We start from the raw sequence: 56757 nt of genomic DNA, 5'->3' as shown, positions 1-56757 counted from the left end.
ATTCGGCAGGAATGGCGGCAGGCATCGCCCGGCGACCACGTTCGATTTCATGCAACAGGCCGCCGGGGCGGGTATAAACCGCCCAGGTGACGACCAGACACAGGACGTAAAAGGCAAGGAAAGCCCACAAGGCAGCCAGCGGTGCGCCGGTCAGGTCGATTGAGGTACCATAGGCTTTCGGGATGAAAAAGCCGCCATAGCCGCCAATGGCGCTGGTGAAGGCAACGATGGCGGCGGCCTCACGCTCGGATTGGCGGCGCTGATCGTCGGCGCTTTGCTCCGGGTAAAACCGGGCAATTTCCTTGCGCATGATGACCGGGATCATCTGGAAGGTGGAGGAGTTGCCAATGCCGGTGAAGAAAAACAGCGCCATGAAACCGGCAAAGAACAGGGCAAAGGACGTCGTTTGCAGCCCCCAGATCACCACCAGAACCGAGGCAATCATGCCGACAAACACCCAGAAGGTAACGCGGCCGCCACCGACCCTGTCGGCCAGCCAGCCACTGCCGGCGCGGCTTAATGCCCCGATCAACGGCCCGAGAAAGACGAATTTCAGTGCATTGACTTCGGGGAAGGCCAGACCCGACAGCAGCGGAAAGCCTGCCGAATAGCCGATGAAAGAGCCAAAGGTGCCGACATAAAGCAGGCACATCACCCAGTTCTGGGTGCGGGTGAAAATCACTGCCTGTTCGCGAAAGCTCGCACGCGCATCGGCCAGATCATTCATGCCAAGCCATGCCAGCGCCGTCGAGGCGATGATGAAAGGCACCCAGATGAAGCCGGCATTCTGCATCCAGATCTGGCCGCCATCGGGCAGAATTTGCGGCGCACCGCCAAGCGCGCCAAACACGCCGGCGGTGATGACCAACGGCACCAGAAACTGCATGACCGAGACGCCAAGATTGCCAAGGCCCGCATTCAGCGCCATGGCATTGCCCTTTTCCGCACGCGGGAAAAAGAAGCTGATATTGGCCATGGAGGAGGCAAAATTGCCGCCGCCAAAACCGCAAAGCAGCGCCAGAACGATGAAAATCAGATAGGGCGTGGTCGGGCCCTGCACCGCATAGCCAATGCCAATGGCCGGGATCAGCAGCGAGGCGGTTGAAAGTGTCGTCCACAGCCTGCCGCCGAAGATCGGCACCATGAAGCTGTAGAAAATGCGCAATGTTGCACCGGAAAGTGCTGGCAGGGCGGCAAGCCAGAACAGCTGGTCCTGCGTGAAAGCAAAGCCGATTACCGGCAGTTGCGACACCACCACCGACCACACCATCCAGACGGCAAAGGCCAGCAGAAGAGCCGGGATTGAAATCCACAGATTGCGTCTGGCGATCTGCCTGCCTCTATCGTTCCAGAATTGCGGGTCTTCCGGGCGCCAGTCTTCGATCACCCGCGGCATTATTGTACGGTCGGGATCATGCACTTCCGCCAATTCAGGGAAGTTCGGCAGCCGGTCGAGCGCTTCGCCATGCGCCTGCCGTTCCATGGCGCGGATCGAAAAATGCATCCAGCCAAGCGACACGGCGACGATCAGGAGCAGCAGCACGAAGGCCGAGGTCCAGATGCCCGTCACGTCGAGCAGGGCGCCGAAGATTATGGGCAGGACGAAGCCGCCCAACCCGCCAATCATGCCGACGAGGCCGCCGACCGAGCCGACATGGTTGGGATAATAGATCGGAATATGCCGGAAGACCGCCGCCTTGCCGAGGCTCATGAAGAAGCCCAGCCCGAACAGGGCGGCGACGAAGGGCCACAGCCCCATTTCGGTCGAAAATGCGATCGGGCCGTGTCTGCCGCGGATCACGTAGTCCGTCGGCGGATAGGACAGCATGAACAGGAAGAGAGCCGAAAAGCCGAGCGTCCAGTACATGACGGAGCGAGCGCCGAAACGATCAGACAGCATCCCGCCATAGGCGCGGAAGACACTGGCCGAAAGACTGAAGATCGCGGCCGCGAAGCCGGCCGTGCGCACGTCCACGCCATAGACCTGCACCAGATAGTAAGGCAGCCACAGCGCCAAAGCGACGAAGCCGCCGAACACGAAGAAATAATAGAGCGAGAAGCGCCAGACCTGGAGCTTCTTCAACGGTGCGAACTGCTCGGCAAGGCTCGGCGCGGTGACCCCTTGCGCGCGCCGGGCGGTAAAGTCCGGATCGTCCTTGGCCAGAAGGTAGAACAGAACCCCCATGCCAGCGATGACCGCCGCCCATATCTCGGCGACCCCCTGCCAGCCCCAGGCGACCAGCGCGAATGGCGCAAGGAACGTCGTGACCGCCGCGCCGACATTGCCCATGCCGAATACGCCCAGCGCGGTTCCCTGCCGCGCCTGCGGATACCATTTGGTGACATAGGCGACACCGATGATGAAGGAGCCGCCGGCAAGACCCACGCCAAGCGCGGCCAGGAGGAAGGTGAAATAGCTGTCGGCGAATGTCATCGCGAAGGTCGCGAGCCCGGTCAGGATCATCTGCGCCGAAAACACCAGCCGCCCGCCATAGCGTTCGGTCCAGACGCCAAGGATCAGCCTGACGATCGAGCCGGTCAGCACCGGGGTCGCGATCAGAACGCCGTATTCGAACTCGGAAAGCCCCAGATCATCCTTGATCGACAGGCCAATGATGGAAAAGATCGTCCAGACGGCAAAGCACAAGGTGAAGGCGATGGTGCTGAGCCAGAGTGCTCTTTGCTGGTCGCTGCGGCTTGGCATCATGTGACCCGTCATGGCTGGGCCGCGGGAATTATTCCGTTGGCTGGCTGGATTGGTACACGCTCAAGGGAACATATAGAATAACAACACGTCATTGATGCAGATCAAGTGAAATCTGCCTTTTGTGTCTTTATTATCTGAAATCAATCTAAATCGCTTATTATACTGTTATTTAGAAAATATGAATATAGGTAAAAACAGTTATGGATTGATATTAATTAATCCTATAATTGACATTTATCAATTATAGATATGGATGGGATCCGGGTGATGAACAACCGTGAAAAGCCGGAACTGCGTCGTCTTCCGCTGTTTCGGGAAATGACGACGCCGACATTCGACAGCCTGATGAAGACTGCCTATTCACAGACCTTTCCGCCGCAGCTGGAATTGATCAGGCAGGGTGAATACGCCGATTTCCTGCATGTCATCATCGATGGATCCGTCGAACTGCACGCAAGCTGGAACGGGCGCAACACGGTGATGGGTGTAGTTCAGCCGGTTTCAACTTTCATTCTGGCTGCTTGCGTGTGCGACGCGCCCTATCTGATGTCCGCGCGCACACTCGAACGCGCGAAGATCGTCATGATCCCGGTCGCCGACGTGCGCGTGGCCTTACGCCGCGACCCCGACTTCGCCATGGCGGCCATGCGCGAACTGGCCAATGGCTATCGGGGTTTCGTGCGCCAGACCAGGAATTTGAAATTGCGAAACTCGGTCGAGCGGCTTGCCGCCTATATATTGTACCGATCCCGCTATGAGGGTGATGCAGACAGCATCGTTTTGCCGGTGGAAAAGCGCCATCTGGCTTCATATCTGGGGATGACGCCGGAGAATCTCTCCCGCTCGATCAGAACCTTGCAGGCCGATTGCCTGACGGTCCAGGGGATGCGTCTCACCATAACCGACCGAACTCGCCTGATGGCGGTGGCGGCGCCGGATTCCCTGATGGATGAGCCTGTCGAAAATCCCACAAAGGCTGCGTTTTCCCGACAGGCCGAGTTGGGGCAAGCCTGAGCGTGACGTCCAGTAACGCTGGCGACCGGGATTAGACCGTCCGCTCCGACTTTATGCACTGTATTCCGCAATTGCGGCGGCTCAACGCCACAAAGGTCGCGCCAGTGTATACAGCATGCCAGCGAAAGTGACGGCCCAAGCCAACAGCGCAATATAGAAGAAAACGTGTGTCAGTTCACTTAGAAAGCCGAACTCCATGGCTCGATCAAGGTGCCAGGTGCAGGCGGCATACATGCCGAGGGGGAATACAGCACCCCAATAAAGCGGATCGTAGCGCAGCGGGAAGCGCTTATAGATGTGACGCCAGACGCCCAGCAGCAGTAACATCGGGATCCACCAGGTGCCGGTCGCCCAATAGAAAATCGTGAAGCCCTTCAGGAAGGGAAGCAGCGAGGCGAGGTAGGGCGCCTGTGGCGCGTTGAGGATTAGCAGCGAACCCGCCAGCGTCGAGATCGCCATTGCGCCCATATTGATCCAGTAGGGCGGTGACAGGTCGCCAGGCGAAAAGTGGAAGAAGGCGTAGCGGTAGAAGATCAACGCCATCATCCAGATGTAGAGCATGCCGCCCCACAGCCAGGCAGATAGTGCAAAGAAGTTGAGCTCCAGCCTGTATGGCTGGCCGATTCGTGCTGCCAGCAGCGCGCTGGACACCGACAGCGCCTGTGTAGCCACGACGGCCAATAGCCAGCCGCCATTGATACCCTTGTCGAGCGTCGGCTTGTCGCGCTTGACGGTGAAGGCCGTGAAGATGGTGTAGGTGAGGCCAAGCCACAGCACCACGGCCAACACCCACAACGCCTTTCCGGCGACGAGGTCCTCACGCAAGACCATGAACTGGCTAGCCAGGATGCCGGTGCCAGCGACCGCCGTGAAATAGCCGGGTCCGGTCAGATGGGTGAACATGTCACCGAAAAACCGCGCCGGATAGCGCCAGGCCCGGAGGGCGTAGAGGACGCATAACAGGCCGTATTGTCCGATATTCAGGTAGAAAAGGCTCGATGCCAGCGGGCCATACTCCATCATGTGCGCCGCCAGAGAAATGATGCCCGTGGCCATCACGAGACCGAAATAGGCCGGCGACATATCGGCGAGGCCGAAGCCCGGTCGCTCTGGCTGTGAATTGCTGATCGCGCTGGTCATCGCCCGGCCACCATCCATCGCAGCCTTTGAAATCTGGCCTTGTCGCCCGGCATCTAATTCCCGGCTCGTGCATTCAAGCGCCGGAGGTCAGGCACAATGATCAGACGATTGTTCTCGATGCAGATGATCTTGTCGTTGCGTAACCGCGTCAACTGGCGACTGACCGTTTCGATGGTAAGGCCGAGGAAATCGGCAATGTCGGCCCTGGTGAGCGGCAGATCGAAACGTGCGAAGTTACAGCCTGCCTTCCCGGATGGCTCGGCATGACGGGTAAACATCAACAACAGGCTCGCAATCTTCTCGCCCGCCGTCTTGCGGCCGAGCGTCACCATCCAATCGCGCGCTTCATCCAGTTCGTCGAGCGCCTGCTTGTAGAGCCGGCGTTCCAGTTCTGGCGATTCCTGCATCATCCGTTCGATGGCTTCTCTAGGGAAGGAGCAGAGTACGACTTCTGTGGCGGCTTCCGCATTGAGCTGACTCTCGGCTCGAAATGGTCGGCCGAGGAAATCAGGGGCGAACTGGAGGCCCGTCGGACAGCGTCTTGGTCAGCTTTACCACACCCGACAGGATATTGGCATATCGGTCGATCCGCTCAGCCTCACCCAAGAGAGCAGCCCCGCCTTCAACTGCGGATTTGCGCGAAGACCTGACCAGTTCGTGGAGCTGATGGCAGTCCAGCGTACTGCAAATGCCCTTGTTACGCCCCTCGCACGAGGCGCATAGCATGGGAACGGCATCTTTTGGGATATCCCTGCGCACGACATTGCCACCTTTAGGGTCACTATAGCATCTTCAATCCTAGCATGCCCCGCGTTAGTTCGTCTTACGCACGTGGTCTTTGCGTAAGGTCAAGTATACCGGATTGACGATGATGGTTTGTGTGAAAGTCTTTGGCCGTATTCCTGGAGCATTTACACGATCTGGTCGGCAGAAAATTCAGGTAGTTCCAGCCCAGAGATTTCACCATATCGAGATACTGGACGTAGCGAATGCCTGTCGACTCGCCAGCGCAGTCGTCGCGAGCACTATCTTGGCCATCGGATCTTTACCGCAACTGTCGAAATAGCAACCCAGATGCCGAGCCGCAGGACCATCGCGGCCATCGTGCGGCTCTCGTAGGCCCCGCCGCGCCAGACGTGCCAGAGGAAGAAAGCAAGGACCATGGCCGTGGTCGCTGCGATACCGATGGACAGGGCAGGCGCCCAGGCCGCGCCGCGCCATAGTCCGATCCCTGCCAGCAGATAGGCGAAGCCGGCCACGAAGTTGAACCACAGCACGAATGGAACCACCGCTCCCATATCAGCGCCGCCGAAGAGCGCGCGGCCGCCCGAAATGACGGTGGCCAGGCCAAACACGACCGCCACACCGGAAGCGATGGAACGAAAGAGCGGTCTTGCGGTCATGGTATTCTCCTGTGTCATGCGTCGGCCAGCCTGCCGTCGCGCAGGTGGATTAGGCGGTCGAAACGGTCAAAAATCTTCTCGTCATGGGTGACGGTGACGATGCAGGCTTCCTGCTCAGCGGCAAGCTTGCGCAACAGGTCCATCACCAGCCCGGCCCGCTTGCCGTCGAGCGCGGCGGTCGGTTCGTCGGCCAGGATGATGCGGGGACGGTTGGCCAGCGCCCGCGCAATGGCCACCCGCTGCGCCTCGCCACCTGACAGGAGTGCCGGCTTGGCCGCGGCGCGACGGCTGACTTCAAGATAATCGAGCAGTTCGCGCACTCGTGCCTGACCCATATCGACCGACCAGCCGGCGAGGTCGAGGACCACGGCGACGTTCTCCTCCGCGGTCAGGAAAGGCAAAAGGTTATGCGTCTGGAAGATGAAGCCGATCTTGTCGAGCCTGAGCCGCCGCAGGTCGTGCCGCAGCCATTGCCCGTCGAACACCGTCTCGCCGTCCAGCGTCACCTTGCCCGCCGATGGCGCGAGGATGCAGCCGATGACGTTGAGCAGCGTCGTCTTGCCGGAACCCGACGGACCGAGCAGCGCGATCACCTCGCCGGCACGAACCTGAAGATCGATATCACGCAGCGCGTCGACACGGGTTTCGCCCTCGCCGAAATGCTTGGCCACACCCTTCACGTCGATCAGGATTTCGCCGTCCGTCATGTCAGCTTCCCAGAGCCGTAGCCGGATCGACCTTCATCGCAGCCCGCACGCCAAGGCCCGAGGCGGCGATGCAGACGGCGAAGATAATCCCGGCCAGCACCATTGCGTTGAACGGCTCCAGCACCACCCGGCGCGGGAAATAGTCCTTCACCGTCAGGATCAGCACGAGCCCTATCCCCCAGCCTGAAGCGCCGAGGATCAGCGCCTGCTGCACGATCAGCCCGATGATGGTGCGGTCGGGGGCGCCGATCAGCTTCAGCGTGGCGATCTGCTTCAGCTTCTCCATCGTCATCGTGTAGATGATAAGCGCGATCACTACCGCTGAAACACTGAGCAGGATGCCGAGAAACAGGCCGATTTGTCGCCGCGCCAGATCGACCACCGAGGAAACCAGAATGTCCTCCTGCTCGGCTTGCGTCAGCGCCGCCAGATGTTTCCACTGCCGCACGGTCGCGGTCAGCAATTCGACATCCGCGCCCGGCGCTACCCGTGCGATCACGGCCGCGACCGAGGCGGACTTGACCGAAACGGTGCCCCGCGCCGCCTGAACGCGCTGCGCTGCCGGGTCAAGCTCTGTCTGTAGCGCCATCGCGTCCGCCAGCGTGATATAGACCGCCGGATCGCCGCCCGCGTTCATTGCCCCTTCGACCAGCCCGACCACGATGAAGCGGTTGCGCCCGAGACGGATCGTCTCGCCGGTCAGAAGACCGGTCTTGCGATCTGCCACCAGTTCGAAGTGGCTTGTGCCGATGCCGCGTCCCTCGGCGATGCGCTGCGGGCCGCCGGGATGTCCCGGTTCATAGCCGATGACGTAGAGCCGCAGCGAAGCGCCGGCATGGGCAGCCTCGATGTTCTGGAAATTGATTGCGCCGGCTGCGGCCACGCCGGGCATCCGCGCCACGGCGTCGCGCGTTGTCAGCGGGATGTTCGAGGCTTCGGCGAACGGCCCCTTGGTGCCGCTCTCGACCACCCAGACGTCTGCTGCCGGCGCCTTCACGACCGCCAGCGCATCGGCGACAAGGCCGTTATAGATGCCGATCATCGACAGCACGACCGTCATCAAGAGCCCCAGCCCGAAACAGGTGAGGACGAAGCGGAACAGTCCGTGGCGTATATCTTTGAGAGCAAGGTTCATGGCGTTGTCCTGGTCCGCGCCCGCCGCCCCTCGGTCGCGCCTTGCGGTATCCGGGCGACGATGGCGGCACCTTCCGGCAGGCTGCCCATGACCTCGACCCGGCCACGATCGTCGCGCGCGCCAAAAGTCAGTTCAGCCTGTTCCAGCCGTCCGTCCCGCACCAGCCAGACCCGGCCGCGATGCCCGTCGAAACCGGTGATCGCCACCTCCGGCACCATCAGAGCACTGTTGCGGTTGCCGGTGGTGATGCGCACTTCGGCCTGTTCGCCGAGATACATCGGCTGGGGGCAGTCCGTGCAGGTCAGCCAGATCCGGCGTTCCTCATTCACCCGGTCGCTTTCAAGACCGATGCGGGCGATGATGCCTTGGAACTCAGCCTGCGGCTGCGAGCGCAGCCGGATCGTGCCGGGCTGGCCAAGCGCAAGCTGGCCGGCGCGCTCCTCATCAACATAGGCCTGGATCCAGACCGTTTCGGGAGCAATCAGGGTGAAGATCGGATCGCCGGCCCGCACCACTGTTCCCGCTTCAGCATGGCGCGTAACGATCACCGCGTCATAGGGTGCGGTCAGAAGATGACGGGCGAGAAGGACCTTCTCCTGTTGCAGGGCTGCCGCCGCGTCCGTGCCCTGAGCACGGATCACCGCCACATCCGCCTCGGCGACCGCCAGATCGGCATGGGCCACGTCCTCGTCACGCTGCGCTTCCTCGGCGCGCTGGATCGAGGTCACATCGCGCTGCGCCAATCCCTGCTGACGCTGATTTGCCGTCTGGCGCTGCGCCAGTACGCTGCGGGCACGCGCCACCGTGGCCTCGGCGCGGGCTAATGCGGCGACATTGGCCGCGACAGCAGCGCGGGCACGGGCGGTACGCGCCTCCTGCTCGGCTGGATCGAGGGTCGCCAGTTCCTGCCCCCTGACTACTCGGTCGCCGACGTCGGCGGCCAGCCCGGTCAGGGCAGCCCCAACCTCAAATCCAACCCGGCTGAGAATCCGTGCCTCGACCGAGCCGAGGCCGTAGATGCGCAGGGCTACATCCTGCTCTGGTTGCACCACGCTGACCGTGATCGGCCGCTCCGTGAGGAACAGCACACCCGCGCCCAACACCAGAACCGCCGCTACCGCACCGTAGATCCACCGACGTCCCATGGCCTAATCCTCCTTCGCGGCCAGTAGCCGCAATTGCACGTCGAGGAGCCGCTTTCCTTCCCCGATCAGGGAGAAGTTGCGCGCCCCGAGCGACCAGCGGATCGCCATCCCCTGAACCAGCGACGTCAACAGAACGGCGGCATCCTCTGGGGCGACTTCGCGGCGCAAGAAGCCAGCGTCCTGACCGCGAGCCAGTTCGGCCACGATCAAACCCTGAAACTTCATCAACAGGCCGCGAAAGGCCGCGCGCAAATCCTCATTGCCGACATTCAGCTCGCGTGAGAACAGCAGCATCGGCAGCGCCGGTGTTGCCGCAATCTGGCCCAGTTGCGCGGCCATCAGCGCCTTGACCCGGTCGATGGGGTCATCAGTCCCAGCCAGTGCCCGTTCCCATTCCATAGCCAGTTCCCCGGCGACATGATCCGCCACGGCAAGCCACATTGCGGCCTTGGTCGGGAAATGCCGGAACAGGGCTGCCTGGCTGACGCCTACGACCGCTGCGGTAGCACCTGTCGTCACCCGGTCCGGCCCGATCCGGTCCGCCAGGTCGAGGACGGCCGCGACGATTTCGGCCTTGCGCAATTCCGCGGATTTTCGCATAAAGTACCTAGTAAGTGAGCAATCACATACTTAAGTGGAGCAATGATCGTGGTCAAGCTTTTCTGACGGGGCAAAGCGAACGCGCGGTGTTACTGGCCAGATGTCGACAAGCTGCCGGCAGTGGGAGCAGATTTGCAAAGGGTGATCCTTCATGGATGCACAGAACCAGAACTGGGACGATCTGCGCTTCTTTCTCGCCGTTTCCCGGGCGGGCACGCTGTCTGGAGCCGCACGCAGCCTTGGCGTAACGCATTCGACCGTGTTTCGCCGTCTCGGCGCCTTCGAGGAACGTCTGGGCGTCCGGCTCTTCGAGCGGTTGCCGGACGGCTATGCGCTGACGGGCGCCGGAGAGGCCATGCAGGAGACCGCCATCCGGATCGACGAGGAAGTTATCGCCCTGTCGCGACAGGTGACCGGACAGGACCAGCGCCTGAGCGGGCTTATCCGCATCACAGCCATCGATATGCTGGCGATCGGGTTATTGCCGTCGCATTTGGCGGCCTTTCATGCAGCGCAGCCAGGGATCGAATTGGAAGTGATCGTTTCGGACACTCCCCTGGACCTGACCCGACGCGAGGCCGATGTCGCACTGCGCATCGGCAACACGCCGCAGGAAATATTGGTCGGCCGGCGTGTCGGCCGGCTGGCCTTCGGAGCCTATGCCTCGGCAGAACGCGCCGCTCAGGGGATTGATGAGGATCTTGCCGGTAACGACTGGATCGGCTTCGGCCGGTCACATGGAGCGATCGGCCGTCAGTTGGCAGATTGGCTGCCGACGATACGGCCGATCTATCGCACCAACTCGATCTCGGCCGCGATTGCCGCGGCAAGGGCCGGAATCGGCCTTGCGCCGCTGCCTTGCGCCGTAGCCGACCGCACCCCCGACCTTGTCCGCATCGCCCTGTTTCCGGAAGATTTCCGGCTCGATCTGTGGCTGCTGACCCATGAGGATCTGCGCAACACCGCCCGCATCCGTGCCTTCATGGATTTCATGGCCAACGCGCTCGCCACCGACGCCGACGTGCTGGAGGGCCGTCGTCCGCAGGCTGGTCCTCCCCGGACAACCACGCCATGATTCATCCGTTATCTCTCTTGCGGGGTGCGGTCCTGTGGACACTACTTGCGATGCTGAGGCAACGACGAGGGGCGTGCTTTGGCGGTCACCTGTCTGTTCCATTGCCCCACTACAGGGACAATGATCGCATGCGGCCTCTCAGGGCGTCTGGCGAGTCCTGGAAATCGCGAGCATCACGGAGAGATCATGCCCGCCAATGACACGCTGGATGTTTTGACTCAGCGCCAACGACAAGGAACACCCGGCGAGGTTCTAGCCGCCTTCCTGAAACTGGGCCTCACCTCCTTCGGTGGACCGATCGCGCATCTGGGCTATTTCCGCGAGGAATTCGTCGCCCGGCGCGGCTGGATCGACGATCGTGGCTATGCCGATCTGGTCGCGCTGTGCCAATTTCTTCCCGGCCCAGCATCAAGCCAGGTCGGCTTCGCATTGGGCTTGCAGCGTGCCGGACCGGCAGGTGCGCTGGCCGCCTGGCTCGGTTTTACCTTGCCTTCCGCCCTGCTGTTGATGGTGTTTGCGCTCGGAGCGGGGGCGTTTTCAGGCCCGCTCGGCATCGGGGTGCTGCATGGGTTGAAACTGGTGGCGGTGGCCATCGTGGCGCAGGCTGTCTGGGGGATGGCGCGCACGCTCTGCCCCGACCGTTCACGCCAGACGATCGCGCTCGCCGCCGTCCTGATGGTGGTGCTGATCGGAGGCGCGACGGGCCAGCTGGGTGCAATCCTGTTCGGTGGGCTCGCCGGGCTCTGGCTTTGCCGGGACACGCCGGGAGCGCCGGGTGAAGCGCTGCATTTCCCGGTCTCGCGACAGGCGGGGATAGTCGCGCTCGCCCTGTTCTTCATCCTGATCTTCGGCCTGCCGCTGGCGGTGGCGCTGTTTCCCGCGCAGGGCTTGGCAGTGATCGACGCCTTCTATCGCGCCGGTGCTCTGGTGTTCGGCGGCGGCCATGTGGTCTTACCTTTGCTGGAAGCCGAAGTGGTTCGCCCGGGATGGGTCACGCCCGATGCGTTCCTGGCTGGCTATGGCGCGGCCCAGGCGGTGCCGGGGCCGCTGTTCACCTTCGCCGCTTATCTCGGCATGCAGCTCGAACCCGGCCCGAACGGGATCGCCGGCGCGACGCTTGCCCTTTTTGCGATCTTCCTGCCTGGCTTCCTGCTGCTTGTCGGCGCGCTGCCGTTCTGGAACACACTGCGCGCACGTTCCGGTGTGCGGGCGCCGATGGCAGGGGCGAACGCTGCGGTGGTCGGCATTCTGGGCGCTGCGCTCTACGATCCGCTCTGGATCAGCGCGATCGGTTCGCCCTACGACTTTGCGCTGGCGCTGACCTGCTTCGTGGCCCTGATGAGCTGGAACCTTCCGCCCTGGCTCGTGGTGTTGATCGCGGCTGCCGGCGGCGCGATCCTGGAGGTAAGCTCGATGTCGTGATGGAAAAAGAATAGCGACCAGGAGCCTGATCGACCAGACCGATCGCCAGCCCATTTGGCGCATCATCGTCGGTCTCCCCAGCCACTGCCGCCCTCGCGGCCAGCCAGGAACACAAATTGCAAATCGATCTTTCTTCCGACCGCTTTATGACAGCATTGACCGGCATCACGCTTGCCGGGATGGCGCTGGCGACTGTCGATGCCTTTTTGAGCCCCGGTCTATGGGGACCGGTCGGGCTCGTGCTGGTCTATCTGGCCGGTGGTGTGCCGACCGGGGTCCGGGCCCTGACGTCGCTCTGGCGCGAGCGGGTGCTGGACATCGATCTTCTGATGATCGTGGCAGCCCTTGCCGCCGCGGCGGTGGGTGCTGCGCTCGAAGGGGCGGTGCTGCTGACGCTGTTCAGTCTCTCGACCACGTTGGAGCAGCGGGCGATGGGCCGGGCGCGCCATGCGGTCGAGGCGCTGATGGCGCTGCGTCCGGACACCGCGCTGAGACGCGACCCAGAGGGCGCCGTCACGGAAGTTCCGGTGGGCGATCTCGTGGCCGGCGATCTGGTGGTGCTGCGCCCCGGTGCGCGCGTGCCGGCCGATGGAGAGGTGGCCGAGGGGGAGGGATCGCTCGATGAGGCGACGATCACCGGCGAATCCATGCCGGTCGGCAAAGGCCCCGGTGCGAAGGTGTTCGAGGCCACGGTGAACCTCAACGCCGTGTTGTTGGTCCGCGTCACCCGCCCGGTCGCGGAAAGCACGGTGGCGCGGATGATCGAACTGGTGACAGAGGCACAGGCCGCGCGCGCTCCTTCCGAACGGTTCAGCGCCTGGTTCGGCCAGCGCTACACCATCGCGGTGCTGGTGGGCGCGGTGCTTGCTTTGGCGATATTCCTCGCACTCGGCTGGACAATGCAGGATGCGCTTTATCGCGCCGCGACGCTGCTTGTCGCGGCCAGCCCCTGCGCTGTGGTGATATCGGTCCCGGCCGCGATCCTTTCGGCGCTGGCGGCCGCCGCGCGCGGCGGCGTGCTGTTCAAGGGCGGCGCGGCGCTGGAGACGCTGGCCGATGTCGATATCTTCGCCTTCGACAAGACCGGTACGCTGACCACTGGCAAGGCCGAGGTGACGCAAGTGATGGCGTCGGAATCGGGAGCACAGGCCGAAGAGCGGTTCCTGTCATTGATCGCTGGTCTTGAGGCGCATTCCGAACATCCAATTGCCGATGCGATCCGCCGCCACATCGACGAAAAAGGCATAATCGCCGCCGAGGTGCGCGATGTCGAAACCGTGCCCAGCGAGGGCATTGTCGGGCAGGACGCCGCAGGCCCGCTCTGGGCCGGCAATCCGCGCATGGCGGCACGCATGGGTGCATCGCTCGACGCACCCGAATATGCGCAGCTAACGGACGGAAGCCAGACCGTGGTGTGGCTGGGGCGGGGAGATCGGGTCTATGGTGCGCTCACCGTTGCCGACCGCCCGCGCGAAACCTCGGCCGCCGGACTGGCCGCGCTCAGGGCGGCGGGGGTGGGCACTATCGCCATGATGACCGGCGACCGGCGCCCTGTCGGCTTGCGGATCGCCGCCGAACTCGGACTGGAGGCAAAGGATGTCCATGCCGATCTGTTGCCCGAGGACAAGGTCCGGCTTGTGGGCGAGCTTGCAACGAGTGGAAAGGTGGCGTTTGTCGGCGACGGGGTGAACGACGCCGCCGCGCTGGCGCGAGCCGATGTCGGCATCGCCATGGGAGCCGCCGGCAGCGACGTCGCCTTGCAGGCGGCCGATGTGGCGCTGTTGTCGGAGGACATGGCCCGCCTTGCCGCCGCCCATCGGCTGGCGCGGCGCACCCGCCGGATCATCCGTCAGAACCTCATTTTCGCCATCGGCATGATGCTGCTTCTGGTCGCCTCGAGCCTGTTCTTCGCCCTGCCTCTGCCGCTCGCGGTCGTCGGACACGAAGGCGGCACAGTGCTGGTGGTGCTGAACGGCCTCAGGCTACTCGCCGACCCGATCCGGGCGCGCAGTGCGACCTCACTGCGACGCCAACCCGACGCCGGCCCTGTAGAGCCTTCATACCAGTCAGGGGCTTGACCGGATGACGGCTATCCCGCTCGAAACGCGCGTAGATGAGGAACCGACCGCTCTTCAGCAGGCGTCGATTGCCGGTCAAGAACCTGTGGTGCGAATGGCGACCGAGGCGGCGATGACCATGCCAAGCAACAAGAGAACAATTCTCTCCGATCAAACGCGGTTCTTCCAGGCGGAACCATTCCGCTGGAGGGAGAAATTCTCACAAGGCCGTTTCCCGGTGCGGGTGCTTCTGAACGTTCGCGATCTGGCAGGCGTCCCTATCGATAGACGATACCGCCATCGGTCAGGATCGACTGTCCCGTGATGTAGTCGGAATCGGCGCCCGCGAGGAAGGCGACCAACGCTGCAACGTCCTCCGGTGTCTGCGCGCGGCCCAAAGCGATACCCTCGACATATTTCTTGTAAGTTTCGCCCTTCGGCGTTCCGGTGATCTCGGAAAAGCGCTCGTCGATCTCCACCCACATATCGGTGCCGACGATGCCGGGGCAGTAGGCGTTAACGGTGATGCCCGCGCTAGCATATTCCTTGGCGGCGGCTTGCGTCAGCGCACGCACGGCGAACTTGGTCGCCGAATAGGCGCCGAGCATGGCGAAGCCGTCATGTCCGGCGATCGAGCAGGCATTGATGATCTTGCCCTTCTGACCTCGATCCTTGAATTTCTTCGCAGCCGCCTGGATGCCCCAGAGCACGCCGTCGACATTGATCCGGAAGATCAGGTCCATGTCCTCGGGCGTGACGTCGGCGATCGGCTTGACCTGAGCGATGCCGGCATTGTTGACGATGACGTCGAATCCGCCGAGTTGTTTTTCCGCATGGTCGATAGCGGCGTAGACTTCGTCGCGCTTGCTGACATCGGCGACGACGGTGGTGGCCTTGCGTCCGAGCGCTTCGACTTCCTTGCGAACGGAATCGAGCTTATCGGCCTTGACGTCGGCCAGCGCGAGATCAGCGCCTTCCTTTGCAAGCCGCAGCGCAATGCCGCGTCCGATCCCCTGGCCAGCGCCGGTTACCAAAATGACTTTGCCATTCAACGACATGATTTTCTCCTACAGAAAGTTGGCCAATCCTGTGCAGCCAGCATGTTTCCTTTCGGGCGATACAGCCGGAGCAGAACCGACTACACTCGATGATCCCGGTCCATTTCAAGGCCGTGGCCCGGAAATGATGCGACGGCACGGATACTGGCAGTAAGGCCACCTCAAAGGGCCACCCGCAAAAGCAACAGTAATTGTTCGACTCCGCAAGAGTATGACATGATCCCGCATATATGGCCGAGCGCCATATTCTCATCGCGTGGATAGCGTCGGTGGTACAGAAGGACGCGTAGTTGATGACGGAGGCTGAGCGCTACGACGCCGTCGTGATCGGTAGTGGAGAGGGTGGCAAATACCTCGCCTGGCATATGGCGCAAGCCGGTCGGAAGGTTGCCGTCATAGAGCGACGCTGGATCGGCGGCTCATGTCCCAATATCAACTGCCTGCCCAGCAAGAACGAGATCTGGAGCGCGGGCGTCGCTCACGCCGTTGCCCATGCCGGGGAGTATGGCGTTGCGACCGGCCCCGTCTCGGTCGACATGAAGACGGTTGTGGCGCGCAAGCGCGCCATGGTCGAGGGTCTGGTTGCGTTTCATCTGGAACGCTATGAGGCGACGGGCGCGGAACTCATCATGGGCAACGCCCGTCTCGTCGGATCAAAGACGATCGAAGTTGCCTTGAACGACGGCGGGACGCGGCTGCTCGTCGCTGCAAAGCTGTTTCTCAATCTTGGAACACATGCAACCATTCCGCCTGTTCCCGGCCTCGCCGAGACCAGGCCGCTCACCCATATCGAGGCGCTCGAACTGGACCGGCTGCCGGCGCATCTGATCGTGCTCGGCGGGGGCTATGTCGGCCTTGAACTCGCGCAGGCCTATCGGCGTTTCGGCAGCCGCGTCACCATTATCGACCGTGGCCCGCGACTGCTGAAGCGGGAGGACGAGGATGTTTCCGACGAGGTCCGGCAGATACTGGAGGCGGAAGGCGTCGAGGTGGTTTTGTCGGCGGAAATCGAGAAGGTGAAGGGCCGATCGGGCGAAAGCGTGCGCGCCGCCATCCGGACGCCCGACGGTTTGAGAACGATTGAGGGCACGGACATTCTGGTCGCTGCCGGGCGCACGCCCAACACGCGAGGCATCGGCCTCGAAGAGGCAGGCGTTGCGCTGACGGATCACCGTTACATTCAAGTGAACGATCGCCTGGAGACGACTGCAAAGGGAGTATGGGCCATCGGCGAATGCGCCGGAAGTCCGCAATTCACCCACGCATCGCTCGATGATTTCCGAATAATCCGGGACAATCTCGACGGTGGAGACAGAACGACCACCGGGCGGCTGATGCCCTATTGCATGTTCATCGACCCGCCGCTGGCCCGCATCGGCATGAGCGAAGCGCAAGCGCGGGCCAATGGAATGGATTTGCGCGTCGCGAAACTGCCAATGAAGGCGGTGCTGCGGACGCGGACGACCTCGCAAACCTCGGGCTTCATGAAGGCGCTGATCGATCCACAGGACCGGATCGCAGGCTTTGCGATGATCGGTTCGGAGGCCGGAGAAGTGATGGCCGTGGTGCAGGCAGCCATGCTCGGCGGCCTGCCTTACAGCATCCTGCGCGACGCCATTCTTGCGCACCCGACGATGGCCGAGGGGCTGAACGCGCTGTTTGGCAAGGTCGAGGCAAGATGAGTTTTCCAGGTTCAAGTGAGGCGGCGGGTTAGAAAATGCACGGACAGGAGCACCAGCACCATTCGCATGCGCATGACCATTCGGGTGATAAGCATCTTGTGAAGGACCCCGTCTGCGGCATGGAGGTCGACCCGCAAACGGCGGAACATCGCCTGACGCACGAAGGTCACACTCACTATTTCTGCTCGGCTTCCTGCAAAGCGAAATTCGAGGCGGACCCGGCCCGATATCTTGCAGGGGAAGCGCCGCCCGTTCCAGAGGCTCCTGAGGGCGCGATCTGGACCTGTCCGATGCATCCCGAGATCCGGCAGGAGGGGCCAGGAAGCTGCCCGCGCTGCACCATCTGGTGCCAATGCGGATATCGATCTGGATCCAGCTCGTTCTGGCGACGCCCGTGGTCCTGTGGTGCGGATGGCCGTTCTTCGAGCGCGCCTGGGCCTCGCTGGTCAATCGCAGCCTCAACATGTTCACGCTGATCGCTATGGGCACGGGCGTCGCCTGGGCCTACAGCATCGTCGCCGCCCTTGCGCCGGGCATTTTCCCCGCCGCTTTCCGTGCGGAAGATGGCACGGTCGCGGTCTATTTCGAGGCGGCGGCGGTCATCACCGCTCTGGTGCTGCTTGGCCAGGTGCTGGAACTGCGCGCCCGTGAGCAGACATCGAGCGCGATCAGGGCGCTGCTCGATCTGGCCCGAAGACGGCGCGGCGCGTCAGTGACGAAGGCGCGGAGGAAGACGTGCCGGTCGAGCACGTTATCCTTGGAGATCGGCTGCGCGTGCGGCCCGGCGAGACCGTGCCGGTCGATGGCGTGGTGGAGGACGGACGCTCCTCGCTCGACGAGGCGATGGTCACCGGCGAATCCATGCCTGTCACCCGCACCGTGGGCGATCAGGTCATCGGCGGCACGCTGAACCAGACCGGGGCGCTGGTGATCCGTGCGGAAAAGGTCGGCCGCGATACGATGCTGTCACGCATCGTGCAGATGGTCGCCGATGCGCAGCGTTCGCGGGCGCCAATCCAGCGCATGGCCGACCAGGTCTCGGGCTGGTTCGTGCCGCTGGTCATCATCATCGCAATTCTCGCCTTCATCGTCTGGGGCATCTGGGGGCCGGAGCCGCGCCTCGCCTATGGGCTGGTCGTGGCCGTTTCGGTGCTGATCATCGCCTGTCCCTGCGCACTTGGGCTGGCGACGCCGATGTCGATCATGGTGGGTGTCGGCAAGGGCGCCAGCGCCGGCGTCCTGATCAAGAACGCTGAGGCGCTCGAACATATGGAGAAGGTTGACACGCTCGTCGTCGACAAGACCGGCACGCTCACCGAGGGCAGGCCGTCGGTGACGGCAATCGTCGCGGCAAGCGGCTTCGACGAAACGGAAATCCTGCGGCTTGCCGCCGGTGTCGAGAAGGCGTCGGAACATCCGCTTGCATTGGCGATCGTGGAGGCGGCGGAGAAGAAGGGCATCGCCATCCCGCCCGTAGTGGGTTTTGACTCTCCGCTTGGCAAGGGGGCACTCGGTGCTGTCGAGGGCAAGGGGGCACTCGGTGCTGTCGAGGGCAAGGCGATCGTGCTCGGCAATGCGGCGTTCCTCAAGGAGCGCGGCGTCGACGCTTCGTCCCTTGCCAAACAGGCGGACGCCTTGCGCCATGACGGCGCGACGGCGATCTATATCGGCATCGATGGCAAGGCGGGCGGCATCTTCGCCATCGCCGATCCGGTCAAGGCGACGACGCAGGAGGCGCTGGACGCGCTGCATGGCGAGGGCATCCGCATCGTCATGCTGACCGGAGACAATAAAACAACGGCCGAAGCAGTCGCCCGCCAGCTGGGCCTCGATGAGGTTGAAGCGGACGTGCTGCCGGATGCCAAGAGCGCCGTGGTGAGCCGGCTCAAGGCGGAAGGCCGAGTGGTGGCAATGGCGGGCGACGGCGTCAACGACGCGCCCGCCCTGGCGGCCGCCGATGTCGGTATCGCAATGGGCTCGGGCACCGATGTCGCCATCGAAAGCGCCGGCGTTACCCTGCTCAAGGGCGACCTGATGGGCATCGTCAAGGCGCGGCGTCTGTCGCAGGCGACGATGGCGAACATCCGCCAGAACCTGTTCTTCGCCTTCATCTACAATGCCGCCGGCATCCCGGTTGCCGCAGGCGTGCTTTACCCTTCTTTCGGTCTCCTCCTGTCACCGATCATCGCGGCGGCCGCCATGTCTCTGTCGTCGGTCAGCGTCATTGCCAATGCGCTGCGATTGCGGGCGCTGAAACTTTGACTGACGCCCTGGCGTCAATCGCGCCAGTAATTGTTGGCGGCCGCGACCGTCTGGAAATGGATGGCGATCACCTGCGACGAGGCGATCAGCTGCGTGGTATCCTGATCGTAGGCCGCGCGCAGCTTGTCGCGAATCTCGGCGGAAGGCTGGGTCACCTTGACGCCCACCCGCGCCATTTTGGTGGCAAGGTCGAACCCCTCCTGTGGGGTCGCTGTCTTGAGCGAGGGAAGCCAGATGTCAGCCATGATGTTTTCCTTCCAGAGAATATGAATACGCAACAATCGTAATCTACCCGAGCAGCTAACGAAAGCATCAACCCGAGATGCGTTTCGCCTTCAGGTATCACGTCTGAAACGCCCTTTCGTGCGGGAAATCCCCTCCGGCGATGTAAGCTTCTTCCGCCGGCGTCGGTTCTCGGCCGAGGACCTGATTGCGATGCGGGTGACGGCCGAAAGCCGCGATGACCTTGCGCACGTCGCCAGCGTGGTTCACCAACGACTGGTATATCGGTTGAAGGGAAGCGGGCGCTTGCGCTGCGATTTCCTCGCGAAGCCTGATAAGCAGATCGATGCGAATGAGGTGATCCGGGCCTTCGCAATGGCCAAGCGGTTGGCTGTAGACAATCTTGAACCAGGGCGTGCCCAGCGATGCATAGTGGCCGTTCGAGAACCCTTCCATCGCCAGCGACAGTGCGGCAGGATCCTGCGCGAAAGCGCGCGACGTGCCGCGCCACAGCGAGCGCGAGAACTGGTCGAGCACGATAATGAGCGCCAGCCTGCCATGGGGGTCGCTGGCCCAGTCGTCGAGATCGCCTGAGGCTGCGCTGTTCGTCAGGTCGGCGAAGCGCGCGACGATCATGTCATCCGCTCCGCCATGCAGCCGCCACGACCAGTGATTGCGATGAGTTTCAGCCTCTATCTGTGAGGAGCGGCCTTCAGGAAACCAGAAGTCGAGAACGTTGGCCCACGGGACGGTGCTGGTATCCATGTCGATCCTTTCCGGCAGTTGGGAGCGATGAAACAGGGTTGGCGCTACAAAAACAACGGACCCCGCATCGGAACGGGGTCTGTAAGGAGAGGCTTCAGCCTCGTGCAGCCTCCGTTGCGGGAAGGGCGGTGGCGGCTTTTGCAGCCCTCCCGCTGGGCGCGGTGGCCTTCGGTACGCGCAGCAGGCGCATGCCGTTGGCGATGACGATCAGCACCGAAAGCTGGTGAACCAGCATGCCGCCGGCCATATGGACATTGCCGGAGAACACGCCCGCCAGCAATCCCGCCACCGTCACCAGCGCGATGACGAGGTTCTGGCGCATATTGCCCAGCGTCGCGCGCGAGATCGCCATCGCCTCGGGGATCTTGCCGAGATCGTCCTTCAGAAGTGCGATGTCGGCGGTCTCGATGGCGACGTCGCTGCCGGCCGCGCCCATGGCGATCGAGGTGTCGGCGGCCGCAAGAGCGGGGGCATCGTTGATGCCGTCGCCGACCATGGCGACATGCGCGCCATCCGTCTTCATCTTCCGGATCAGTTCCAGCTTGTCCTCGGGCATCAGCCCGGCATGGACCTCGTCGATGCCGACCTCACGGGCGATGGCCTCGGCCGCGCCATGCTGGTCGCCCGTCAGCATGACCACGCGGCCTATGCCGATCTCGCGCAGTCGGGCGATGGCTTCCGTCGCGCCTTCCCGGGCCATGTCGGACATGCCCAAGAGCCCGATCAACTGCCCGTCACGCGCCACCAGGATCGGCGTCTGGCCGTTGGAGAGCAGACGGTCCAGTGCGGCCTCGCCCTCCTGGCTCAGCGGGATGCCGAGCGTATCCATCAGGCGACGGTTGCCAGCGGCAACGGTCCGGCCGTCGATGCGGGCGCTCAGGCCCATGCCGGCATGCTCCTCCAGCGCCTCCGGCGTGGAAAGCGGTCCCTGCTTGCGCCCGGCCTCGACGATCGGGCGGCCAAGCGGGTGGGTCGATCCGGCCTCGGCGGTAGCGGCCAGATGCAGCAACTCGGCCTCGGCAACACCACCCAGAGCGACGATGGAAGCAAGCTGCGGCTTGCCTTGCGTCAACGTGCCGGTCTTGTCGAGCGCCAGCGTGTCGATCCGGCCCGCACTTTCCAGATGCTGGCCGCCCTTGATCAGAATGCCGCTGCGCGCCGCCCGGCCGATGCCGGCGACGATAGAGACTGGCGTCGAGATCACCAGCGCGCCGGGACAGCCGACGACCAGCAGCGTCAGCGCCAGGCGGATGTCCTGCGTCACCGCGAAGGCGGCGACCGCGAGCCCGATGATCGACGGCGTATACCATTGCGCAAAGCGCTCGATCATCCGCTGGCTCGGGGCCTTTTCCTCCTGTGCTTCCTCGACGCGCTGAATGATGCGGGCAAGGGTGGTGTCGGCGCCGACATTGGTGGCGCGGATGCGCAGCAACCCGTTCTCGGCGATGGTTCCTGCATGAACGTGGCTACCAGGCGCTTTCTCGGCCGGCATCGGCTCACCGGTAATCGCCGCCTCGCTGACAGCGGCGGTGCCTTCGGTTACCTCACCATCCACCGGGATGCGTTGACCGGCCCTGACCAGCACGGTCTCGCCAAGCTGGACCATATGTGCTGGCACCTCGACAGGCTCGCCGTCGCGCAGCACAGTTGCCGTGGCGGGCGCGGCATCAAGCAATGCCTTCAGCGCGCCACGCGTCTGCCCCATGGTGCGCGCTTCCAGCCAGCCGCCGAACATGAACAGGAAGGTGACGGCCGCCGACTCCCAGACCTCGCCGATAATGAGCGCACCGACTGCCGCGACGGTGACGAGCAGCTCGATGCTGAAATGCTTTACACGCAGCGAACGCCAGGCGCGGATAGCGATGTCGGAGCCGGCAAGAAAAGCCGCCGCGACCATCAGCGCCGTCCATGCCTCGACCATGCCAAAGCCGTAGCGCGCCAGAAGGCCGGCTGCGATCAACCCGCCGCTGCCGACCGTCAGCCAGAAGCGCCGCCGTGCCGGATGTGCGATGGCGCTTCTGATACTGGTGACGAGACTGATCATCTCATCCTCCTTTTATCTTGATGTCTGGGAACGGCCGCCGCGCCAGCTTGCGGCGCGGCGAAATAGGTGGGGTATGCCGATCAGAAGGCGGCAGGCTGCGCCTCGTAGCCGGTTCCGCGCACCGCCTCGACCAGCGCTTCAACGCTCGATTGCGCGGGGTCGTGCTCGACCTCGATCTTGCCGGTGTTGAAGCGCACCTCGGCCTTTGCGACGCCCGGAAGGGCGTTGAGCGCCTTTTCGATCTTCGGCACGCAGGACGGGCAAGAAAGCTCATCGCTGCGCAGGATGGTTTTCTGGGTCATGATCGGGTTCCTTTCGATAGTGGGGAAGGGTGTCCCCTGCCTCATTGATCTAAGGGTTTGACCCCACATTGCGATTGGCGAAGCCGGCAAGCCGAACTTGCAAAAATGCACAAGGTACTGCCTTGGTTCTGGTTTATCGGGCGACCACATTGGGAGTTGTGGTGGAATCGCCTCCTAAACCAAAGAAGTTTCCGTGCGTAAATACACAGGTCGACAATTCTCGATTTCCTGGCGGATGCTTTGATGTGGACGCGCCGCTGCTGGAAGGACTGCTTGAGGATACTGTCGTCGAAGTCGTATCGGCGACAAGACCATATGCGCAGATCACATGGGCGGATTTGAATGAGATCAACGAAACGAGCCAAATTTGTGAAATGAATTGGAAATGAAGCCTATCATGCGTGGATTTGTTGATGACATCGAGGAACTGACCGAAGGAAACACGGATTTTCGCCGTGTTCTTTATACGGCAAGAAATATGCAGCTCGTGCTGATGACGCTTCAGCCCGGCGAGGAGATCGGCGAAGAGGTTCACGACGACGGCGATCAGTTCTTCCATGTCGAGGACGGCGAAGGCGAAATCCTGATCGACGGCAATGTGAGCAGGATCAGGGCCAATATGGCCATGATCATACCCGCCGGGGCGCGGCATAACGTCAAGAACACCGGCAATGAGCCACTGAAGTTTTATACGATCTACAGCCCGCCCGAGCATGTCGACGGTGTCATTCATCCAACCAAGGCTGAAGCCGACGCGGCTCAGGATCATTTCGACGGCAAGACCAGGCGATCAGTTCTTCGAACTGCGGTTGCCGCTGATCGCCGTTCACGACGGAAAGGTGCAGGACTGCCCATGCATTGAATCGCGCAAATGGCGGCACGGTGTTCCGGTGCAACCTGAGGAACGGTCGACGGAGGCCCTATGAGAATTTTAGGCCGAGTCTCTTCCGTTTGGCGGGAGCCGCTGGCGGTTCTTCGACGGGCTTTGGCTTTCGTCCTAATCCCATCGATTTTGCCAGTGCGGAACGCGCTGCGGCGTAGTTTGGCGCGACTAGCGGATAGTCTGCCGGCAGGCCCCATTTCGCACGGTATTCGTCCGGCGAAAGCCCGTGATGGGTGCTCAGGTGGCGCTTCAGGGATTTGAACTGCTTTCCGTCCTCAAGGCAGATAATGTAGTCCGGCGTCACCGATTTCTTGATCGGGACCGCGGGCTTTTGCGGCTCGGATGCTTCTTGCGCCGGGGCCGCTGTCTGCTGCTGCAGGGCCGAATGCACGTTCGAGATCAAGCTTGGCAATTCAGCTACGGGCACAGGGTTGTTCGACACATAGGCCGAAACGACATCTGCGGTCAGTTCGATGAGCCTGTCAGATCCATCGATCAGGGTTTCGTTCACGCTCAATACCTCTTTTCGTCGATACTATTCCTGCGTAGCCACTTAATGGATTGCAGCGTCGCAATACAATGGGGAAGGTCTGTTGCCGTTGTGGGTCCCGCTGTTGGCCAAGCCGAAGTCCGGGCGGTGTTCGCAAATGTGCGCTTCCAAGCGGGACGCGAGAACGATAGCATGACCCATGCTGGCGGCAATCACAAGCTGGATCGATCGTCGCCGCGCGCTTCGGCGCCGCTGGCAGAAGGATGCGCCCCGGCTTCTCATGGTGGAGGAGACCAACGCCTATTATGAAGCGCAACGCCGGGCAACGCGCTATCGTGTGCGCGGTGACAAAGCGGAATTCTACCACTGGGCCAAGGTCGCGGCCGAGATCGCCCGCCTTTCGCCTCGCGTGGAAATGGACATGGCCACGCTGCGGGTGATCGTAGCCGAGGAAGAGCGCCGGAGGGGATAGATCCGACCCGTGCCGCTTGCGCGCTGCGGCCGGCAAGGGGAGCTTCGCCGCAGCGGTCCCCGACGATGCCGACCCGTCAAATCTGCCGGGTTGACCGCCGTGCCCTTGCCCGCCTTGCTCTTCGCGGCTCCCGGTTTCTGCCTCGAAAAGATCGGGAGCGGGAACCGGGTAAAAGGAGCACGGGAAGTGCAGGCGCGAAGAATGGAAAAAGCAGATCTGGAAGACCTGAGAGGGAAGGTGCCCTGCAACGCGGTGCTGGAGCAGGAGGGGTTTGCGCTCGATCTCAAGGAAAGCACCCGCAGGGCGATGAAGTATCGCCGCGACGCTGAGATCATCATTGTCATTCATGAAGGCATGGGCTGGTTCGATCCGCTCGGCGACGACAAGGGCGACGTGTTCAAGCTGGTCGAATATTTGCAGGGAGTGCGCTTCGTCGAAGCCATGCACGAGGTTGCCGCCCTTGTCGGCTTCGTACCAGCGCAACCCATCTGGAAGCGGGAATCCCGCGATCGGGAACCGGATATCTCTATTGCCGAACGTTGGCGCACTCGACGAAAGCCGTGGAAGGGCTCGGCCACCTGGCGCTATCTCGCTAACGAACGCGGGCTGCCCGAGCGGATCATTCGTCTCGCTCTCTCCACCAATATACTGCGGGAGGGACCCCATGGCAGCATGTGGGCCGCGCATACCGATGTCGACGGGGCGGTGACCGGTTGGGAGGAACGCGGACCCGACTGGCGCGGCTTTGCATCCGGTGGCGCGAAGGTCCTGTTTCGTCTCGGTCGCCCGGATGCTCTTCGTCTTTGCGTGACCGAGGCGGCGATCGACGCCATGAGTCTGGCTGCCGTCGAGGGCCTGCGGGAAGGCAGTCTCTACCTCAGTCCAGGTGGTGGCTGGTCGCCCGCAACTGCCGAGGCCCTGCGTGTGCTCGCTGCTCGTCCCGGCACTCAGATCGTTGCCGCGACCGATGCCAATGCGCAAGGGACCGTGTTTGCTGAACGGCTGCGAGACCTTGCCGAGGAGACTGGTTGCGACTGGCTGCGACTGATCCCGCCGGCCGACGACTGGAACGACGCCCTGCGCGAGCAGGTGAGGAAAGGATAATAAGGAGCGGAGAAAGAGACCCGCATGCCGCATACCTGCCGGCCGCGATCAAGAGTGAAGCTTCGCCCGGCTTGCGCCGGCCCTTGACCCGGCCGGACGGAGAGGCGGCGCGCCCGAAGGTGTGTTCAACACCTGAGGGAAGGGCAAGACAATGGAAATGGCGAAGCGGCTGGGTGCGATCCTGCGCGCCCTCCAGATCACCGAGATCGAATATTCGCTCAGTGGCGGTGGCGATTCCGGTGAAACGACGCTTGAACGCGTCACCTACAGGGACGACCCGCTGGCGCATGATCTGCCGGACATACCCATCTTCATCGGCGACCGCGGTGAAATCCGGCATTTGCCGGAACTGCTTGAAGACATCGTCGCCGATTCGCCCGAGGGCGACTGGGTCAATAATGAGGGGGGATACGGCACCGTCTATGTCCGTCCTTTCGAGGACGAGGAAGAGCTGACCATCGACTGCGTTATGTCGTATCGCGAAGATGGCGATTATGGCGATGACGACGAAGACGAGTTTGTCGATGATGGCCCGATCGACGACGAGGACGATGGCTCGCTTGCCGTCACGGTTCAGGTTCTGGTCGGGGAGGTTGCGCCATGAGCAGCCGATCCTGGCCCCACCTGAAGAACGCCGCCAGCAGCCGGCTTGTCGCCGCCTGTGCCTGGATCGAGGAGCGTCCGGCTCAACTCGCGGCCTTTGCAACCATCGTTGCGCTGGCGGAGGTCAGGATGACGGTCCACGCCGTCGATGGGCGTCTGGATGCCGATGTCCGCACAACACCATCAGTAAAAAAAGATCCGCTCGCCGCCGAGCTGGTCCAAATGATCGCGGACAATGCAACGAGTCATGCATCTTCCCCACGCCCCGAAAGCGGTCCCGCCTTCGGGGACTGGGCGGAGGATCACGGGTTTTCGGATATGAGTATCGCGCTCCTGTCCAGCGACGCCCACTGGCAGGATCTGACGACCGCCGCCGGAATCATTGCTACGGCGATCAAAACCCTGTCTGAACGCTCCCGCGCTCTCGCCCAAACCCATATGGGCAACATTCTGGCGCGCGATCTGCCCGATGGCGCTTTCCTGCGCCATGGTCTCACCGAGGTCGTCGCCTGGCTGCTGGCTCCGGCAACGAGCGGCAGGAAGGAGCGCGCCATTGTGCTCACGCGCCGTAGGCAGGCGATGACAATCTACGGCGCGCTGTCCAGTACGTTGCGCGCGGAGGATGTCACCGGAATCATCGACGCAGGTCTTCCGCTGGCCCCGGTCCTCATGGAACGCCACCGTCTGAGCGCCGGCGCGCTGCGTCCCTTGCGCAATGGCCGCCATCTTCGCCACTCGCTCGAGTCCCCGACCGATTTCCACGTCGCCATCGATGAGCTCAAGGCCCATCAAACGCCGCTTCACGAATGGCCCGGTGGCGGCCGGCCCGGTGAAGCCGATGCATGGGCAGGCTCGTCCTGGGTCAGGGAACCTCGCCAGCATTTCGTGAGACCCGATTATTTCGGCTTGTACAAGGACGGCATCACCGACGCCATCAATGCCATACGCGAGGATCTTTTGCGGCCGATGGTCGCCGAGCGCATCCGTCTTGGCGGCTTCGCGCCGTCCCGCCTCGTCGTTTCCTTCGCAAGAAGCATTGAGGTCGACGTCAGAAAAGGCGGCGGTCTGGTGCGTCAGCGAATGATTGCAGCACTGCGTCATGCGATCATCGGACCGCGCAAGCCGAAAGCATTCCAGCAGGCTGTCGGTCTGTGGCACCGCCGCGTCGCCACACTCTCGGCCCTGCGTCACGAGCATACGGCCGAGCGACCGGGCTGGCCGGAACTCTGCGCGCCATGGCGCTCTGCCTGCGGAAGCTACGAACTCGTTGTCCTGTCGTCGGCAGCAGATCTGGTCGAAGAGGGTCAACTCCTCGATCACTGTGTCGGCGGTTATTACGCAATCTGCCGCCGCGGAGATACACAAATCCTGTCAATGCGGGAGAATGGCAGGCGGATTACGACGCTGGAATTGACGCTCGGCCCCGACCTCGCGGTGCTGGAGCTCGCGGTCGGCCAGTACAAGGCGTATCGCAATTCAACGCCCCCGGCCCATCTTCACGATCCACTGCGTGCGTTTTTGCGGGATGTGCGCAATGGCGACCATCCGGTCAATGCCGCCCGGCTGACCCGCTATCGCAGGAAGATGCGCGACGTCTGGGACGGGACATGGAACAGCGAGGCGCTGTCGCTCGATCACGCCCGGGAAGCCTTTCCGTTCTACCTGCCGCTTCTCCCACGCGGAACGCCTGCGAATTTTGACGCCTGGTGCACGGCATCAGAATTGCCGGCGGCCTTCGATGCGACGCTCGCTCATCTCGACATCTCGTCCCGCTGATCGCGTCACAACCACTTCCATTCCAATCATCACCATGAAGGAGAGCAGATCATGCATCCCTACGACCACGCGCGTTCGTCAGCCCGCATCCATGGCGGCGTCTGGCAGGACTATTTTGAACTGCACAGCTGGTTCGACGCCAGCAAGTCGCTTCTGTGCCGATTTACCCATCGTGCCCTGCGTCATCACCTCGAAGGCGTTGCCGAGGCGGTAGCGCATTTCGGGGCCGAAATAAGCAATTCCGATGGTGCCGACATCGATACCATGACGCTTGGTGTCCAGCATCTGGAAGAAGACTGCCCGCGCATTGTCACGGCGAGCGACTGGCTCGTTGGTTTCGACGCACCTGACTGGCTGCCTTCATCGCTGCCGGATGCAGAAGACCTTGCGCAGGCGAACGTCATACGTTTTGGCGGTGAAGTGGACGATTTCCTGCCGCTTCATCGCTGGTTTCTGGCGACAACAACCTGGAGTGAAGGCGCTGCGCATCTGATGTTTCGCCATCACGCCTTCAGTGTCTTCGAGGCGGAGGCGAGGTTCGGGCCCGTCATCCACCATGGGGACGGCAGAGCGACCCCGACGCGGGTGGTCGCCGAACGCCATGTTCAGGAGGTCCTCGGGCGGGTTCCGCCGGCGACGGAATTCCTGCGCCGGATCAAAGGCGAGCGCTGGATGCTGCAAGCTATGTCGCCGCGCAAGCTCGGGCTCGACGCGCCGACCACCTCGGCAACCATGGAGAAAATCAATGTCGTCGCTTGATGTTCGGAGCTTCATCGTCATCTCCACGGGCCATGTCACCGAAGCGACGGCAAAGCTTCTCGATGACGTCCCGGTCGATGAATGGCCGTGTCTGGGTGGTCGTTACGGCGACTATGGCTGGTTCGTCTATGCCCATGACGAGAACTGCGGCGTTGGCAAGGACCGGATCCCGGACGATCTGTTCGCCGTCATGATCTGGGCGCGGAAGGAACGCTGCGACTATGTCCTGCTGGACTGCGATGGCGACCAGATCGATGCACTGCCTCACCATGACTGGTAGCGCCTGCCGGCTCTGCGGAGGGGAAAGAAGAAGGAATGGAAGAAAGTACTGGGATGAAATCGGCTGCCGCATGCCGCCAGCCGCGTCAAGGGTGAAGCTGCGCCCGGCTTGCGCCGGCCCTTGACCCGGCCGGACGGAGAGGCGGCCGTGGAAAGGGGTCAGAAGGGCTGAAAGTGATGGGCATCCACGAGGCTGCGCCGCTCTCCGGCTCGACGAGGCCAGAAGGAGCCCGCCAATGACCCCCGCTTCTCCAATCCGCAAGATCTATCAGGGCGTCGCCGACCGCCGGCAAATGTTTCGCATGTTCGATCGCCATGCCCAGCGACCCAATCGCTGGGAGAACGACGATAGCGCCCTGTTCTGTGGTGAATGGTTCGAGATCGCCAAGGTGGAGCATGATTACATGTTCAACGTCTTGCCGCCGCTGTTCATGCGGAACGGGATGTTCGCTATGCGCGAGTTTCTCACGGACCGCATTACCAGCGTCTTTTACGAGCTGAATATTGACGGTCACATTCGGTACTTCCACGCCTATTGTGACCTCGCCGAGAGGGGATCAGCCGACCGCATGCGCGCGGCAATCGCCGAACGGGAATCCCGACTGTGATTTTTCATGGAATGAGGACCCTGTTTAAGGGGTGATTTTCGTCCAAACGGGACCCCTTAACGTGGGGTCATCAAAATGCCTCCGGTTTTATCGGAGGCATTTGTGTTTTGGATGTTGATTGTGGAGACGATTGCAAAGATACGCCGGCTTTCGCGGGTTCAGGGCAAGTCGATCAAGGCGATTTGCCGCGAGTTGAAGGTTTCACGGAAAGTGGTGCGCAAGGTGCTGCGCTCGGACGAGACCGAGTTCCGCTACGAGCGCAAGCATCAGCCCTATCCGCGGATGGGGGCATGGCGCGAAGAGCTTGACCGGATGCTGACGACGAACGTGGCCAAGCCCCGGCGGGAACGACTGACACTGATCCGTATCTTCGAGGAGCTTCGCGACCTCGGCTACGAGGGCAGCTACAGTTCGGTGTGGCGGCACGCGCAGGCGTGGGAACGGGAACGCGGCAGCGCTGCTGCCGATGCCTACATCCCGCTGAGCTTTGCGCCGGGCGAAGCCTACCAGTTCGACTGGAGCCACGAGATTGTTGTTCTCGACGGTGTGACCACGACGGTGAAGGTGGCGCACATGCGGCTTTGTCATAGTCGCATGTTCTTTGTTCGAGCCTATCCGCGCGAGAGTCAGGAGATGGTGTTCGACGCGCACGACCGGGCATTCGCCTTCTTCCGCGGCACGTGCACGCGCGGGATCTACGACAACATGAAGACGGCGGTGGACGCGATCTTCATCGGCAGGGATCGCCGCTACAACCGTCGCTTCCTGCAGATGTGTGGCCATTACCTCGTCGAGCCGGAGGCCTGCACGCCAGCGGCAGGCTGGGAGAAGGGTCAGGTCGAGAACCAGGTTGGGCTGGTGCGCGAGCGCTTCTTCACGCCGAGGCTCCGGTTCAAGACGCTGGAGGATCTGAATGGCTGGCTGGCCGACAAATGCGTCGCCTGGGCCAAAGCGCGCCGGCACCCCGAGCAGGGTGAGCGCACCATCTGGGACGTGTTCGAGGAAGAACGCGCCAACCTCATCCCGCATCACCCTGAAGTTCAGGCGAGGATTTTCAGGCCGTGTTTCTGGACGACAGTCAGCAGCTTCAGAGCCATGCCGCTTGGCCGCTTGGCTCCGGTTTCCCATTTCTCAATCGTGCTCTCGCTCGTGTTGAGATAACGGGCAAATACCGGTTGGCTGACATTATTGGCTTCGCGAAGCTGCTTGATCTCAGCTGGCTCGATTGCATCCGGCATGTCGAGATGGCGCTCGTCGAAGGTGCGCATGGTTGTCTTGTCGAGAGCGCCAACCTTGTGCAGCATGGCTGCGGACGAATGGATCGCCTCGGAAAGATCACTTTTGAATCTGGTTTTCGTCGCCATGACATATCTCCGTTAGATCTTTGGCCTTCAGAAGCTGCGCGATCTGCTCTTCTTCCAATGTCGCATAGCTCCTGGCCAGGGTGCGGAAATCCTCCAGTTCATCGTCTTCGATATTGGCCCGATCCTTCTTCGCAAACAAATATGCGTATATCCAATAGCGCCCACCTTTTGCGAGAATGATGCTTCGGTGCATGTTCCTGTTCAGGCGCTTCTTGAAAACACCGCCACCCAGATCGTCGGCCTGGCCCTTCATGATTTCCCGAAACGCCTCGCACAGTTCGCTATCCTTGATGCGCGCCTTGCGTGCCGCCCTGGTGAACCATGCGGTCTTGAAGGCCCGCGCGGTTTCCGCAGCTTCGGTCATGTCAAATATATAGCACTGGGTGCTATCCTTATCAAGCTGCCGGTGTGAAGGGGTTGGTGGGACTCTGGCAGGTTCATCGCGTCACAGACGTCAAAGTGTGATTCCTGCCGTTGCAATGTTTTTCCAGAAGAAAAAGAAGGAAATGAAATACCTGCTTGCAGGTCGGGCATACCCTCGTCGGCCACTTTCGCCGTGTGGGCAGGTTGGGCAGATGAAGGATCGATGGCGCCACTGTGGTGCCTCCAGGCGGATAGTGTAACATGCCGATAGCAGCCATGGAGGACAGCATGAAGATCAAGGCTTTGGTCGTGGAGCAGAAGGACGGCCCCTTCATTCTACAGGAACTCGATCTGGAAGAGCCCGGCCGCGGCGAGGCTTTAGTGCGAATCGTCGCCTGCGGCGTCTGCCATACCGATGCAATCACACGGGCCGGCGACATGCCAATGCCTTTCCCGAGCGTACTTGGCCATGAAGGCGCAGGTGTGGTCGAGCAGGTGGGTCCTGGAGTCGCAGAAGTTGTGCCGGGCGACAAGGTCATCATTGGGTGGCCGTCATGCGGAACCTGCCGCAACTGTCTGGACGGAGAGCCGCGCTATTGTCTCAGGACCGGTCAGGCGCTGGTGTCGGGGCGCAGGTTCAAGGGGGAACAGGCTGGCACCACCGCTTATTCCCGCAAGGGCAAACCGATCAACGGCCATTTCTTCGGCCAGTCGTCCTTTGCCACCCATTCAATCGTGTCGGCTGATGCTCTGGTGAAGGCTCCGGCCGAGGTGCCTCTCGAATTACTCGGACCTTTGGCCTGTGGCCTGGGGACCGGTGCAGGAGCGGTCCTGAACGAGGCGAGGCCCAGGTTGGGGGATTCAGTGCTGATCGTTGGTGTGGGCGCCGTGGGTCTGGCGGCGATCATGGCGGCGCGGAACTCAGGCGTGACGCGGATCATTGCTGCTGACGTTCACGACAGCCGCCTTGAACTGGCGAAAGAATTTGGCGCCACCCACGTTGTGAACTCGGCAAAGAAGGATCTGATTGCAGAGGTGCGCGCTATAACTGGCAGCACCGTCGACTTCGCCTTCGACTGCACTGGTGTGATCCAGGTGATCGAGCAACTCGCCGAAACCGTAGGGATGCTGGGTCATCTGGTGCTGGTTGGCGGGGCTCCCGCCAATGCACGGTTCTCGCTCGACCATCTCTCCACGCTCTGGGGCAAACGCGTCAGCGGTGTACTGGGCGGCGGCGGCCGGTCCGGTCAACTGATACCTGCGCTGGTTGACCTGTTCGAACAGGGGCGCTTTCCCTTCGACCGCTTGGTGAAATTCTACGACATGGACCAGATCGAGGAGGCTCTTGAAGATTCGAGAACGGGTGCGGTGGTCAAGCCGATATTGCGCATGCCGACGGCGTGAGCCCAGCCAGCTTGGCTGGGAAGATCGGTGGCAGATGTCGAACCTGAACGTGTTCTTCACGACGTATTTTTGTGTCCGGGCGTTCCGGAGCGCTTGCCCTGTCTCTCCTGCCAGACGATCGGTCAGGAGATATGAGTGCCGGAGGAGGGTCTACCTTCAGTTGGGTGGGGCTTCTTTCCGCTTGGTCCATTTCCTGTTCCACTAATCAGGATCGAGGTGACGGAAACAGGGTCGCTGGCCGGAAAAGTATCTTCCAGACCCTCTTGCAACTGTTCCTCCAACACCGACGGGTCTTCCGACCGCCCGGCGATAGACCTTTTCCTCGACATCTCCTGCTCCCTATTCTTGACGAGGCCTTTAGTGAATCTCCTTGAAGGCCACCTCTGTGCTCCCAAGGCAGAACCAGACGCCTCATACGGCGCTTCGGCGCGCGGCGGACGGACCATGAACCAGTTTTGCACTCCAAGGATGGCCTGGCGCTTGACCACCTCGAAGCCGAGTGTCCCGTAAAATGCGACGTTAATGGCCAGGTCGGTCTCAAGGTACGCCGGAGCCGAGCGCTCGTCGATTCGCGCGTAGCAATGCGACATCAAACGCCGCCCGAGACCTTGCCTGCGCTGTGTCGGCACCACCGCCAGCGGGCCGATGTGCCAATGGGGCTCGTCGGGGTCGTTGCGCGCCCATGCAGTCAGCCAGCGCCCGATGCGCGCCGCGTTGGCAGGTGGGTTGCTTGCGATAACCACGCCGGCGAAGCTCAATTTTTCCACAAGGCCTGGACGGCAGTGGCTGGGCTCCATCATCCCCAGGACGCCAACCAGTTCCTCGTCCACGTATGCGCCAAGAAGCCACCCATTCGCCAGTACGTAGGCTGTTAATTGGCCAAGGAAGCGCTTCAGCCGTTGATGTCTTCGAACCGGGTCGTCGCCGAACGCGGCCACGTGCAACGGATTGTCCAGCATGCCGTTGGCCAACACAGTCGTCGCTCGCTCCAGTTGTTTCGGAGCCAGGATTCTGATTTCGCAATGCGAAGCGTCAACAGCGCTGGTCATCATATGCTCACCGTCGCGTTTACATTCGGGGTGGCCGGACTTGGATGAGCACCGATGCCGAAGGTCATCTATAATATGCTAGGCCGATTTCGCCACGTCTCCTTTGTCGGTGCGCCCGAGAGCATGGATGCGCGGCTCGCTGGCGCTGTGCTTTGTGTCCAAAACTGTCAGCAGCGGCTTGTTGAAAAACACCTGCTCGGCTTCTGCCTGGCTGACATCGTGCTTTTCTACGCCTTTTGCGCGCATTGCCCGCGGCCCAGCCGAAGCCGACAATCCGTTTCCAATCGGTCATGCTTGTATATTGCTGTCATATATAGAGATTTGAAGTGAAAAGGAGGACGAGGGAGGAAAGGAAAATCCAGCTCGCAGATCGGGCGGGCCGCTGACGCTAGCGCTCAATCGCCGCCATCGCGATCCCGGCCCGTCGTCCTGCGCAGGGCTTTAAGCCCCGCTCGGCCAGCCGGACAGGGATGCTCGTCCGCAATTGCACCGGCCCGTCCGCTCCGCGGGCCGGGGGATGTCTTCGGGAAGAAGACGAAAAAGGACCGGCGTGAGGCCGTGATCCCTGAACAGGAGCATTCCCGGTTCTTCCTCAATTTGTGTGGCGTGGTGGCAGCATTCGTGCTCTCAGCAGTTCGGGGCCTGCCCTGCCGTACATTGCGCGCTTGAGGGTCTTGAGGCGGTTGATCTGACCTTCGGCCTGTCCGTTGCTCCAGGACAGCTCAATGGCGTTGTTGACGGCATCGATGTCTCTGCGCAGGACGCGGGCGAATCGCATGATCGGAATGATGTCGGAGTCGATTGCGTCGTCGATCCACGCATCCAGTGGTGCCGATCTCTTGCCGCGGAGGATGCCGTTGAAGCGCATCGCCAGGCGGCGCATCTCGGCGAAAGCATCAGATCCCTGCTTCAGGGCATCGACCTTCCTTGCCTGCCGGGCTGTCAGCAGGCCTCGCGGCTTGATGCACAGCGCCGCGGCAACCACCGGCGAGATCGCATGACCGGTTTCCGGGTCTCGGACCGGCTCCAACTTCAAAGCCGTGGGCGATACATCATCGACGCGCTCTCTTTCGGCCCGCCGCCAGACTCCCAGCAGGCGCTCCAGATTGGAGAAGCTGCCGGTGTAGCCGCGCTGCTTGACGTCATGAAACAGATGCCGTCCGCAGCGGTTCCCTTCCTTCCAGCATTGGGCAAGGAAGGTTTCAAAGTACCATGGCGAAGTGGGGTTCAATGCTGCTCGCCGCCTGTCTCGCGGAGCCTTGAACGCGAGCCACTTCGCTACGCTGCGACGCTCATAGCCGGTCCGTCGGGCGATCTCGCTGTAGGACAGACCCTCTTGGCGTAAGGCGTGGAGCATCTCGAATATCTCCTGGCGAGATTGCCTATGCGCGAGACGGGCGCGCCGGCGATGTGTCGCGGCGTCAACGATTGCGTCCTCCGACAGGATGGCTCTGCCGGTGGCGCGGCCGGAAAGGCTCATCTGTTCTTCGATTGCCGAGCGAAGATTTTGGACCAGATGAAATCGATCGGCTACCTGCTGGGCCTGCGGTGCGCCTTCACGAACAGCCTGCGCATACAGGCCGCAGCGGTCTCGGCTGACGACCTCGACGGAGGGATGGTTCCGCAGCCACCTGGCTGCACTATCGACACTCCGATCATCGAGAATGTCGACGACCGAGCGTCGCTCGAGATCAACCACAATAGTGCCGTATCGCGTCGCTCGCCGCCAGCTCCAGTCATCGATACCAACCACCCGAATCTCGGAGTTGCGGTGGGCAACCGCGGCATCCCGCTTCAGTTGCCGCAGGATGGTGTCGTCGCTGACCGGCATGCCGAGCCGTTGCATGAGGCGCTCGCCAGGACGGCCGCCCGTACTATGGCCGAGCAGGCCGACAATCTCCGTGACCCTTGTCGTCCGGCGCGCATAAGGGGAAGCAACCGTCGACAGTCGGTCGGTGAACGTTTGTCGCTCACATTTCTGATGTGCACATCGCCAGCGGCTCAGCAGGAGCTTTACCGTCACGGGCTTGCCCTGGACCGGCAGATCCTGAAGGCTGCGCTTGGACCAGCCATGTCGACTTCGGCTTCGCCGGCCACAATTGGGGCAAATGCCGATCGCTGGTCCGGCAGCGGAAACAACCCAACTGTCATCATCAGTGAGCGCGACACCCAGAATTTTGACCCCTGAGCCGGGCGACCATTTCGGTTTCGTTCGCATGCCCGCCCATTAGCGATATCTTCGCTAACAGCGGATGAACCACACAAATTGAGGAAGACCCGGTTCATGCCGGCAATACGGTAATGCTGGCCTTCAGCGGAACGATCGCGTATTTCGCCGCGCCGGTGGAAGCTGATGGCCCGTTTCAGCGCGTGATGGGCCTCGCCCTTGTTGAGGCCGATCTGGGCACGACGTTGCAAATCGGCGTCCAGAATCCAGTCGATCATGAACAGCGTGCGCTCGACGCGGCCGACTTCTCGGAGAGCTGTCGCCAGTTCGTTCTGCCGTGGATAGGAGGCGAGCTTGCGCAGGATCTGGCTGGGCGCGACACTTCCGGCCGCTATGGTGGCGGCGATACGCAGGATATCGGGCCAGTTGCGCTCAATCATGGCCTGGTTGATCTTTCCGCCGATCATGGCGCGCAAGTGCGCCGGCGCGGCAGACGGATTGAACGCATAGAGCCGTTTGGACGGCAGATCCCGGATGCGCGGAGCGAACCGGTAGCCGAGAATGGCGCAGGCGGCAAAGACGTGGTCGGTGAAGCCACCAGTATCGGCGAACTGCTCACGGATATGGCGGCCGGTATCGTTCATGAGCAGGCCGTCGAGGATGTAGGGCGCCTCGCTTGCTGTTGCGGGGATTACCCGGGTTGCGAACGGTGCGTATTGATCTGAGACGTGGGTGTAAGCTTTCAGGCCGGGGGTGTTGCCGTATTTCGCGTTGACCAGGTTCATGGCCTCGCCCTGCTCGGTCGCGGCGAAGAACTGACCGTCGCTCGATGCTGAGATACCAGCGCCCCAGAATTGAGCCATCGGTAAACGGGCCTGCGCCTCAACCACCATGGCCAGTGCCCGGTCGTAGGCTTCGCCTTCGGCATGCCACCGTGCGATACGGATCAGTTCCCAGAAGGTGTGGGTGTTTGTGGCGTCCGCCATCTTTCGCAGGCCGAGATTGACCCCTTCCGCGAGAATGACGTTCATCAGTCCGATCCGGTCGGCGCAGGGCGCACCGGTGCGCAAATGGGTGAAGGCCTCGCAGAAGCCGATCGCGGCGTCGACCTCCAACAAAAGATCGGTGATGCGTGTGAGCGGTATCTGCTTGTAAAGATCGAGCACCAGATCCTCGGCACCGTCCGGTGCAGCGGCTTCAAGTTTTTCAATATGCAGGATGCCGTTCTCGATCGACCCGCCGGGAATCGTGCCCATGCGCGCGGCGCGGCCAAGCTCGCGCAACCGGATATCGAGGCGCTCTTGCCGATCTGCCAGCCATTCCTCAGGCCGCAATGGTACAGCGAGACGGCTGCTTTCCGCCACGGCTTGCGCAGGAACGAGAACCTGTTTCAGATCACCGTAGCGCCGGGATCGTACCAGCCAGACATCCCCCGAGCGGAACGCGTCGCGCAGATGGAACAGCACCGCGATCTCCCAAAGGCGGCCGTCGCCAGCCGCCTGGGCGCGAAGATGACGATGCCATTTCGAACTCGGCCGCAGGAAGTCGGTATGCGCTGTATCGTTCAAACCATTGCGCAGGATCATCACCGCTTCCACTAGCGGCCTCGCGACCGGCGCGGCCCGAAGGTCGAGTAAACGCAGCATCCGTGGGGCATAGCGCCGGAAGCGATGATAGCCGTCGAGCACATGATTGAGCGGGTCGTCCGCCATGATGGCGGTCAGGCTGGCGGCCGTGGCGACAAGGGCCCTGAAGCCGTCCCAGCCCGATCCATCCGCGATGACGGTTTCCAGCGGCTGGCCGTCATCCTGTGCATCGAGCAAGCTCCCACCGATTTCGGCGAAGGATTTCAAGGCGGCGCGCACCGCGTTCGCTTCATCCGCAACCTTCGCCTGGCAAATCCGTTCCGAGGCCCGGTATAGCCTGCCGACGATCCGATCATGGGTTTCGATCGCGGCGTCGGCGAGCATCGCCTGCCATTCCGACGCGCACACGGCCAGAATCGCAAGCCGCCTGTCCTCCGGGAGATCACGCATGCCGTCGGCATAGTACCGCTCGCCCTGCCTGCGCAGCCGCGTTGCGCGATGAGCGGGAACTCCAGTCAGCAGATCCTCGGGAAGATCGAGACGTTGCAGGTATTCTAGCCGGTCAAGAAGCCGATTCGCAGACAAAGAGTTCGAACCGGGCTCGAACTGCCGCAGCCAGACGAAACGGGTCACCCGATCGTCAACCGTGTCCTCGAGCAATGCCAACAACTGCTCCCGGATGGGCGGTGAAAGGCGGCCGGCAATTCTTGTCTCGATCCGCCGCTCAGCATCGACCAGAGCCGTGGCACAAAGCCGCTCGATCGTGGATGTCGCAGGGAGAACCGTGCGGGTGCGACGGCATTCGATTACGAAGCGACGGGCGATATCGTCGTTCGAAACCGCCAACTCGGCTTCCCGGAACAACCACTCCTTCAGTTCGCGCGCGCCGCGTCCGGCGAAGGTACGGAATCCGTAGAGCCCCCGCAATTCGGCAAGGTGCTCGTGTCGCGTCTCCTCGCGCGCGGCATAATCAACGAGATCGTCGGCGTGCAGACCAAGCTGCGCTCCGATGAACTCGATGACTTCCGCCGGAATCAGCTCACCCGGGGCCAGCACTCGCCCAGGATAACGGAGAACACATAATTGCAGGGCAAAGCCAAACCTGTTGTGCGGGCGGCGGCGCTGCCTGATATGCCCGAGATCCTCGTCGCTCAGCGTGTAGTGCTTGAGCAAATCCGCCTGCGAAGTCGGCAGGCGCAACAGCGCGTCCTTCTGCCGATCGGTTAAAGTGACACGACGCGGCATCCATGTTCCTTTTTCAAAATCAAATGATGTTCAAGATGCTTTGTTTATGAAGCTGGTTGAGATACATTTCCAGCGTACAGTCCAACCCCGGCTACTGCGCTGCCTCAAACCGCCGTTTAAGAAACATGCTGATTGGATACGCCCGTATCTCGAAGGCCGATGGTTCCCAGTCCCTTGACCTGCAGCACGATGCTCTGCGTGCCGCAGGCGTCGAACAGGACAATATCTATGAGGATCGCGCTTCAGGCAGCCGCGACGATCGTCCCGGACTGACCGCATGCCTCAAAGCGTTACGTGTCGGCGATGTACTGGTGGTCTGGAAGCTCGATCGCCTCGGGCGGTCGCTTGCCCATCTCGTCAACACCGTAAAGGGTCTATCAGACCAGAAGATCGGCCTGCGGGTGCTGACCGGAAAGGGCGCCGAAATCGACACTACGACCGCATCCGGCCGTATGGTCTTCGGCATCTTCGCAACCTTGGCCGAATTTGAGCGAGACCTGATCCGCGAGCGCACCATGGCCGGACTCGCAGCGGCCAGGGCGCGCGGCCGTAAAGGAGGCAGAAAATTCGCGCTCTCCAAGGCGCAGGTGCGCCTCGCTCAGGCCGCCATGGCGCAACGCGATACATCCGTCTCCGATCTCTGTAAGGAACTCGGGATCGAGCGCGTCACCCTTTATCGCTATGTCGGCCCCCAGGGCGAACTCAGGAGTTACGGAAAGCGTGTTCTCGGCTTAGCGTAGGATTCCGCCCCCTCCCGCAAACGACCCCGCTTGGCGTAGCCGATGGCCGATTCCAATGTTGGAAAGCTCAGCTCGACTTGTGTCAGCGTGTCGCGGCCGCCGCTGTAGCCCATGAGCGGTTCGATGAAAGGCGCGGTGCGGCGTTCGAACGTCAGCCGCCATGCAGTTCCAGCCCTCGCAGAAGTTGTGACAGAGCGGCCGGGCCGGTAAATCTGGGCCACCGTGCCGTCCGGGAAGATCGATCGCCTGAACGACAAGGCCCCTGAAGAAGCAGGCCGGTTGTCATTGCCCGGCCGAGCACGGGTCATTCTTTCATAAAGCGCTTTGTTCTCGTGCAGCGTCTCCATCGTTCATCCCTCCCTAAAGAAGGCCAAGGACAGGCCGGAGGCCGGTCCTGGACCCGCCTCCGGCTGGTCTGGCCAGATCAGTTCCTGCCGTTGATGGCAATGCGCTTGGCCTTTGCCTGCGCACGCTCGGTCTTGGGCAGGGCGACGGTTAGCACGCCGTTCTTGAAATTGGCGCTGACCTTGTCGTCCTCCACCTCATGGCCCAGCGGTATGCGGCGCTCGAAGCGACCGTAGAAGCGCTCCGAGAACTGACGGTCCTTGTCCTCGGTCTCGGACCGCTTCTCGCCCTTCAGCGTCAGCACGCCGTCTTCGAGCAGCACTTCTATGTCCTTCTCCTCGAGGCCAGGGACTTCGGCCGTGACGCGGATTTCCTTCTCGCCGTCGGAGACTTCCACGTTCGGCCAGCCTCCGCCACCGAAGGAGGAGAACCTGCCAAGCGCGGGAAGACGGCTGTCGAAGCCGCGGAAGACGTCGTCGAACAGCCGGTTCACCTCGCGGTGCAGCGACAGGAACGGGTCGCGATCATCGTCGCGGAATACGCTCGGAAGCTGGTTGCCGTTGCTGCCGCCCCAGGGGATCAGATCACGTACGCTCATCGTTTTTCTCCTTCATGTCTTCATGGTGTGCCTTTCAGCAAAGCTCCGCCGGGAGCCGGACGCGAACGTCCAGCTCCTGGGAGAGCATCATCGTGGATTGCTTCAGGCTGCCTGCTTTTCGGCCTCGATCTTGCGCTGTGCCACCTTCGGCACGGCCGCTGCGCTGCCGATCTCGATCCGGCGCGGCTTCATCTCTTCGGGAATCTCGCGTTTGAGATCGATCGTCAGCAGGCCGTTTTCCAGGTTGGCGCCACTAACTTTTACGTGGTCGGCCAACTGGAAGCGGCGCTCGAACGCCCGGCCAGCGATGCCGTGATGCAGGTACTCGGCCTTGTCTTCGCCGTTCTTCTCGCCGGTCACCAGAAGCATGTTCTGCTCCTGCGTCATCGACAACTCGTCCTGGCTGAATCCCGCCACCGCCATGGTGATGCGGTAGGCATCCTCGCCGGTCCTAGCGATATCGTAAGGGGGCCAGTTGTCGATAGTCGTTGTCGCCCGGCTCGCGTTTTCGAGCAGGTTAAATACGCGGTCGAAGCCGATGCTCGACCGATAGAGCGGGGAAAAGTCGAATGCTGTTCTCATAGCCATATCCTCCATTGAGCAACATGGGTACGAGGAGCGCCAAGAAGCCGGCGCTCCCTGACCATGCCGGTCCCGTTCAGCGACCGGCGCCATTGACCTAGGGATCGTTTTTTCGAGCGTCAAGACCCCTTACGCAACCAAAATTGTCGTCGGAACGTCGATCAGACGTGCGACGTTTCCAAACCTCACGTGCTCGGAATGAGTCGCAAATACTGGGAGGCTGCACGATGGCGATTACACGTGGCGAGATCGTATCCATCCTCGGGCCGGTCGACGAGAGTTGATGGGAACCGGAGCATCGGCCGAGGAACTTAGAGAGGCATGGGCTTGGCTCCATAACGACGAGGCGCTGATGGGTGCGGGGCGCGCCCTCTGCCTGGAACCCGAGTGGGCAGGTTGATCGAAATGCTGGAGCCGGACGAGGACGAGGCGTCGCACACCGTCTGAGCCGGCGCATCTTGAACTCGGGTCGCAAGCTGACCAACTCGCTTTGTCGGAAAGGAGCGCTCGCCCTTCAGGTTGCTTCTTCAAAAGACGATCAGAATTGGTGAAGGAAGTGATGAACGACGTCGCGTTTTCGGATCCCGTCATCCTGCATCTGCCCGGCATGAGCGACCGCAAGGTCGCGACCAGCTTTGAAGCGATCGAATGCCTTCAAACCGAATGGCCGCAATGGGCAAGAGGCGGGAACTGGCGCAGCGCGTAGGCAGCCTGTCGCGACGCACTCGACGGATGGTGTGGCGCGAAGTCGGCACGGCGGAGCTTCGTCAAAGCTGCGAACCGGGCGGGGCTTTTGCCGGGCCGGCGACGAGCGGGCGCACCAGCTTGGCACGGGCCGGCACCACGCGAGGCATACGTGGCGGCCAGCGGCCCTCAGTGAATCGCGATGATGCCATCCACGGCCTTCCATTCGGACGGCCGAATCAGGCGATGGTGGGCGACGCGCACCGAGTGCAGCGCGCCCTCCAGCGTTTCCTTCCAGTAGCCTAGAAATCCCCGCAATTCGGGAAATTCAGGCGCCAGATCATACTCCTGCCAGACATAAAGCTGCAGCAGGCTGGGATGGTCGGGCATGTGGTAGTGAATCTCGGCGGTCGTCAGGCCGTAACCTTCCATCTGCATGCGGAACTCCCGGCTCACCACTGCAGCCATTCCCTATCCTTTCTCTGCCTCAAGCATCCAGTCTTTGGCGTTCTGCCCGGCTCATTGCCTCGGTGCGGTCTGATAGCGCCGAACCTAGGCCGTCCAGACGCCGCAGTGCGTGCATGATGCAATCGAACGAGATCGGCTGTTTTACGCCGGGTGGCTGCCTCAGCGCCGGCATGGATTCCACCGCGCAGGCGTCCGAAGCCCAGGATGAGAGGATCGCCCTCTTTTCGTACAGGTCTAGCGTTCCGTCGCGCAGCAGGTCGTCGGGATGCTTGTAGTGACGCGCCGGCGACAGCAACCGGTCGAGCGCGAGGTCGTTGGCTTCGGGAGCCAGTGACGGGATGATCATCGAAAAATCGGTTCGGCTCATCGATATCCTCCTTCCGGTTTGCCGTTCCAAAGCTCCGTTTCGATCACAATTCGAGAAGCCGTGCGTGCCGCATGGCGATGCTAGATTTTGCTCGACCACGGACAAATTTCAAGCCCGCCAGGCGAGTCGAACCGGCAAAATAGCTGCATGTTTTCATGATGCTAGCACTCGGCAGGATCGAGTGCCAAAAAAGTTAGGGGCGCCCTCTTGAAATGGCGAAATCGCAAAACTAGCTCGAAATGCGCGCGATGCCTGATGAAGGGTCGCCGCGCCCCGCACCGGCCCGATATTGCCGGTCCGGTGTGGAGGAACATCAAAATCTGTTTGTCCTGAAGGAGAACGAAAATGGCGTTCCGTCCATTGCACGATCGTGTCCTGGTCCGCCGTATCGAAGCCGACGAAAAGACGGCTGGCGGCATCATCATCCCTGACACCGCGAAGGAGAAACCGCAGGAAGGCGAGGTCATCGCCGTCGGTCCCGGCGCGCGTGACGAGAGCGGCAAGCTCATCGAACTCGATGTGAAGGTCGGCGACCGCATCCTGTTCGGCAAATGGTCCGGCACCGAAATCAAGCTGAACGGTGAGGATCTCCTCATCCTGAAGGAAAGCGATGTGATGGGCGTGATCGACCAGAGCGTCGCGTTCAAGAAGGCCGCGTGATCGGGCCAGAGGAAACCAACCAGTCAACGAAAGCTGCCTAGATTTGAAGGAGTGATCCAATGGCTGCCAAAGAAGTCAAATTTCACACCGAGGCCCGCGAGAAGATGCTGCGCGGCGTCGACATTCTTGCCAATGCGGTCAAGGTGACGCTGGGTCCCAAGGGCCGCAACGTCGTCATCGACAAATCGTTCGGCGCCCCGCGCATTACCAAGGACGGCGTCACCGTCGCCAAGGAGATCGAGCTCGAAGACAAGTTCGAGAACATGGGCGCCCAGATGGTCCGCGAGGTCGCCTCGAAAACCAACGATCTCGCCGGCGACGGCACGACGACCGCGACCGTTCTCGCGCAGGCGATCGTCAGGGAAGGCGCCAAGGCCGTCGCGTCCGGCATGAACCCGATGGACCTGAAGCGGGGCATCGACAAGGCGGTCGACGCCGTCGTTGCCGAGCTGAAAGCCAATGCCCGCAAGGTGACGAAGAACAACGAAATCGCCCAGGTTGGAACCATCTCGGCCAATGGCGACGGCGAGATCGGTCGTTTTCTGGCGGAAGCAATGGAGAAGGTCGGCAACGAGGGCGTCATCACGGTCGAGGAAGCCAAGACCGCCGAGACCGAACTGGAGGTGGTCGAAGGCATGCAGTTTGATCGTGGCTACTTGTCGCCCTACTTCATCACCAACCAGGACAAGATGCGCGTCGAACTGGAAGAGCCGTACGTGCTCATCCACGAGAAGAAGCTCGGCAATCTGCAGGCGCTTCTGCCGGTGCTCGAAGCCGTGGTGCAGTCGGGCAAGCCGCTACTCATCATCGCCGAGGATGTCGAGGGCGAGGCGCTGGCGACGCTCGTCGTCAACAAGCTGCGCGGCGGCCTCAAGGTTGCGGCGGTGAAGGCCCCCGGCTTCGGCGATCGCCGCAAGGCCATGCTGGAAGACATCGCCATCCTCACCGGCGGCACCGCCATCTCGGAAGACCTCGGCATCAAGCTTGAGAACGTCACGCTGCAGATGCTCGGCCGGGCCAAGAAGGTCGTCATCGAGAAGGAGAACACCACGATCGTCGACGGCGCCGGCTCGAAGACCGAGATCGAAGGCCGCGTGAAGCAGATCAAGGCGCAGATCGAGGAGACCACTTCGGACTACGACCGCGAGAAGCTTCAGGAGCGGTTGGCGAAACTTGCCGGCGGCGTCGCGGTGATCCGCGTCGGCGGCTCGACCGAGGTCGAGGTCAAAGAGCGCAAGGACCGCGTCGACGACGCGCTGCACGCCACGCGCGCAGCGGTCGAAGAAGGCATCCTTCCTGGCGGCGGCGTCGCCCTTCTGAGGGCTGCGAAGGCGTTGGACAATGTCCAGACCGACAATGCCGACCAGAAGACCGGCGTCGAGATCGTGCGGCGCGCCATCGAGACGCCGGCCCGGCAGATCGCCGAGAATGCCGGGGCTGAAGGATCCATCATCGTCGGCAAGCTGCGCGAGAAGACCGAGTTCGCCTGGGGCTGGAATGCCCAGACGAACGAGTTCGGTGATCTCTACGCGCAGGGCGTGATCGACCCGGCCAAGGTCGTGCGCACCGCGCTGCAGGACGCCGCCTCCGTCGCCGGCCTGCTCGTTACCACCGAAGCCATGGTGGCCGAGAAGCCGAAGAAGGAAGCCGCCACGGCAATGCCCGCCGGCGCCGGCATGGACTTCTGAGGCAGCCGAGGATCGCCCGCGCCTCCTTGAGAGGCGCGGGCGCATGGAGAGGTGGGAGGCTGACATGAACATCATGCCCGGCATCGGAACGGTCGCGTCGCCGACGCACCCACAGAGCGACTTCCTGGCCCACGAGACCGAGTGCCGCGACGTGTTGCGGCCTTGGCTTGAGGGCGTGCTCGACATGGCCGAGGCGGCTGGTTGGAACCGGCGCACCGCCGCATCGACGCTGATGTTTCTTGCTGCACAGCACGTCAGTTCGACCGGAACTTCAGCAGACCGCAAAGTGTGAACAAGCCCGAGAGGCAGCAGGCAAGCGCCTCGATGCCTGCAGCTTCCACGCGTTCAGTCAAAGCGTCAAAGCCACCGCCGTGTCGGCTGTCGCGTGGGTGATGTAGAGCCAACGCAGCCTGCCGACGACCATCGAGCTGGGCTTCTCGGGACGACCGTGTCAGCGCCGATCATCGCGAAGAATGCCTAGTTGCATAACCCGAGAATAGGCGGCGAGCAGCGCGGATCGGTCGGCGGCAGGCGACGAGTGCTTCCGTCGTCGTGCGCTCTGGTGCGTCTCCAGGAAATCCGCAAAGCGCGCGGTCAGCGCGTCATGACCGCCGGCGGCCACGATCATCCAGCGCCGGTATGCGTCGCCGGTGTCCATGTCGTTCACCAGCCAGTCAGGAGGTTTTGCTGCGAGCGCCTCGAAGCAGCGAATGCGCGCGGCGGTCGAGAGATTCGTGAGTGTCCTTCCCGAACGGACCTCGGCGGCGATCGGCGCGCGCAGCACATGCGAGACAGCGTCGCTGGTTCTCGCCGAACCTCTCACCGCCTCCACTCGGCATATATCCGCGATCGCGCGTTCCAGACGTCGCGACATCGCCTTGACCGAGGCCCTCGGCGCAGCACGTAGGTCGAACCCGCACATTGCGCAAAAATGCTGCGGGACAAGTTCGCACTGATCAAAGGCCGCGATGCCGGCGTGGCAAGCGGGGCATCGATCTCGAAGGCCACAGCCATGCACGAAGCATGACACACGCGATGCCAACCGCCACTGCCGCCGGAAATACGGCGCCTCGTCTCCGGCAAGGCATTGGGGGCAATACTGCATCCAGGTCGAACGATTCCGGTGCGCACTGGCGCGCAGAGGCAGCAGGAGCGGAGCCATGACGCAGCCGTTTATCGTCATCGCTGAGATATTTTCGGACGGCAGACCCGTCTGAAGGCAGAGCAGATTGGTGACGTTGTGCGGTACGCGAATGTCGAGATGCGGCGACCACATCCTCGCGGCTAGCCCGAGGACGCCGGCGAACCTCCGCGGCGCGTTGCCGTTCGCCAAGGCAAGACGGTGGAGCCAGCTCGACAGAAGCTCCTCCGGAAGCGGCTCGACGGAAATCGGCCACCTATCCGGCACGACGTCGCCATATCGCTGGCGGATCTCGATCGCGAAACCCACTCGTGCGGCACCACCCGTCACAGCAGGTCGTCGCGTACCCGCGCGCGGCGGCGCTTCGTGACAGACACGTAGTTCAGGGCCTCGATGCCCGATTTTGTGATCCGTTCCTCACCGGACCTCACCGCCGCTATGGCCGCCGCAGAAACGATCGCCACGACCTCACCGATCAGTCCTTCGGAGAGCTCGAAGATCGTTCGCGCCAGAAGTTCTTCCGAGAGATCGGAAGTGTGGGCGAGGGGCAAGGCGCTCTCGAGGCTGTCGAGCAGCGCAAGAAGCTCCTCGCCATATTGCCAACGGGGCACGGCGTGTAGATCAAACCGGGTCGCCATTTCAGCGGTCTGATTTACGAAGTCATAGACGGCGACCTCGCCGATCAGAACCGGCGAGATGTCGAACTGGCGGCCGATCCTCCGAAGGAAGGCAAGCACTGCCTCAACATCGCGCGCGCGACCGCGCAGAGCATTGTGGAACTCATCGAAGATCAGGATTCTGGGCTTCAGCCTGTCGAGCAGATGGTCGATCTGTTCGGCCTTGCGACCGACGTCTCTGCCGTTTCCGGTTGGTGCCCGCAAAGCCTGCAGGATGCTTCCATAGAAGTGGGCAAGGCCTGCGCCCTCGCGCGTCTGAACCACCCACACCCGCTGCTGTTCGGCTGTTCTCAGATGTCCGACGGCGAACCGTTCTGCGATCATGGTCTTGCCGTTGGCATAGGGTCCGACGAGCATCAGTCCTCGGGTCCGCAGCGATGGCGACCGCGACAGAAGCTCGGCAAGACGTTCGTGCGCTGAAAGCGCCACCTGATGTCCGATCCACCGCGGCGCCTGGATGTAGGCGATCCGCTCTTCCGTGCTGCGGTCCAGGTGCGGGCGAACGTGATCAAGCAGATGGTCTGCCACGTTACCAATCCTCTACCGGGAGGCGCCGCTTCGGGCGAACGGGATGATCGGCAGGCACCGGCATTGCCGGCCGCATCGCGTCATAAGGCTTGGGCGCGTGTTCCGCGTGAGATTTGCGCACGGCATTGCGCAACTCTGCCTTGGACGGCTTCGGTCCGCCTGCGATCTCCGCGATTTGGCGGCGCAGCATCACCTTCTCTACGTCCGTGCGTGCATTCGCGGTGCGTCGCGTCAGCCGGTCGGCCTCGTGCTCCCACAACGTCATCGGCGCGAGCATGCCGTCGCGCCGCTCCACCGATCGAAACTCCCTGGTCTCGGCATCGCGGGCATAGACGTGGCTGATGTCGCGCGGATCGTATCGCAGCTCGAGCTTTCCTAGCCGATCCCGCTGCGGAACCAACTCGCCCAACCAAGGTGAATAGTAGTCGAGTGCGAACATACTGACGCCCTGCGGCGAGAGGCGTCGCTCCGTTCCGGGCATGAATGCCAGCAGGACCCGCATGGGATCATCGTCGAAGCGTACAAGTTCATGTACCTGCCGATCCCATTCAGATGCCGGCACCCTCAGGGTCCTGGCGTTCTGCTGCAGGTTGTGGTCGATCACCGCGAGCGCGACGCATCGCTCGAGATCGGCGAAGCTGAGACGCGCCCGGCGCACCGCGGGATATTGGTCGCGGTCCGCCACGGATCGGCCCGTCGAGCCAGGCTGCGTTGCAAGAACCCTGTTGAGCTTCCCGAGCAGCCTTTCGACCACGCCACCCTGATGCACTCGGCCGCGATCCCGGTAGCGGATACGAATGCCGTAATCCTCGCACCCGCGCTGAAAGGCATTCCCTTTGAACTCCTTGGCGGAGTCGGTGACCAGCAATCGCGGTCGACCGAACATCGGCCATCCATGCTCGATGCCGCGCGCAACCAGCCATTCGTCCTTCGGACACATTGCCTGCGCCAGGCACAAGGCGACCGACAGCGCCGACGGCTTTTCGAGCGTGAGGCAGAATGCCAGTATGCAGCGCGTCGCCACGTCGGTGAGGATCGTCAGGTAGGCCCGACCGACGAACGTTCTGCCGCCCTCGACAACCTCGACAAAATTGATGTCGGTCGGCGTGTGATCGATCTGGCAGACATCCATCGGGTGCGCCGCGTGGATGTATCCGGGCCGGGCCTTGAGCCGATGGAGATGTTTCGGGTTTGCGGATCGCTTCTTCGCGATCTCTTCCGGGCTGAACAGCGCAGGAATGCGCCGGGCCACGGTGACGTAGGACGGCGCAGCCAGACCGGCCTCTTCGCAGCGGGCGCGGACCTCGGCGACGATGGGAGCGAGCGGCGGAGCCTCCAGCACGAGCCACTGCTCTCGCAACGTTGCCGCGATGATCTCCTCGGTCTCCGGCTGAAGTCGCTTCTTCCGGGTCCTATCTCCGTCAGGCAAGAGCGACGTCACGGTTCGATCAACACGGTAGCGTGCCAGCAGATTGTAGACCTGTCGCGTCGAGAGGCGCAACTCGGCGGCTACCCGAACAATCGTCACCCGCCGGGGACCCGAACCGTCCAAGATCCTGTCGAGCTCACGCGCAACTCGGCGCGCCGACGACCACGTATCTTCGGAATGCGGCGGAGCTGGCGTCGGCTTTGGGTTATGCAAGTGGTTCGGCAAATTGAGCTGCCAGTGAAATCGTTAGCTAAAAATCGTGCCTCTCCTAGCAGTCAAACATAGACAGCATATGACGTTCGGGCATTTGAAATCGGGAAGTGAAAGCGACAGCGGAGGACCAGCTCGCGAGATTGGACGAGCAGGTTCGCCGGAGTCCGGTGGGAGAGGGCTTCGTCGAGCGCGGCCACTTCTTCGACGCGGCGGCTAGCATGTGGGTGGGGGGCGAGCTTGTCCATGTCGAGGATCTCGTTCTCCACGACGAGCGGATGGACGCGCGCGCGCCGACCCATGAGCTGACGATCGCCCACCGGATCGTGCGAGCTCGTCGCCGGATCGCGGGAAACAAGGCAGGCTGGGCCGTGAGCGACGCGGGGATCGGCGCGCTCACCGGGTACGACGATCAGGACCGCGCCGCGGAAGGGGAGGGTAGCTCGGTCGATGAGACGACGGAGCTGATGCTCATCGGCGAAGACGATCCGCTCGCTCAGGAGCTCGCCAATGTCGACGCGCTCCTCGAGCAGTCGCAGCAGCTGATTGATCGCGTCTCGGCTACTAAGCGCGAGGGCCGTTCACCGCTTGTGGTCGGCGACCTGGTCGTTCGGGACTCCGACTGGGACGAGTCGGATCGGGTGACACAGTGGAAGCGGGTTCTACAGGAGGTAGCGGACCTGCCTCCTACACTTGCCGCGGCGCTGATATGGGACGCCTGGGAGACGCTGGAGCCCATGCAACGCCAGCACTGGCTCGGCAGCCAGTTCGTCGGTGCCTACCTTCGTGCACAGGGCAAGGTGGCGTCGCACCTTTTCGGCTTCAATGTCGGGCTGAAGGCGGTGCCGAGGGAGCGTCGGCGATCCCCGAACCGGCTCACCCGCATTCTCGCCTTGCTCGATGCGATGTCGGCGTCGGCCGACCTCGGCATGAAGGAGCTCGCGCGGTTGGCGCAGGCGCGCGAGTTGATGACGCGGCGCCTGAGCGGCCGGCGCTCGTCAAGCAGCTTGCCGACGACGATCGACTTCATCCTGTCGCGGCCGATCGTGTCGGCGCCGATGATCGCTAAGGCCGCAAAGGTGACACAACGCGGCGCGCTCAACCTCATCGCGGAACTCAGTGTTCGGGAACTGACGGGAAGGGGGCGATATCGGGCGTGGGGCGTCTTGTAGACTTCTCAGCGCAGATGTTGTCCGGTGCGCTGCACGCAGTATCGAAAGTCGCCCGCGATGACTAAACCCGTACGAAATCCGACCGAGCCTTTGCGGACGCGGCATGTGTTCCTCGACACCGAGGTGTATCGCCGGGCGGGCTTCAATATTTCGAACACGCCTTTCGCGCTGCTCGCCAAGCAGATTGAAGATGGTCGCGTCGTCCTGCATGTCACGGACATCACCCTTGCTGAGATTCAGCGACAGCTGGGCGAATCGGCACTCGTCATGGCTGCGGAGGCCAAGCGGCTGCTCCGTGATTTTAACCGCATCGCGCAGCTCACAGGTGAGGACAACGTCACCGTCAGGGATGTCGACGGTTCAGATCTCGGCAAGAAGGCGTGGGCAGGCTTCGTCGACGTGCTAGTCAAGCGCTTCCGCAGCCATTCCGTGTCGGCCTTGGAGGTTCCACCTCGGGTCGTGTTCGATCGCTACTTCGTCGGCAGCCCGCCATTTGATCATCGCGGCAGTAAGGAATTTCCCGACGCCTTCGTCGTCGAGGCGCTCGCCCGCTACTGCAAGAGCAACGAGATATCGATGTACGTGGTGAGCGGCGATGCAGCTCTTCGCAAGGCTGCAGGAGAGCACGATGCGCTTCTCCCCCTGGAGACACTAGAGGATGTTCTGGCCGCCGCGACCGCAGAAGGCGGCGGGGATCTCGAGGCGATAGCCGACGAGATCTTCGCAGCGCCAGGCTTCGATGAGCAACTAATTGAAGCTGTCGAGACGGACTTGGATTTTCTGAACTTCGTCTACTACGGCTCTTTGTCCGACGCCTCCGTGCTGGAGGCCAACCTCGATGAAATCGTCAGCGTCGACGGGTACGACGTCGCGGCTATCGACGACACCAAGATCGGACTGATCCTCCACGCAAACTCGATCCTCGCCGTGCGGGTGCGTTATGTCGACGAGACCGAACTGCGAGATAAGGACGACGACATCACTCCGACCGAACTCGAAACTTGGGTGCACACGCATGCCCGGCTGAAGATTTATGTGTCGATTGACCTACGCACGTTGCGTTTTAAGGAGACCGAACTTCTGACTCGCGACATCATCGTTGAATAGTATAGTCCTCCCAAACGCGCGCCGCAGTCTCTCACAGCACAACAGAGACAGGTCCCGTCATATTGGCGACGGCGTCGACCAGGACCTTGACCGCGTGCACGGCCGGTCCCTCGATCAACATGCCGCATTCGAGATTGGCGGCCTTCGATCGTTTCAGCAGATTTGCCGATCCTACATATGCCGCCACCCCATCTGCGAGCACGATCTTGGCGTGAAAGGTTTCCTGCGACAGGTCGCCCCCGCCATAGTCGATGATGCGGGTTGCCGCCCTCTTCAGGCGGCGCCCCGCCTCGGCACAACCGACAAGCTGTGATGCGTCCCGTATGACCAAAACACGTTCAATGGCCTCCGTTGTTTCGAAAAGTTCGGCGGCCCAGTCCGCTCCGATCCTGTCGACATAAGGAATCATGACAGTAAGACGCTGGCGCGCCAGCGACGCGAGATGGCTGAAGGCATCGGTTGTGGGCGTCAGCGTCACGTAATCGCTGGCGATGTCCGCGGCGAGAGCATCGGCCAGCCGGCTCGGCGCGGGCGGCATCGTCACTACCAGCCGCGCCGTTGCCCGCGGTGAGATCAACACCTCGTTTGTCATTTGGCGACCGCCGCCTCAAAGAAGCCCACGAGGTCGGGAGCCGATTTCGGTTCCCATTCCGGACCTTTGCCGCCCTTGAGCACGGCTCGCGATAGCAACAGGTTGGACGCGATGCAGCTCACCTCCGACACCATGACGCAGGCCGGGCAGGCACCACCTCGCGCATCGCACAGGCTGCCCGATCCGCACCGCAGCGTGCGTGGATCGATCGCACGGCGGAGGAACTCATCCGCATGGTTGCGCCACATGGCGGAGATATTGCCGAGGTCCGGCGTCATTCCCTTTCGGTAGATCACGAATGCAAGGTCGGCCGGAAAGATGTGCTCGCCGATACCATCGCGGTCGACGCCAGAGGAGTCGGCAAGCGAGTGCATCATCTGATGCGAAAGAGTATGCAGCAGGAGGTAGACATAGGCCGGCACCGTACGTGGGTAGCCCCCGGTTCCCTCGCGATCCTTGAACACCTCGAGGAAAGGGCCGAAATCCTCGTACCGCTCCAGGTAAGCGCGCCCGAGTCCCCCGTCAGGTACATCGGTGATCTGATTGGCCCTCAGCCATCTAAGCACCCTCGCTTCATCGAGCTTGAAATAGAGCGCCTCGTTCTGCTGCTGGGTCACATAGATCGGGCGCTTGGTTCCCTGGACGGGAAGCTGATCGAAAGCCTTGAGACGAACGGGCATGTCGACCCCAGTACCCTGATGCTCACGCTTGTAGACCGGCGTCGCGGAAACCCGCGTATACCCAAAGCTGAACTCGCAGATCGGCAAATTGCGCACCAGAACCAAGCGTTCGACGCCCAGATGGTCGAGCAGATTGCCGATGTTCGCCTGGTAACGAGCCTTGCGCTGGGGATCGTTGACCACGTCAGTGAGCGTAATGTCCGGCTCCATGACATTAACCGCCGCGTGCCGCGCCATGGCCTGCTCGATATGCTCACGCACGAATGCATCGTGCTGAATGGTGAGTCGGATCGGGTCGTAGCGCCGCGTCCATTCTCCACGCTGGCCGATCGCCCGGAGCAAAGCTTCGCTTCCCAGTCTGCCGCGCTCGACGATGCCCGCAGAGAACCAGCCCTCTCTCAACTCATGAGCGCTATCTCGGTATGAACGGGCGCGCTCGGGCCGGTTACTCTCATCGGCGCGACGCGCCATGTCGAGGAAGCTCTGGTAGTCCTCCCAATCGCCGGCGTTTGTGGAATTGGCTTGGACAGCCTGACGAACCTCGTCATCGCTCGGTTCGGAGAAAGGGATATTGTGGATCGCGGCGAGTTTCGCGACAAGTTCCCCCACCCGAGACGGTGTCATCAATTCGACGACGGCGCTATCCTCGAACTCGATGAAGCTCGTGCGTTGCGGATAGAACGTCGAGTTCGCCCGGTATGACACCGGCAACATGTTGACTTCGATCCACTGGAAAGGTCGCCCTCCGGCGTTCTGCTCAGTCTGCAGACGTGCCAGCACATCCGGTTCAGCCTTCTTGAGCACGCGGGTGTCGCCGCATCCTTCGCAGACATATCTCCATTCGGAGAAAACCGGAGCCTCGTTGCGCAGCTTGAAGCTCGTCGATCCGCACGTGCACATCCTGATCTGTCGCGTGTCGCCGGTCTGAGGATCAAAGTTGAAGTTGTAAGGACTCAGAGGCTGAATCTCGCCCGACCAGTGCACGTAAACGACATCGACCTGCGTCCAGCGGGCGTCGTGGCCATTGCACTTCCTCGGCAGCGGCTGCCGGGCCTGATCCGCGATACTTTCGTATTCACGGGTCGAGCCGCAGATGCCGCAGCGGTAGACGAGCGGATAAGGCACGTAGCCGACGCGGTCCGGCCCGGTCATTTGGAAATCGTTCCGCTCGATACGGACTTCGCCGGTCTTGGAGTCGCGAAAGGGTGCGTCAAGGATGAGCTCAGGCAAGGCGTCCGGCACCGCATTTATCGCTCTGTCACGCCAGTTCGTTGCGAAGTCGCTGAGGTTCTCGAACACCAGATCGATGGTGGTGCGGTTCAGCTGCTTGGTGATGTCGTTCGCCAGCGGCACCGAGCGACATATTCCCTTCCCGCCCTCCCAGGTCATGAGTACGCCCGGCGCGTAAGAGCTCGCGATCTGGACCCGCGATCTCGACATCGTGGGTGGCTCGAGCGTATCCGGTTCCCGCTTCGCTCCCCCGAATGCGGCCGGCCTGCGGTTCGAGGTGCGCCAGTCCGCGCCGGCGCCCTTATCGCCGCTCATCGCTGCCTCCATCGGAGTCCATTTCCGAGGCACTCCCTCGCTGCGTTCTGATTGCCCGCATGACCTTTGCTAGGTCCTGCCTGTCGACGTCGGTAGACCTCCCGCGCGCCAGCGGATCGCGCCCGGCAGCTACGATGTAGCCGGCCTCATCGACATCTCGCAGCGACGTCATTGGCGGCCGGAAGGCGGGAAGATCCTCCCAGTAATCGCGCAGGCTCGCAACCGTGCCGCGGCTAGCTATGTCTCGGACGAACGTATCCACCTGCTTTTCCACCAGGGCGCGGTAGAACTCCTCGTAGTGCGGAGCCCCAAGTCTTGAGGCTCCCTTGCCCGCGAAACCGCTGGCGCGCAGCATGAACCCGCCCAAAGCTTCACAGAGCGCTACGTGATTACGCCGCGCCATGGTTCCGAGACGGCTGATCTGATCCATGTGGGCGACTTCAGCTTTGCGAGCGTCGTTCTGATCAACGAAATCGTGGGCCTCCCGCAGCATTGCCCAAGTTTGAACGTAGGATGCCATCGCCCGCTTGATGGCATTCTCAGCCCACCGCTCAACCGCCGGCGGCGCAATCATTCGCTCCAAGAAGCGATGAAAGATGTCATGGGTCTCAATCACGTAGCGGTCGCGACGATTCTGAGGCGTGGGCAACAGCATGACGAAACCGACATGGGTGCGGCCCACCCGGCTCGAGGCCTGGATGTACTCTGCGATGTCCGACGGCAGGCCGGCGAAGAACATGCTGTTGAAGCGGTCCACATCGACGCCATGACTGATGGCGGATGTCGCCACGATGTTGCGTAGAGTGGTCGTGATATCGGGATAGTCGGCCCCCTGAAACGACGTTTCGGCGACCTCCATCACAGCCTGGATGTCCTTCATGTCGATCCCGCCGGAGATCAGCCGGCTCTCGAAAAAGGCGTGGGCCCTGCCGATGCGTCTGTGCTCGTGCCCGACGGCCGCGCTCAGGGCATCAATGATCTGATCGCCACCCTTTTTGTTGGTGACATAGGCGAGGGCGATACGGTGAAGGTCGACAAGCGCCATGATGTCCGCGATACGACCCTGCGTCGCGGCTCTATCTATTGCAGCGCGATGCCAGTCTCCGACCCGTCCGGGCGAAACCGAGCTGCGGATCGCTGCGACCGTGCCACCGCACTTCGCCGGGTCCTGCAACCCGTCCCAGAGCGCAGTGATTATCCCGTGGAAGGACGCGAGCACTCCGACGGTCGTAACTGTGTGAGTGGCATCGTTGGTCATGAGGGACACGAAGAGCCGCATCCAGGGCGCGGTCTGCTCCGGCGCCTGCGCGAAAGGAAGGGAGTTGGCGAGGTCGGTTCGCACAGCGTTCGCCTTCGGCGGCGGAGCCGGTTCGGCGAAAAAGGAATGGTAGAGGTCTGGTCCCGGATAGGGGAAGCGCAGGGGGACCCGCTGGTAGAGTGTCTCGAGCTGACGCTCGGGGGCCGAAATCGTAGCGGTTGCCGCTATGACTTTCGGCATCCGCGCTGCCCCCCACCCATCGCCCTTCCAGCACCGGGCTACCTGAAGCCCGTCGCCGGCCATCTCCGCAACGTCCTCCAGCACGGTCTGGAGGAGCGTGTCGAACAGCCCGCTGAACGTGCCGAGACTCTCCTCAAGCAGATGCGCTTCGTCCTGGATGACCAGCGCAGGGAAGGGATCGTGAAAGACGCGCGCCCCGTTGGCATAGGAGGGGAATACATTCGAGCACTCGTCCTCGGTCGCATCCCGGCGGAGGTCCTCCTCGCGCCGTGGCGTGTCGAGATTGCCCCATTTGTCTACCCGGCGAGCCAGGCCGAACATGCCAAGCACCTTGCTGATCGTTGCTGTGTGTTGGCCAAGCATGGCGAGCTTGTCGACCGTGCCGAGTACGACGGCCGGAGCCCGGGCGTAAATGGCATCGTCGGTTAGCAGGAAGGGCAGTGGATGCCTCCCGCCATGTTCCTTGTTCCAGTCGCACCCATCATTGAAGCAGACGATGACAGCCCGCTTGCCCAGGGGTCCTTCGCCCTCGTCGCGCCTGAGCCCGGTTGGCTGTCCGCAGACCGGGCACTCGGGGATCTTGTCATAGGCCTCGCGCGCGTCGAGATATCGACGACCCTGCGCTCGCAGCTCCTCGTCGCCTGTATCGCCGTCAAGCCCGCTATCGTCTGGAAAGTTGGAATCGTCGGCCAGGGGGATGTCCGCGCGGAACGCCCGATAGTGGTTCGGGGTATTCTGGTTGCCGACCCAGAATCCCATCTCGAAGGGCCACTCCCCGGCATTGTTCCTGCGTCGCACCATCTCCGCCCGCACCATCAGCTTGAGCAGCCGCTGAGCCTGCTGGAGGGTGAGCAGGCGCAGCGGGTAGCGGATCATCGCGGTGACGCCACGGTTCTTGCCGCGTAGGCGGTCAAGGAACATCGCAAAGAGCAGCGTGCCGTAAAATGCCTCCGACTTGCCGCCGCCCGTCGGGAAGTAGAGGAGGCTGACGCCGTCCTCGTCGAGCATCTCATCGTGATATTCGCGCCATTCTGCCATCCGCGAGGCGAACACGGGGATGTGGGATAGGACGAATGCCATCTGAAACAGGCGCCAGCCGCGTTTGGGATCGAACGCGTCGCGAAGCGCGAACGCCTCGTTGGTCATGATCCAGG

Annotated in this window: 48 protein-coding genes and 8 pseudogenes (2 of these 56 running past the window's edge); 24 read left to right on the top strand and 32 right to left on the bottom strand. The window is 62.2% G+C overall.

Going from position 1 to position 56757, the window contains the following annotated elements; all coding sequences use genetic code 11:
* On the bottom strand, nt 1–2659 hold the 5' portion of the coding sequence (locus tag AmiPiv_RS20555) for a nitrate/nitrite transporter (RefSeq protein ID WP_340040461.1). 2 nt of this gene lie to the left of the window's left edge; 2659 of the gene's 2661 nt are visible here — the first part of the coding sequence; the start codon lies at nt 2657–2659; the stop codon is cut by the window's left edge — 1 of its three bases falls inside, at nt 1.
* A gap of 315 nt (nt 2660–2974) precedes the next feature.
* On the opposite strand from AmiPiv_RS20555, the gene AmiPiv_RS20550 reads away from it, so the two are divergent.
* Nucleotides 2975–3721: a helix-turn-helix domain-containing protein gene (locus tag AmiPiv_RS20550; protein ID WP_340040378.1), complete on the top strand. Its 747-nt coding sequence runs from the start codon at nt 2975–2977 to the stop codon at nt 3719–3721.
* Between the two features lie 81 nt (nt 3722–3802).
* Here AmiPiv_RS20550 and AmiPiv_RS20545 read toward each other — a convergent pair whose 3' ends face one another.
* The 7 genes and pseudogenes from AmiPiv_RS20545 to AmiPiv_RS20515 form a co-directional block, all read right to left on the bottom strand.
* On the bottom strand, nt 3803–4861 hold the full coding sequence (locus AmiPiv_RS20545) for a tellurite resistance/C4-dicarboxylate transporter family protein (protein WP_340040376.1): 1059 nt from the start codon (nt 4859–4861) through the stop codon (nt 3803–3805).
* A 53-nt stretch (nt 4862–4914) separates the two neighbouring features.
* A pseudogene (locus AmiPiv_RS20540) lies at nt 4915–5587 on the bottom strand (Crp/Fnr family transcriptional regulator).
* A 299-nt stretch (nt 5588–5886) separates the two neighbouring features.
* Entirely contained in the window at nt 5887–6264 is a 378-nt protein-coding gene (locus AmiPiv_RS20535; protein ID WP_340040374.1) for a hypothetical protein, read from the bottom strand.
* 14 nt (nt 6265–6278) lie between these two features.
* Nucleotides 6279–6971: an ABC transporter ATP-binding protein gene (locus tag AmiPiv_RS20530; RefSeq protein WP_340040372.1), complete on the bottom strand. Its 693-nt coding sequence runs from the start codon at nt 6969–6971 to the stop codon at nt 6279–6281.
* A gap of 1 nt (nt 6972) precedes the next feature.
* The gene (locus tag AmiPiv_RS20525) at nt 6973–8106 is read right to left on the bottom strand and encodes an ABC transporter permease (protein WP_340040370.1); all 1134 of its coding nucleotides are present in this window, start codon (nt 8104–8106) and stop codon (nt 6973–6975) included.
* Entirely contained in the window at nt 8103–9251 is a 1149-nt protein-coding gene (locus AmiPiv_RS20520) for an efflux RND transporter periplasmic adaptor subunit (RefSeq protein WP_340040368.1), read from the bottom strand. The genes AmiPiv_RS20525 and AmiPiv_RS20520 overlap by 4 nt, the downstream gene beginning before the upstream one ends.
* A gap of 3 nt (nt 9252–9254) precedes the next feature.
* Nucleotides 9255–9833 carry a TetR/AcrR family transcriptional regulator gene (locus tag AmiPiv_RS20515; protein WP_340040367.1) on the bottom strand — a complete coding sequence of 193 codons (579 nt, stop codon included), beginning with the start codon at nt 9831–9833 and terminating at the stop codon, nt 9255–9257.
* A 169-nt stretch (nt 9834–10002) separates the two neighbouring features.
* Between AmiPiv_RS20515 and AmiPiv_RS20510 the strand changes: the two genes are divergently transcribed.
* The 3 genes from AmiPiv_RS20510 (at nt 10003) to AmiPiv_RS20500 (ending at nt 14426) form a co-directional block, all read left to right on the top strand.
* Nucleotides 10003–10926 carry a LysR family transcriptional regulator gene (locus AmiPiv_RS20510; protein ID WP_035032907.1) on the top strand — a complete coding sequence of 308 codons (924 nt, stop codon included), beginning with the start codon at nt 10003–10005 and terminating at the stop codon, nt 10924–10926.
* Between the two features lie 186 nt (nt 10927–11112).
* Nucleotides 11113–12348 (top strand): chromate efflux transporter, encoded by a 1236-nt coding sequence (chrA, locus tag AmiPiv_RS20505; protein WP_340040364.1) that lies wholly within the window; start codon nt 11113–11115, stop codon nt 12346–12348.
* A 116-nt stretch (nt 12349–12464) separates the two neighbouring features.
* On the top strand, nt 12465–14426 hold the full coding sequence (locus AmiPiv_RS20500; RefSeq protein WP_340040362.1) for a cation-translocating P-type ATPase: 1962 nt from the start codon (nt 12465–12467) through the stop codon (nt 14424–14426).
* Nucleotides 14427–14683: 257 nt separating this feature from the next.
* On the opposite strand, the gene AmiPiv_RS20495 is transcribed toward AmiPiv_RS20500, so the two are convergent.
* Entirely contained in the window at nt 14684–15463 is a 780-nt protein-coding gene (locus tag AmiPiv_RS20495; RefSeq protein WP_340040360.1) for an acetoin reductase, read from the bottom strand.
* Between the two features lie 293 nt (nt 15464–15756).
* Here AmiPiv_RS20495 and AmiPiv_RS20490 point away from each other — a divergent pair, with 293 nt between their 5' ends.
* Entirely contained in the window at nt 15757–17145 is a 1389-nt protein-coding gene (locus tag AmiPiv_RS20490; RefSeq protein ID WP_340040358.1) for a mercuric reductase, read from the top strand.
* Nucleotides 17146–17264: 119 nt separating this feature from the next.
* Nucleotides 17265–19407: pseudogene (locus tag AmiPiv_RS20485) on the top strand (heavy metal translocating P-type ATPase).
* Nucleotides 19408–19421: 14 nt separating this feature from the next.
* On the opposite strand, the gene AmiPiv_RS20480 reads toward AmiPiv_RS20485, so the two are convergent.
* The 4 genes from AmiPiv_RS20480 to AmiPiv_RS20465 all read right to left on the bottom strand — a co-directional run bounded on the left by AmiPiv_RS20480 (nt 19422) and on the right by AmiPiv_RS20465 (nt 22740).
* Nucleotides 19422–19652: a hexameric tyrosine-coordinated heme protein gene (locus tag AmiPiv_RS20480; RefSeq protein WP_340040356.1), complete on the bottom strand. Its 231-nt coding sequence runs from the start codon at nt 19650–19652 to the stop codon at nt 19422–19424.
* A gap of 97 nt (nt 19653–19749) precedes the next feature.
* Complete coding sequence (locus AmiPiv_RS20475; RefSeq protein ID WP_340040354.1) at nt 19750–20394, bottom strand: DUF924 family protein; 645 nt, start codon at nt 20392–20394, stop codon at nt 19750–19752.
* 94 nt (nt 20395–20488) lie between these two features.
* On the bottom strand, nt 20489–22438 hold the full coding sequence (locus AmiPiv_RS20470) for a heavy metal translocating P-type ATPase (RefSeq protein ID WP_340040352.1): 1950 nt from the start codon (nt 22436–22438) through the stop codon (nt 20489–20491).
* Nucleotides 22439–22518: 80 nt separating this feature from the next.
* Complete coding sequence (locus AmiPiv_RS20465) at nt 22519–22740, bottom strand: heavy-metal-associated domain-containing protein (protein ID WP_024845349.1); 222 nt, start codon at nt 22738–22740, stop codon at nt 22519–22521.
* A gap of 385 nt (nt 22741–23125) precedes the next feature.
* Here AmiPiv_RS20465 and AmiPiv_RS20460 point away from each other — a divergent pair, with 385 nt between their 5' ends.
* Complete coding sequence (locus AmiPiv_RS20460; protein WP_340040345.1) at nt 23126–23602, top strand: cupin domain-containing protein; 477 nt, start codon at nt 23126–23128, stop codon at nt 23600–23602.
* Between the two features lie 58 nt (nt 23603–23660).
* On the opposite strand, the gene AmiPiv_RS20455 is transcribed toward AmiPiv_RS20460, so the two are convergent.
* Nucleotides 23661–24134 (bottom strand): MucR family transcriptional regulator, encoded by a 474-nt coding sequence (locus AmiPiv_RS20455; RefSeq protein ID WP_445206982.1) that lies wholly within the window; start codon nt 24132–24134, stop codon nt 23661–23663.
* 178 nt (nt 24135–24312) lie between these two features.
* Here AmiPiv_RS20455 and AmiPiv_RS20450 point away from each other — a divergent pair, with 178 nt between their 5' ends.
* The 8 genes and pseudogenes from AmiPiv_RS20450 to istA form a co-directional block, all read left to right on the top strand.
* The gene (locus tag AmiPiv_RS20450; protein ID WP_340040342.1) at nt 24313–24585 is read left to right on the top strand and encodes a hypothetical protein; all 273 of its coding nucleotides are present in this window, start codon (nt 24313–24315) and stop codon (nt 24583–24585) included.
* Between the two features lie 201 nt (nt 24586–24786).
* The gene (locus AmiPiv_RS20445) at nt 24787–25689 is read left to right on the top strand and encodes a DUF3991 and toprim domain-containing protein (RefSeq protein WP_340040340.1); all 903 of its coding nucleotides are present in this window, start codon (nt 24787–24789) and stop codon (nt 25687–25689) included.
* Between the two features lie 151 nt (nt 25690–25840).
* On the top strand, nt 25841–26293 hold the full coding sequence (locus AmiPiv_RS20440) for a hypothetical protein (RefSeq protein WP_340040338.1): 453 nt from the start codon (nt 25841–25843) through the stop codon (nt 26291–26293).
* A complete protein-coding gene (locus AmiPiv_RS20435; RefSeq protein WP_340040336.1) occupies nt 26290–28068 on the top strand; it encodes a PcfJ domain-containing protein in 1779 nt (592 codons plus the stop codon). Before AmiPiv_RS20440 ends, AmiPiv_RS20435 begins: the two co-directional genes overlap by 4 nt.
* Nucleotides 28069–28119: 51 nt before the next feature.
* Nucleotides 28120–28827, top strand: a complete 708-nt coding sequence (locus tag AmiPiv_RS20430) for a DUF6915 family protein (RefSeq protein ID WP_340040334.1) — start codon at nt 28120–28122, stop codon at nt 28825–28827.
* Nucleotides 28814–29107, top strand: coding sequence for a DUF5983 family protein (locus AmiPiv_RS20425; RefSeq protein WP_340040333.1), 294 nt, complete (start codon nt 28814–28816; stop codon nt 29105–29107). The genes AmiPiv_RS20430 and AmiPiv_RS20425 overlap by 14 nt, the downstream gene beginning before the upstream one ends.
* A gap of 235 nt (nt 29108–29342) precedes the next feature.
* Nucleotides 29343–29708 (top strand): annotated as a pseudogene (locus AmiPiv_RS20420) (DUF1419 domain-containing protein); the annotation flags it as partial.
* 117 nt (nt 29709–29825) lie between these two features.
* Nucleotides 29826–30743, top strand: a pseudogene (gene istA, locus AmiPiv_RS20415) (IS21 family transposase); the annotation flags it as partial.
* Between the two features lie 11 nt (nt 30744–30754).
* Here the strand turns inward: istA and AmiPiv_RS20410 are convergent.
* Both AmiPiv_RS20410 and AmiPiv_RS20405 read right to left on the bottom strand, forming a co-directional pair.
* Nucleotides 30755–31078, bottom strand: coding sequence for a helix-turn-helix domain-containing protein (locus AmiPiv_RS20410; protein ID WP_035031743.1), 324 nt, complete (start codon nt 31076–31078; stop codon nt 30755–30757).
* Nucleotides 31050–31442, bottom strand: coding sequence for a type II toxin-antitoxin system RelE/ParE family toxin (locus AmiPiv_RS20405; protein WP_035031757.1), 393 nt, complete (start codon nt 31440–31442; stop codon nt 31050–31052). The genes AmiPiv_RS20410 and AmiPiv_RS20405 overlap by 29 nt, the downstream gene beginning before the upstream one ends.
* Before the next feature lie 287 nt (nt 31443–31729).
* Between AmiPiv_RS20405 and AmiPiv_RS20400 the strand changes: the two genes are divergently transcribed.
* Nucleotides 31730–32845: an NAD(P)-dependent alcohol dehydrogenase gene (locus AmiPiv_RS20400; protein WP_340040328.1), complete on the top strand. Its 1116-nt coding sequence runs from the start codon at nt 31730–31732 to the stop codon at nt 32843–32845.
* A gap of 122 nt (nt 32846–32967) precedes the next feature.
* On the opposite strand, the pseudogene AmiPiv_RS20395 reads toward AmiPiv_RS20400, so the two are convergent.
* The 5 genes and pseudogenes from AmiPiv_RS20395 to AmiPiv_RS20375 form a co-directional block, all read right to left on the bottom strand.
* Nucleotides 32968–33153: pseudogene (locus tag AmiPiv_RS20395) on the bottom strand (hypothetical protein); the annotation flags it as partial.
* A 177-nt stretch (nt 33154–33330) separates the two neighbouring features.
* Nucleotides 33331–33804 (bottom strand): annotated as a pseudogene (locus AmiPiv_RS20390) (GNAT family N-acetyltransferase); the annotation flags it as partial.
* Nucleotides 33805–33972: 168 nt separating this feature from the next.
* Nucleotides 33973–34140, bottom strand: a complete 168-nt coding sequence (locus AmiPiv_RS20385) for a BrnT family toxin (RefSeq protein ID WP_340040326.1) — start codon at nt 34138–34140, stop codon at nt 33973–33975.
* Between the two features lie 346 nt (nt 34141–34486).
* Nucleotides 34487–36112 carry an ISL3 family transposase gene (locus AmiPiv_RS20380; RefSeq protein WP_340040324.1) on the bottom strand — a complete coding sequence of 542 codons (1626 nt, stop codon included), beginning with the start codon at nt 36110–36112 and terminating at the stop codon, nt 34487–34489.
* Nucleotides 36113–36174: 62 nt separating this feature from the next.
* Nucleotides 36175–38892: pseudogene (locus tag AmiPiv_RS20375) on the bottom strand (Tn3 family transposase); the annotation flags it as partial.
* 125 nt (nt 38893–39017) lie between these two features.
* On the opposite strand from AmiPiv_RS20375, the gene AmiPiv_RS20370 reads away from it, so the two are divergent.
* Entirely contained in the window at nt 39018–39632 is a 615-nt protein-coding gene (locus AmiPiv_RS20370; RefSeq protein WP_160788003.1) for a recombinase family protein, read from the top strand.
* Here the strand turns inward: AmiPiv_RS20370 and AmiPiv_RS20365 are convergent.
* The 3 genes from AmiPiv_RS20365 to AmiPiv_RS20355 all read right to left on the bottom strand — a co-directional run bounded on the left by AmiPiv_RS20365 (nt 39602) and on the right by AmiPiv_RS20355 (nt 41157).
* Nucleotides 39602–39979, bottom strand: a complete 378-nt coding sequence (locus tag AmiPiv_RS20365; protein WP_445206981.1) for an NADH dehydrogenase ubiquinone Fe-S protein 4 — start codon at nt 39977–39979, stop codon at nt 39602–39604. The two genes, AmiPiv_RS20370 and AmiPiv_RS20365, sit on opposite strands and share 31 nt — an antisense overlap.
* A gap of 77 nt (nt 39980–40056) precedes the next feature.
* On the bottom strand, nt 40057–40575 hold the full coding sequence (locus AmiPiv_RS20360; protein WP_340040319.1) for an Hsp20/alpha crystallin family protein: 519 nt from the start codon (nt 40573–40575) through the stop codon (nt 40057–40059).
* Nucleotides 40576–40677: 102 nt separating this feature from the next.
* Nucleotides 40678–41157 (bottom strand): Hsp20 family protein, encoded by a 480-nt coding sequence (locus tag AmiPiv_RS20355; RefSeq protein ID WP_340040317.1) that lies wholly within the window; start codon nt 41155–41157, stop codon nt 40678–40680.
* A 559-nt stretch (nt 41158–41716) separates the two neighbouring features.
* On the opposite strand from AmiPiv_RS20355, the gene AmiPiv_RS20345 reads away from it, so the two are divergent.
* Nucleotides 41717–41863 carry a DUF982 domain-containing protein gene (locus AmiPiv_RS20345; RefSeq protein WP_340040315.1) on the top strand — a complete coding sequence of 49 codons (147 nt, stop codon included), beginning with the start codon at nt 41717–41719 and terminating at the stop codon, nt 41861–41863.
* 15 nt (nt 41864–41878) lie between these two features.
* Nucleotides 41879–42037, top strand: a pseudogene (locus tag AmiPiv_RS24780) (DUF982 domain-containing protein); the annotation flags it as partial.
* Here the strand turns inward: AmiPiv_RS24780 and AmiPiv_RS20340 are convergent.
* Both AmiPiv_RS20340 and AmiPiv_RS20335 read right to left on the bottom strand, forming a co-directional pair.
* Nucleotides 42031–42309 carry an usg protein gene (locus AmiPiv_RS20340; protein ID WP_340040313.1) on the bottom strand — a complete coding sequence of 93 codons (279 nt, stop codon included), beginning with the start codon at nt 42307–42309 and terminating at the stop codon, nt 42031–42033. The pseudogene AmiPiv_RS24780 and the gene AmiPiv_RS20340 overlap by 7 nt on opposite strands.
* Nucleotides 42310–42328: 19 nt before the next feature.
* Nucleotides 42329–42676, bottom strand: coding sequence for a hypothetical protein (locus AmiPiv_RS20335; protein WP_340040311.1), 348 nt, complete (start codon nt 42674–42676; stop codon nt 42329–42331).
* Between the two features lie 345 nt (nt 42677–43021).
* Between AmiPiv_RS20335 and groES the strand changes: the two genes are divergently transcribed.
* The 3 genes from groES (at nt 43022) to AmiPiv_RS20320 (ending at nt 45316) form a co-directional block, all read left to right on the top strand.
* The gene (gene groES, locus AmiPiv_RS20330) at nt 43022–43336 is read left to right on the top strand and encodes a co-chaperone GroES (RefSeq protein ID WP_340040309.1); all 315 of its coding nucleotides are present in this window, start codon (nt 43022–43024) and stop codon (nt 43334–43336) included.
* 59 nt (nt 43337–43395) lie between these two features.
* Nucleotides 43396–45024 carry a chaperonin GroEL gene (gene groL, locus AmiPiv_RS20325; RefSeq protein ID WP_340040308.1) on the top strand — a complete coding sequence of 543 codons (1629 nt, stop codon included), beginning with the start codon at nt 43396–43398 and terminating at the stop codon, nt 45022–45024.
* Nucleotides 45025–45088: 64 nt separating this feature from the next.
* The gene (locus AmiPiv_RS20320; RefSeq protein ID WP_340040306.1) at nt 45089–45316 is read left to right on the top strand and encodes a hypothetical protein; all 228 of its coding nucleotides are present in this window, start codon (nt 45089–45091) and stop codon (nt 45314–45316) included.
* 159 nt (nt 45317–45475) lie between these two features.
* Here AmiPiv_RS20320 and AmiPiv_RS20315 read toward each other — a convergent pair whose 3' ends face one another.
* The 3 genes from AmiPiv_RS20315 to AmiPiv_RS20305 are packed head-to-tail and all read right to left on the bottom strand — an operon-like array spanning nt 45476 to nt 49024.
* Nucleotides 45476–46474 (bottom strand): TniQ family protein, encoded by a 999-nt coding sequence (locus AmiPiv_RS20315; RefSeq protein ID WP_340040304.1) that lies wholly within the window; start codon nt 46472–46474, stop codon nt 45476–45478.
* A 17-nt stretch (nt 46475–46491) separates the two neighbouring features.
* Nucleotides 46492–47370 carry a TniB family NTP-binding protein gene (locus AmiPiv_RS20310; protein WP_340040302.1) on the bottom strand — a complete coding sequence of 293 codons (879 nt, stop codon included), beginning with the start codon at nt 47368–47370 and terminating at the stop codon, nt 46492–46494.
* 1 nt (nt 47371) lies between these two features.
* The gene (locus tag AmiPiv_RS20305; RefSeq protein ID WP_340040300.1) at nt 47372–49024 is read right to left on the bottom strand and encodes a Mu transposase C-terminal domain-containing protein; all 1653 of its coding nucleotides are present in this window, start codon (nt 49022–49024) and stop codon (nt 47372–47374) included.
* Between the two features lie 128 nt (nt 49025–49152).
* Here AmiPiv_RS20305 and AmiPiv_RS20300 point away from each other — a divergent pair, with 128 nt between their 5' ends.
* A complete protein-coding gene (locus AmiPiv_RS20300) occupies nt 49153–50181 on the top strand; it encodes an RHE_PE00001 family protein (RefSeq protein ID WP_340040298.1) in 1029 nt (342 codons plus the stop codon).
* Between the two features lie 105 nt (nt 50182–50286).
* Complete coding sequence (locus tag AmiPiv_RS20295) at nt 50287–51288, top strand: PIN domain-containing protein (RefSeq protein ID WP_340040296.1); 1002 nt, start codon at nt 50287–50289, stop codon at nt 51286–51288.
* A gap of 31 nt (nt 51289–51319) precedes the next feature.
* On the opposite strand, the gene AmiPiv_RS20290 is transcribed toward AmiPiv_RS20295, so the two are convergent.
* The 3 genes in view from AmiPiv_RS20290 to AmiPiv_RS20280 are tightly spaced (each overlapping or abutting the next) and all read right to left on the bottom strand, a layout consistent with a single transcriptional unit that may run on beyond the window.
* The gene (locus AmiPiv_RS20290) at nt 51320–51880 is read right to left on the bottom strand and encodes a phospholipase D-like domain-containing protein (RefSeq protein WP_340040294.1); all 561 of its coding nucleotides are present in this window, start codon (nt 51878–51880) and stop codon (nt 51320–51322) included.
* Nucleotides 51877–54105 (bottom strand): hypothetical protein, encoded by a 2229-nt coding sequence (locus tag AmiPiv_RS20285; RefSeq protein WP_340040293.1) that lies wholly within the window; start codon nt 54103–54105, stop codon nt 51877–51879. Before AmiPiv_RS20285 ends, AmiPiv_RS20290 begins: the two co-directional genes overlap by 4 nt.
* On the bottom strand, nt 54092–56757 hold the 3' portion of the coding sequence (locus AmiPiv_RS20280) for a DEAD/DEAH box helicase family protein (protein WP_340040291.1). It continues 1675 nt past the right edge of the window; 2666 of the gene's 4341 nt are visible here — the last part of the coding sequence; its start codon lies off the right edge, out of view — the gene reads right to left on this strand; it ends in the stop codon at nt 54092–54094. Before AmiPiv_RS20280 ends, AmiPiv_RS20285 begins: the two co-directional genes overlap by 14 nt.

The sequence above is a fragment of the Aminobacter sp. Piv2-1 genome (assembly GCF_037625995.1).
Lineage (GTDB): Bacteria > Pseudomonadota > Alphaproteobacteria > Rhizobiales > Rhizobiaceae > Aminobacter.
The sequence above is the reverse complement of the archived record's forward strand: the minus strand, read 5'-3'. Positions and strand labels throughout refer to the sequence as shown.

What these genes read in the sequence shown, in the direction of transcription:
- AmiPiv_RS20550 (WP_340040378.1), top strand. Translation starts at nt 2,975, where the DNA reads ATGAACAACCGTGAAAAGCCGGAACTGCGTCGTCTTCCGCTGTTTCGG.
- AmiPiv_RS20545 (WP_340040376.1), bottom strand. Translation starts at nt 4,861, where the DNA reads ATGACCAGCGCGATCAGCAATTCACAGCCAGAGCGACCGGGCTTCGGC.
- AmiPiv_RS20535 (WP_340040374.1), bottom strand. Translation starts at nt 6,264, where the DNA reads ATGACCGCAAGACCGCTCTTTCGTTCCATCGCTTCCGGTGTGGCGGTC.
- AmiPiv_RS20530 (WP_340040372.1), bottom strand. Translation starts at nt 6,971, where the DNA reads ATGACGGACGGCGAAATCCTGATCGACGTGAAGGGTGTGGCCAAGCAT.
- AmiPiv_RS20525 (WP_340040370.1), bottom strand. Translation starts at nt 8,106, where the DNA reads ATGAACCTTGCTCTCAAAGATATACGCCACGGACTGTTCCGCTTCGTC.
- AmiPiv_RS20520 (WP_340040368.1), bottom strand. Translation starts at nt 9,251, where the DNA reads ATGGGACGTCGGTGGATCTACGGTGCGGTAGCGGCGGTTCTGGTGTTG.
- AmiPiv_RS20510 (WP_035032907.1), top strand. Translation starts at nt 10,003, where the DNA reads ATGGATGCACAGAACCAGAACTGGGACGATCTGCGCTTCTTTCTCGCC.
- chrA (WP_340040364.1), top strand. Translation starts at nt 11,113, where the DNA reads ATGCCCGCCAATGACACGCTGGATGTTTTGACTCAGCGCCAACGACAA.
- AmiPiv_RS20495 (WP_340040360.1), bottom strand. Translation starts at nt 15,463, where the DNA reads ATGTCGTTGAATGGCAAAGTCATTTTGGTAACCGGCGCTGGCCAGGGG.
- AmiPiv_RS20490 (WP_340040358.1), top strand. Translation starts at nt 15,757, where the DNA reads ATGACGGAGGCTGAGCGCTACGACGCCGTCGTGATCGGTAGTGGAGAG.
- AmiPiv_RS20480 (WP_340040356.1), bottom strand. Translation starts at nt 19,652, where the DNA reads ATGGCTGACATCTGGCTTCCCTCGCTCAAGACAGCGACCCCACAGGAG.
- AmiPiv_RS20475 (WP_340040354.1), bottom strand. Translation starts at nt 20,394, where the DNA reads ATGGATACCAGCACCGTCCCGTGGGCCAACGTTCTCGACTTCTGGTTT.
- AmiPiv_RS20470 (WP_340040352.1), bottom strand. Translation starts at nt 22,438, where the DNA reads ATGATCAGTCTCGTCACCAGTATCAGAAGCGCCATCGCACATCCGGCA.
- AmiPiv_RS20465 (WP_024845349.1), bottom strand. Translation starts at nt 22,740, where the DNA reads ATGACCCAGAAAACCATCCTGCGCAGCGATGAGCTTTCTTGCCCGTCC.
- AmiPiv_RS20460 (WP_340040345.1), top strand. Translation starts at nt 23,126, where the DNA reads ATGAAGCCTATCATGCGTGGATTTGTTGATGACATCGAGGAACTGACC.
- AmiPiv_RS20450 (WP_340040342.1), top strand. Translation starts at nt 24,313, where the DNA reads ATGCTGGCGGCAATCACAAGCTGGATCGATCGTCGCCGCGCGCTTCGG.
- AmiPiv_RS20445 (WP_340040340.1), top strand. Translation starts at nt 24,787, where the DNA reads ATGGAAAAAGCAGATCTGGAAGACCTGAGAGGGAAGGTGCCCTGCAAC.
- AmiPiv_RS20440 (WP_340040338.1), top strand. Translation starts at nt 25,841, where the DNA reads ATGGAAATGGCGAAGCGGCTGGGTGCGATCCTGCGCGCCCTCCAGATC.
- AmiPiv_RS20435 (WP_340040336.1), top strand. Translation starts at nt 26,290, where the DNA reads ATGAGCAGCCGATCCTGGCCCCACCTGAAGAACGCCGCCAGCAGCCGG.
- AmiPiv_RS20430 (WP_340040334.1), top strand. Translation starts at nt 28,120, where the DNA reads ATGCATCCCTACGACCACGCGCGTTCGTCAGCCCGCATCCATGGCGGC.
- AmiPiv_RS20425 (WP_340040333.1), top strand. Translation starts at nt 28,814, where the DNA reads ATGTCGTCGCTTGATGTTCGGAGCTTCATCGTCATCTCCACGGGCCAT.
- AmiPiv_RS20410 (WP_035031743.1), bottom strand. Translation starts at nt 31,078, where the DNA reads ATGGCGACGAAAACCAGATTCAAAAGTGATCTTTCCGAGGCGATCCAT.
- AmiPiv_RS20405 (WP_035031757.1), bottom strand. Translation starts at nt 31,442, where the DNA reads ATGACCGAAGCTGCGGAAACCGCGCGGGCCTTCAAGACCGCATGGTTC.
- AmiPiv_RS20400 (WP_340040328.1), top strand. Translation starts at nt 31,730, where the DNA reads ATGAAGATCAAGGCTTTGGTCGTGGAGCAGAAGGACGGCCCCTTCATT.
- AmiPiv_RS20385 (WP_340040326.1), bottom strand. Translation starts at nt 34,140, where the DNA reads ATGCGCGCAAAAGGCGTAGAAAAGCACGATGTCAGCCAGGCAGAAGCC.
- AmiPiv_RS20380 (WP_340040324.1), bottom strand. Translation starts at nt 36,112, where the DNA reads ATGCGAACGAAACCGAAATGGTCGCCCGGCTCAGGGGTCAAAATTCTG.
- AmiPiv_RS20370 (WP_160788003.1), top strand. Translation starts at nt 39,018, where the DNA reads ATGCTGATTGGATACGCCCGTATCTCGAAGGCCGATGGTTCCCAGTCC.
- AmiPiv_RS20365 (WP_445206981.1), bottom strand. Translation starts at nt 39,979, where the DNA reads ATGGAGACGCTGCACGAGAACAAAGCGCTTTATGAAAGAATGACCCGT.
- AmiPiv_RS20360 (WP_340040319.1), bottom strand. Translation starts at nt 40,575, where the DNA reads ATGAGCGTACGTGATCTGATCCCCTGGGGCGGCAGCAACGGCAACCAG.
- AmiPiv_RS20355 (WP_340040317.1), bottom strand. Translation starts at nt 41,157, where the DNA reads ATGAGAACAGCATTCGACTTTTCCCCGCTCTATCGGTCGAGCATCGGC.
- AmiPiv_RS20345 (WP_340040315.1), top strand. Translation starts at nt 41,717, where the DNA reads ATGAACGACGTCGCGTTTTCGGATCCCGTCATCCTGCATCTGCCCGGC.
- AmiPiv_RS20340 (WP_340040313.1), bottom strand. Translation starts at nt 42,309, where the DNA reads ATGGCTGCAGTGGTGAGCCGGGAGTTCCGCATGCAGATGGAAGGTTAC.
- AmiPiv_RS20335 (WP_340040311.1), bottom strand. Translation starts at nt 42,676, where the DNA reads ATGAGCCGAACCGATTTTTCGATGATCATCCCGTCACTGGCTCCCGAA.
- groES (WP_340040309.1), top strand. Translation starts at nt 43,022, where the DNA reads ATGGCGTTCCGTCCATTGCACGATCGTGTCCTGGTCCGCCGTATCGAA.
- groL (WP_340040308.1), top strand. Translation starts at nt 43,396, where the DNA reads ATGGCTGCCAAAGAAGTCAAATTTCACACCGAGGCCCGCGAGAAGATG.
- AmiPiv_RS20320 (WP_340040306.1), top strand. Translation starts at nt 45,089, where the DNA reads ATGAACATCATGCCCGGCATCGGAACGGTCGCGTCGCCGACGCACCCA.
- AmiPiv_RS20290 (WP_340040294.1), bottom strand. Translation starts at nt 51,880, where the DNA reads ATGACAAACGAGGTGTTGATCTCACCGCGGGCAACGGCGCGGCTGGTA.
- AmiPiv_RS20285 (WP_340040293.1), bottom strand. Translation starts at nt 54,105, where the DNA reads ATGAGCGGCGATAAGGGCGCCGGCGCGGACTGGCGCACCTCGAACCGC.